This window comes from Streptomyces fuscichromogenes (genome assembly GCF_014645815.1).
Taxonomy (GTDB): Bacteria; Actinomycetota; Actinomycetes; order Streptomycetales; family Streptomycetaceae; genus Streptomyces; species Streptomyces fuscichromogenes.
In genome coordinates this window covers 227,755-284,682 of record NZ_BMML01000010.1, presented here as the reverse complement: position 1 = coordinate 284,682, position 56,928 = coordinate 227,755, and the positions used below count along the sequence as shown (strand labels likewise).

The window sequence follows — 56,928 nt, the reverse complement described above, 5'->3', positions numbered from 1 at the left end:
GGCGGCACGGGCAGACTGTCGGGCAGTTCACCGGAGAGAAGCCGGAGAGAAGGGGGAAGCCGTGAGCACGCCCACGGTGCGCCGGCGACGGCTCGGTGCGAAGTTGCGCGAGCTGCGCGGCGAACTCACCCTCGACGAGGTCGCCGAGCACTCCGAGGGCGCCTTCGTCTCCTCCAAGCTGTCCCGGATGGAGACCGGCAAGACCGCCCCCAAGGCAGCGGACATCCAGGCGCTGCTCCTGCTGTACGCCGGACTCGGGCGCGACGTCAGCGACGAGCTGCGCGCGGCCCTGATCACGCTCACCAGGGAGGGCGGCCGCCGCGGCTGGTGGCACTCGTACCGGGGTGTCCTCACCCCGGTGTACGAGGACCTGATCAGCCTGGAGGCGGAGGCCGAGACGGTCTCCACCTGGCAGTTGGGAATGGTCCCCGGACTGCTCCAGACCGCCGAGTACGCCCGCGAGATCATCCGGGCGACCGCCATGTCCGAGGCGGTCGAGGCACGGGTCGACGCGCTCGTCGAGGTACGGCTGGCACGCCAGGCCGTCCTCACCCGGGACAGCGACCCGCTGGCGCTCTGGGCGATCATCTCCGAACAGGCGCTGCGCTCCACCACCGAGGATCCCGCCCTGATGTACGAGCAGTTGGGGCGCCTGCTTACGATGGGGCGGCGGCCGAACATCAACATCCAGGTGTTGCGATCGGACGCTCCCCTGCACGCCGGGCTCACCGGCACCTTCAGCATCCTGGGCTTCGGTCCGCACACCGATCTGGACGTCGTCCACCAGGAAGGGCTGACCTCCGCCCTGTACATCGAGGAACGTGATCGGGTCTCCACGCACCGGGCCGCGTGGCAACGCCTCACGTCTGCCGCCGAGTCCGTCGAGGCGTCGGTGGAACTGATCACCCAGATAAGGAAGAACGAATAGCGAATGAAGCACGTTGACGACGCGTCGGCTCTGCCGGTGACCTGGTGGAAGTCCTCGGCGTCCGCATCACAGTCCGACTGCGTGGAATGCGGGATCGTCGACGAGGCGACGGTCGCCGTCCGCGACAGCAAGCGGCCCCATGGGCCCGCGCTCCTGCTGGACCGCACCGCGCTCCGCGCCTTCACCTCCGCCGTGGCCCTCGGTGACGGCCGAATAGGCGGCCTCGACTGAGCGAGTGGCGCCCACCGCGAGGTGGTCGCCCGGCGCCGCTGCCCCGGAAAACCAAGAAACCCCTGCTCAGCAGGGGTTTCTTCGTGATTCCTTCATGGTGTCCGAGGGGGGACTTGAACCCCCACGCCCGTTAAAGGGCACTAGCACCTCAAGCTAGCGCGTCTGCCATTCCGCCACCCGGACAAGGTGTCTGTCGTGCGAAGTGTTCCGTGCGGGTTTCCCTCGCGGCGACGAAGGAAACACTACCAGGCTTTCCGGGGTGGCCGATCACGCCCCGTTCCGGGCACGGCCGGGCGTGAACGGCGTGTGACGGGCCGGGACCGGCCTTGGGGCCGGAGCCGGAAGGGAGAGAGGATGGGACGGACCGGCCGGCAGTGACAGCAGGAGGAACCAGCGTGAGCGAGACGGACACGGCCAAGGGCGTCACCGGCGAGGACGAGGTCGCCGACCTCTGCAGCGAGCTGATCCGGTTCGACACCAGCAACTACGGCGACCACTCCGGTCCCGGCGAACGCAAGGCCGCCGAATGGGTCGCCGAGAAGCTCGCCGAGGTGGGCCTGGAGGCGAAGATCTTCGAGTCGCACCCGGGCCGCGCCTCGACCGTGGCCCGCATCGAGGGCGCGGACCCGTCCAGGCCCGCCCTGCTGATCCACGGCCACCTCGACGTCGTACCGGCCAACGCCGACGACTGGACGCACCACCCCTTCTCCGGCGAGATCGCGGACGGGTGCGTGTGGGGCCGGGGCGCCGTCGACATGAAGGACATGGACGCCATGACCCTGGCGGTCGTCCGGGACCGGCTGCGCGGCGGCCGCAAACCGCCCCGGGACATCGTGCTGGCCTTCCTCGCCGACGAGGAGGCCGGCGGCACCTGGGGCGCCCGGCACCTGGTCGACAACCACCCGGACCTCTTCGACGGGGTCACCGAGGCGATCAGCGAGGTGGGCGGCTTCTCCTTCACGGTGAGCGAGCAGCGCCGGCTCTACCTCATCCAGACGGCCGAGAAGGGCATGCACTGGATGAAGCTGAAGGTGGCCGGCACCGCCGGGCACGGCTCGATGATCCACCGCGACAACGCGATCACCGAGCTGTCCGAGGCCGTCGCCCGGGTCGGTCGGCACCGGTTCCCGGTGCGGGTCACCAAGACCACCCGGGCCTTCCTCGACGAACTGGGCGACGCGCTCGGCACCGAGCTGGACCCGGAGGACATGGAGTCGACGCTGGCCCGGCTCGGCGGCATCGCCAAGCTGATCGGCGCGACGCTCAGCAACACCGCCAACCCCACCCAGCTGAACGCCGGTTACAAGGTCAACGTCATCCCCGGCGAGGCCACCGCGCACATCGACGGACGGTTCCTGCCCGGTCACGAGGACGAGTTCCTCGCCGACCTCGACCGGCTCCTCGGCCCGCACGTGGTCCGCGCCGACGTGCACTCCGACAAGGCGCTGGAGACCAGCTTCGACGGGGCCCTGGTGGAGGCCATGCAGTCCTCGCTGCTCGCCGAGGACCCGACCGCCAAGGCGGTCCCCTACATGCTCTCCGGCGGCACCGACGCCAAGTCCTTCGACGACCTCGGCATCCGCGGCTTCGGCTTCGCGCCGCTCAAGCTGCCGCCGGAGCTGGACTTCGCCGGCATGTTCCACGGCGTGGACGAGCGGGTGCCGGTGGACGGCCTCCAGTTCGGCGTGCGCGTGCTCGACCGCTTCATCGACGCGTCGTGAAGCGGTGGCTTCAGCTATTCGACCGATTGTGCGACGTCAACTGAAAAGAGTGAATGCGACGATAAGCTCGTAGCTCCATTACTCCCTCCTCGTTACAAGGAGTGCGATCCGCTGATTGGGGTCGCATTGCCAACTAGGAGGAATAATGCTCAAGAAGGTCGTCGCTGCCGCTGCCGCCACCGGTGGTCTGGTTCTCGCGGGTGCGGGCCTCGCCGTCGCCGACTCGGGTGCCCAGGGTGCTGCCGTGGGTTCCCCGGGTGTCATCTCCGGCAACGTGATCCAGGTTCCCGTGCACGTCCCGGTGAACGTCTGCGGCAACACGATCTCCGTGATCGGGCTGCTGAACCCCGCCTTCGGCAACACCTGCATCAACAAGTGACGCCGACTCCCTGAGGGGCGTCTTTCCGTCGGCCCCGGGGCGCGCGCCATGTGCTCCGGGGCCGACCGGTTTTTCCGCGGGCCTTTTCCGAATGAACGTCCGCGAGGAATGCAGGGTCAGGATCCGAGGCAGGGGGGAATTCAGAAATGCGACAGGGTACCCGCAAGGGCCTTATGACAGTGGCCGCGGCGACCGGCGTGATCGCCGCGGCGGGCGGTTATGCCCACGCCGACTCGGGGGCCGTCGGCTCGGCCGCCGACTCACCGGGCGTACTGTCCGGCAACACGGTGCAGGCGCCGGTGCATGCGCCGGTGAACGTCTGCGGCAACACCGTGAACGTCGTCGGCGCTCTCAATCCGGCGATGGGCAACAAATGCGCCAACCGCGGCGGCGGTGGCGGTGCTTCGACGGGCTACGGCCACCCGGGCGGCCACAGCGGCTACGGCGGCCACAGCGGCTACGGCGGCCATGACGGCCACGGCGGTTCGCACGCCGGGGGGCACACCGGCGGCTCGCCCGGTGTCGGTTCGGGCAACACCGTGCAGGCGCCGATCGACGTCCCGGTCAACGTGTGCGGCAACAGCGTCAACGTCATCGGCGTCGGTAACTCCGCCCTCGGCAACGAGTGCGCCAACGACGGGAGTTCCGGACACATCGGACACCCGGGTCATCCTGGTTACCCGGGTCACCCCGGCCACCCCGGCCACCCCGGCGGGGGCCACCCCACGCAGCCGCCCGGACACGGCGGGCACGGGGGACATGGAGGTCACGGCGGCCATGGGGGTCACGGGACGCCTCCCGGGCACGGTGGGCACGGGACGCCTCCTGGGCAGGGCGGGCACGGGAGCACGCCGCCCGGGACGCCCGGTCACCCCGGGACGCCCGGAAACCCCGGGACACCGGGGAATCCCGGAACGCCCGGGAACCCGGGAACGCCTGGTAATCCGGGCGGGCACCCCGGCACGCCCCCCGCTCACTCCGGGAACGGGACCGTCCCGACCGGCACGCACGGTTCCCCCCTCACCGGGCCGGGGGGCAGCGCCTCGGTCGGTCAGCCCGTCACGGCCGCGCAGCTCGCGCACACCGGCAGTGACCTGCCGCTGGGGCTCATGCTCCCGGCCGGCGCCGGCGCGCTGCTCGCGGGCGCGGTGCTGTACCGCAAGGCACGCGCCGCGGCCTAGCGCACGGACGGTGACGCACCGGCGGCGGTGCGTGGAACGGGACGGGCCCCGTCGACGCGGGGCCCCTTCCGTCAGCTGGCCAGTCTCACCATGTGGCACGCACCTGGCGGATGATCCGCCGGCGCAACCGCACCCTGCGGCTGCCGTCGCGCATGAGGCTCAGTCGGTCCAACTCCCAGTGTCCGTACTCGGCATGGTCCGTCAGTAGACGTGTCGCCTCCTTGCGGGAGACCCCGCGAGGTACGTACACGTCGACAAATTCGTATTCCGGCATCGCATCTATTGTGCGGGCTGGTGCCCGGTACGGATAGCGTCTGCACTATGTCTGATGCTGCGCAGCCCACCGCTGCCGAGGTACGCGCCGCCGCCGAGGCGGTCAAGACCGCGCTCGACCGCCATCTGGCCGCGGTCGAACGCAGGTCGGGGGAGGACGACCCCGCTGTCTATGAGGCGTTCAACCAGCTGGCCGCGGCCGCCGAGGTCTACGACGAGCTTCTCTACGACCGCTACGACGAAGTCACCCCCTTCGAGATCCCCGGTACGGACGACTCGCTGCCCCCGTACGCGGGCCCCGAGGAACCGAACGCGATCAGTGTGCTGATCCGTCGCGACTACGCCGTGGCGGAACCACAGCGGCTGCTGGCGCAGGCCCAGCGGGTCGAGGCGGCGGAGTACGACGACGGTCCCGGCGCGGACGAGGACGCCGCCGGCACCATCCACGGGGCGCTGGGCGTCCTGTTCGGCGAGTTCGAGCCGGACGAGATCGCCTCCCGGCACAAGGAGTTCGGCCTGGAGGAGGGCGACTCCACGCTGTGGGTGACCGCCGCGGACGAGCCCGCCGAGCCCGGGGAGTGGCTGGAGCTGCCCTTCGAGGGGGTCGATCCGCAGCGGGTGGTGTGCCGCTTCGACGTCAGCGCGGTCTTCGACGACGAGGACGCGGAGGACGGCGAGGAGGCCGCGGAGACCGACGAGCTGGACGACCTCGACCTGGACGAGGACGAGGACCTGGAGCCGTTGGACGCCGAGCGCTGACGGGCGCCGAGCGCTGAGGCGCCGGCCGGCGGTGCCTTCCGGGGTCGAGACCGGACGGGCACCGCCGGCCGACGCCGTTGCGGCTGAGCGCCGTCGGGCCGGCGGCGCCGGTCAGTTCGCGGTGGGGACCTGCGTCCTCAACAGCAGCGGCAGGCGGGTCGTCCGCGGCTTGGGCAGGGACTCGGCCACCGCCTTCGGCAGAGCCTGCTCCACGCCGTGGACCACCGACAGGTGGCGCTCCGCCCTGCTGAACGCCGTGTACACCCAGGGGCGGGTCAGGGACTGGACCGCGTCTCCGGGCAGCACCACGACCGCTGCCGGCCAGCGGTTGCCCGCCGCCTGGTGGGCGGTCAGGGCCCAGCCGTGGCGGACGGAGTGCTCCACCTGCTCCTTCGGTACGACCACGGGCGCGTCCGCACACGACAGGTGCAGCCCCTCGGCGTCGGCCTTCACCACCTGGCCCCAGGCCGTACGGCCCGGCGCGGGGGAGTGGACGATCCGGTCACCCGGGTCGAAGCCGCCGAAGCGGCCGGGACCCGGATTGAGCCGTTCCTTGAGGGCGGCGTTGAGGGCGCGGGTGCCGGCCGCTCCACCGTGGCCCGGGGTGATCACCACGGTCTGCTCGGCGGGGACGCCGATCGCGCGCGGGACGGAGTCGGCGACCAGCTGCACCGTCCGGTGCACCGCCTCGCCCGCGTCCCGCACCGGCACGATCACGACCTCCTTGCCGGGCGCCCCGACCTGGGTGAGCTCGCCGACCCCGATCCCGGAGACCAGCTCGCCGAGCGGGCCGGGGTCGGGCGTGCGCGAGGCGATCTGCGGGCACACGCGGGCCGCCAGCAGGTCGGCGAAGACCCGCCCGGGACCCGCGGACCACAGCACCGCCGGATCCCCGCTCAGCACCAGCCGGGCGCCGTCGGGCAGCGCCTCCACGAGCATCGCCGCGCCCTCCACGTCCAACTGGGGCGCGTCCAGCACGATCAGCAGGTCGAGGTCCAGGGCGCCGTCCGCGTCCCGGCCGGGGCCCGCGGCGCCGGCGAGCAGGTCGGAGACGGTGCCGACGGCTCCCTCGCCGCCCGGGAGGCGCCCGCTGCCGTCGGGGGTGTGCGTGGCCGCGAAGGCGCGCAGTCCGGCCGCGCGGGCGGCGGCCAGCAGGGCCGCGGGCTCGGCGCGGGCCGCCTCGCCGCCCGTGTGCAGCACCAGGCCGTGTCCGGTGACCGCCCGCGCCAGCTCGGCCGCGCTCTTGGAGGCCGCTGCCGCGACCGCCTCCCAGGGCTCCGGGGCGTCCTTGGCCAGGGAGTTGACCAGCCGGGCCAGCCCGTCGGCGAGGCTCTCCTCGGCCAGCGCGTACCGCTCCAGGCCGACCAGGACCCGGACCGGCCGCTCCGGCTCGTCCTCCTCGGGCTCCGGGGCGCTCGGATCCAGCAGGTCCTGGAAGACCAGCGCGTCCCCCTCCGCGACCGCGCTCTGCACGGCCGCCTCCGGGTCGGGCACCGCCCGCTGGGCCAGCGCGGTGGTGAGCGCGGGCATCTCCAGTGCGGTGTGCCCGGCCACGGCGGCCTGTTCGAGGAGCCAGCCGGTCACGGCCCGGCCGCGCCGCTCGTCGTCCGGACCGCACTCCGTGCCGAGCAGCGCCCGAGCGAACCCGTCGGCCTGGTCCGGCCGTACGCCGGTGACCCGGAGCAGCTGCCAGGGGTCCTCCCGCAACACCGCGTCCGCGCCGTCGCCGAGGGCGGCGGCGACCTGGGGTGCGAGCGACTCGGGCGCACCGCCGGCGGTGAGCACCCCGCGCACCGCCGCGACCGCCTTCGTGCCGGGCGTGGCGGCGGCCGCCGGCTGCGGCTGCCGGGCCGGCTCGGGCGCGGGGGCCCGGCGCGGAGCGGCCTCGGGCTCCGCGAACACGGTGGCCGCCGGCTTCTCCCCGCCTTCCACCGCCCGGATCGCCGCGAGCAGATCCGCCGCCGTCCCGCTGAGCTTGGCCCCGCTCTCGATGGGCCCCTTCCGCTCGGCCTTCCGCTGCGCGATCCGCTCCCGCTCCAACCGCTGAGCGGCCAACTCGGCCGCGGCCTCGGACAGCTGGGCCGCACCCCCGCCATCGGCCGCACCGCCCCCCGCGTCGTCGGCGTCGGCTCCTCCGGGGGAGCCCCCGCCGCCCTCGGCCGACCCGGAGGCGGGGCCACCGGTCCCGGTCCCGTCGGCCTCGCCGTCCTCTGCCGCCTCGGAGAGGCCCCCGTCGCCCCCGGCCGGGCCGCCGTCACCGTCCGCGCCGCGGGTCCCGGCCTCACCGGCCCCTGCGCCGTCGGCCACTCCGAGGGAAGCCCCGCCGCCGTCCGCTCCGCCGGCCTCGGCCGTTCCCGAGGGGGAGCCGTCGGTCCCGGTGGTCGTCATGTCGCTCGCTGTGGCCCTGTCGGTGGTGGGGGCTGCGGCCTCCGCCGTCCCCCCGGCCGTCGTCTCCTTGTCGGCCTCGGGCTTGGCGCCCAGCCCCGGCTCCGTGCTCACAGCGTGCTCCAGTCGTGATCGGGATAGCGGTGCACGGGCGCCGACACGTCGTCGAGCGCCCGGCAGATCTCGTCAGGAAGAGTAAGCGCCTCCACTGACAATGCCCCCGCGAGCTGCTGCGCGTTGCGCGCGCCGACGATCGGCGCGACCACGCCCGGCCGGTCCCGCACCCACGCCAGCGCCACCTGGAGCGGGGTGACCGCGAGTCCGTCCGCCGCCGTCTGCACCGCGTCCACGATCCGGGTCGCGGTGTCGTCGAGGTACGGCTCGACGAACAGCGCCAGATGCTCGGAGGCGGCGCGCGAGTCCGGGGGAGTCGAGTGGCGGTACTTCGCGGTCAGCACGCCCCGGCCCAGCGGGGACGACGGCAGCAGGCCGATGCCCAGGTCGAGGGCGGCGGGCAGCACCTCGCGCTCGACGCCCCGCTGGAGCAGCGAGTACTCCAGCTGCGTGCTGGCCAGCCGGGTGCGGGTGCCCGGCGCCGCGAGCTGCCAGGTCGCCGCCTTCGCCAGCTGCCAGCCGCAGAAGTTGGAGATCCCGGCGTACCGGGCGCGGCCGCTGCCGACCGCCAGGTCGAGGGCCTGGAGGGTCTCCTCCAGCGGGGTGTCCGGGTCGTAGGCGTGCACGTGCCAGACGTCGACGTAGTCGGTGCCGAGGCGGGCGAGAGAGGCGTCCAGCGCGGCGAGCAGGTGGCCGCGCGAGCCGTTGAAACGCCGGTCGGGGTCGGGGACGCTGCCCGCCTTCGTCGAGATGATCAGGTCCCGGCGCGGCACCAGACCCTCTATGAGCAGCCCGAGCAGGTACTCGGCCTCCCCGTCGCCGTACACGTCCGCGGTGTCGACGAGGGTTCCGCCGGCCTCCCAGAACGCCTTCAGCATGTCCGCGGCGTCGTGCTCGTCGACGTCCCGGCCCCAGGTGAGGGTGCCGAGCCCGATCCGGGACACGCGCAGGCCGGTGCGGCCGAGATGCCTCTGCTCCATGCCCGCGAGATTACTGGCCAGAGCTGGTGCGTTGGGTTGCCTGTGGATAACCGATTTCCCCAGGAGAGCGGGACGATGCAGGGGGCGGGACCGGACCGACCAAGGGGCGCGGGGCTGTATCGATGTGCGGCTCCGCCGCGCGGGCGCGACCAGCCCCCACCCGCCCGCAGCCGAACGGGCACCGATCCCCCGTCCGGAAAACCTCCGCGCTAAGGTCTCTCGCAACAGCGACGTTACTGATCGGTAAGGGGAACGGCCATGCAGCTCGGGATCAACCTCGGCTACTGGGGCGCCGGGATGGACGGGGACAATCTGGCCGTGGCCCAGGAGGCCGAGCGGCTCGGGTACGCCGTGTGCTGGGCCGCCGAGGCCTACGGCTCCGACGCCGCCACCGTGCTCAGCTGGGTCGCCGCCCAGACCGAGCGCATCGACGTCGGCTCGGCCATCTTCCAGATCCCGGCCCGGCAGCCGGCCATGACCGCGATGACCGCCGCGACCCTCGACTCCCTCTCCGGCGGCCGGTTCCGGCTCGGCCTCGGCGTCTCCGGACCGCAGGTCTCCGAGGGCTGGTACGGCGTCAAGTTCGACAAGCCGCTCTCCCGCACCCGCGAGTACGTGGAGATCGTCCGCCGGGCGATGAGCCGGGAACGGCTGTCGTTCGAGGGCGAGCACTGGACGCTGCCGCTGCCGGGCGGCCCCGGCAAGCCGATCAAGCTGACCGTGCACCCGGAGCGCGAGCACATCCCGGTCTACATCGCCGCCATCGGCCCGAAGAACCTGGAGCAGACCGGCGAGATCGCCGACGGCGCGCTGCTGATCTTCCCCTCCGCCGAGCACCTGGAGGAGACGGCGGTCCGCTACCTGCGCGCGGGCCGGGAGAAGGCCGGCCGGACCCTCGACGGGTTCGACATCTGCCCGACGCTGCCGCTCGCCGTCGGCGAGGACAAGGACGTGGCCACGCTCGCCGACACCTTCCGGCCGTACACCGCGCTGTACGTCGGCGGCATGGGCAGCCGCAGGCAGAACTTCTACAACCAGCTCGCCCGGCGCATGGGGTACGAGCGGGAGGCCGCCGAGATCCAGGACAAGTACCTGTCCGGGGACAAGAACGGGGCCGCCGCCGCGGTACCGCAGGAGCTGATCGACCAGACCACGCTGCTCGGTTCCGTGGACCGGATCGCCGACCGGATGAAGGCCTACGCGGCCGCCGGGGTCACCACGCTCTCCCTCGCGCCCGCCGGATTCGCCCTGGACGAGCGGCTCGCCTCGCTGCGGGCCGGCGCCGAGGCCCTGGAGCGCGCCGGGCTCGCGTGAGCGTCCGACACCGGAGACAGGAGAGAAGTCCGCGGCCGTGGTGGGGGCTCGGGGGGTCTTCCCCGCCACGGCCGTCACGCAGCACAACGCGCCGCTGCCCGCGCGGTTACGCCCCTGGTGTGACCCCGGTGCTCCTTCTTTCGGCCGAGTTCGCCGGCACACCTGTTGCCGTGACTTCGATGCGGCATTTGACTCGTTCTTCGCGGGTTTGGTGAGTCCTCCGGAGGGGTGCCCACGATGCTTTCGGCCAGGAGTCTGTTCCAGGAGATCCTCGACAACGACGAGTCCTTCCGGCTGTTCTGCTCCATCGCGGCCAGCGGGGAGTCCCAGGGCGGCTGGGAGAACGCGCGGATCGCCGCGCTGGTACCGCGGAGCGAACGCGACCTGGCCCCCAAGATCACCCGTCACGGCGCCGACGAGGACAAGCACGGGCGCATCTTCCACGCCCTGCTGAGGAAGCGCGGCCTGACGCCCGTCGCGGTGCCGGCCGACACCGACTACACGATGATCCTGGAACGGCACGGCATCGGGCTCGCCCACGACCGGCTCCGGGCCGACCGGCCGCTCACCGTGCCGGACATCGTCACCTACCTCTCCCACAGCCGGGTCACCGAGCAGCGCGCCGCCGAGCAGATGGAGCTGCTGCGCCGGTACTTCGCCGACCACCCGGACGTCGGCCGCGCGGTGTGCATGATCTCCGGGGACGAGGACAACCACCTCGCCTACTGCCACGAGGAACTGCTGCGTCTCGCCGCCGCCGGGCACGGCCGTGCCATCCAGCACACCCTGCGGGCGTGCGCCCTCGCCGAGATCCGCGTCTACCGGGACGTCAGCCTCGCCGTCATGGCCCACATGGGCCGCATCCTCGGCTGGTCCCGGGCCAGGTCCGCGCTCCTCGCGCTCGGCATCCACGCCGTCTACGGCTACGAACGCGCCGCCGGCTGGCGCCGCATGGTCTGCCTGCGGATGCCGGCGCGCAGGAACGCCCTGGGCGGCCCCGCCGCGGAGTTCGCCTGATCACATCCACCCGCGGCGCTTGAACAGCCGGTACAGCACCAGCTCCAGGCAGGCCATGAGCAGGAGCACCGCCGGGTACGACCAGATCCAGTGCAGCTCTGGCATGTGGTCGAAGTTCATGCCGTAGATCCCCGCCATCAGCGTGGGGACCGCCGCCATGGCCGCCCACGCCGAGATCTTCCGCATGTCGTCGTTCTGCCGCACGCTCATCTGCGCCAGATGGGCACTGAGGACGTCCGACACCAGCCGGTCCAGCGCCTCCACGCCCTCGTTCACCCGCAGCAGATGGTCGTTGACGTCCCGGAAGAACGGGCGGGCCGACTCGTTCACGAAGGGCACCGTCATGCCGCCCCCGTACGGGCCCACCGCCGCCAGCTTGGTCATCGGCACGGCCAGCGGCACCGTCGCCCGGCGGAACTCCAGGATCTGCCGCTTGAAGGTGTAGATCCGCGACGCGGTGTGCCGGGAGCCGCCGCCGCTCGGCGAGAACACCTCGGTCTCCAGTTCCTCCAGGTCGTTCTGCAACTCGGTCGAGACCTCCAGGTAGTGGTCCACGACCGCGTCGGAGATCGAGTACAGCACCCCGGTCGGCCCGTGCCTCAGCATCTCGTGCTGCTCCTCCAGATGCCGCCGGATGTCGCCGAGCGGCGAGGGCGTCCCGTGGCGCACGGTGACCACGAAGGAGTCCCCGATGAAGATCATCAGCTCGCCGGAGGTCACCGTGTCGCTCTTCGGCTCGTACGTCACCGGCTTCAGGACGACGAACAGCGAGTCGTCGTACACCTCCAGCTTGGGCCGCTGGTGGGCGGTCAGGGCGTCCTCGACGGCCAGCGGATGCAGCCCGAACTCGTCGGTGACCAGGTCGAACTCGTGCTCCGTCGGCTCGTACAGGCCGATCCACAGAAAACTGTCACCACGCGCGCGTGCCTCCGCGAGGGCGTCGGAGAAGTCCTGCGGGGTCTCCGTCCGCTCTCCGTCCCGGTAGATGGCGCAATCGACGATCACTGAGCGTATTCTCCCGTCGCCCGCCCACCGGCGCACGTCGGCGTGCGCCTACCCTGGGCCGCATGCCCACGCTGATCCTCGTAAGGCACGGACGGTCCACCGCCAACACCTCCGGTGTGCTCGCCGGCTGGACGCCGGGCGTCGCTCTGGACGAGCGCGGAGCCGCCCAGGCCGCCGCACTGCCCGGCCGGCTCGCCGGGCTGCCGATCTCCGAGCTGGTCACCAGCCCGCTGCAGCGCTGCCAGGAGACGGTCCGCCCGCTGCTCGACGCCCGCCCCGGGCTCACCCCCCACACCGACGAGCGGATCGGGGAGGCCCACTACGGCGACTGGTCCGGCCGCAAGCTCGCCGAGCTCGCGGACGAGCCGCTGATGGAGGTCGTCCAGGCCCATCCGTCGGCGGCCGCGTTCCCCGGCGGCGAGTCCATGCGGGCCATGCAGACCCGCGCCGCCGAGGCGGTACGGGAGTGGAACGCGCGCGTGGAGCGCGACCACGGCTCGGACGCCGTCTATCTCATGTGCTCGCACGGTGACATCATCAAGTCGCTCGTCGCGGACGCGCTCGGGCTGCACCTCGACCTCTTCCAGCGGATCTCCGTCGAACCGTGTTCGATCACCGCGATCCGCTACACCCGCCTCAGGCCGTTTCTCGTTCGTCTCGGGGACACCGGGGATTTCGCCTCCCTCGCCCCCCGTGAGGAACCTCCCGGGGAAGACGCCCCGGTCGGTGGCGGCGCCGGCGCGCCGTGATCGTCAGCCGCAGTAGGGTGAAGCGATCCACGTAAGCGGCCCCACCGGCCGTGTCGTCGCCCTCCCCATGCCACGCACTCTCGATTCCCATGGAGATCAGGACGTGTCCCGTCAGGTGTTCCTCTACGATCCGCCGGACCGCTTCGTCGCGGGCACGGTCGGACTGCCCGGACGCCGTACGTTCTTCCTCCAGGCCACGGCCGGCCCCCGGACGACCAGCGTGGCCCTGGAGAAGACCCAGGTCGCCGCGCTCGCCGAACGCATGGACGAACTCCTCGACGAGGTCGTACGACGCAGCGGCGGCAACGCGGCCGTGCCCGCCGTCGTGCCCGCCGAGATCAGCGACAGCGCCCCCCTCGACACCCCCATCGAGGAGGAGTTCCGCGTCGGCACCATGGCGCTCGCCTGGGACGGCGAGGAAGAGCGCATGGTCGTCGAGGCGCAGGCCCTCGTGGAGCTGGACGCCGACTCCGAGGAGGACCTCGCCGAGGCCGAGGAACGGCTCCTCCAGGACGAGGAGAACGGGCCCCCGATGCTGCGGGTCCGGCTGACCGGCGCGCAGGCCAGAGCCTTCTGCAAGCGCGCCCTCGACGTCGTCAACGCCGGGCGGCCGCCGTGCCCGCTGTGCAGCCTCCCGCTCGACCCGGAAGGACACGTATGTCCGCGCCAGAACGGATACCGCCGCGGAGCGTGACCGCCGCCGAGCTGCTCGCCCACGGTGAGCTGAAGGTACGCGGCCGCATCCGCGACGCCTCCAACGCGGCGCTGTTTTGCACGGTCGCGCTCGACGGCGAGGAGGCGTCCTGCGTGTACAAGCCGGTCGCCGGGGAGCGCCCGCTGTGGGACTTCCCCGACGGCACCCTGGCCCAGCGCGAGGTGGCCGCCTACGAGGTCGCCGCGGCCACCGGCTGGGACCTGGTCCCGCCCACCGTGCTGCGCGACGGGCCGTACGGCGAGGGCATGGTCCAGCTGTGGATCGACGTCGACCCGGACGGCGGCGAACTCCTCGCCCTGGTGGACGCCGAGGAGCCCGAGCCCGGCTGGAAGGCCATCGGGTTCGCCGAGGTCGGCGAGGGCAGGACCGCGCTGCTGGTGCACGCCGACGACGAACGGCTGCGCCGGCTCGCCGTCCTCGACGCGGTGATCAACAACGCCGACCGCAAGGGCGGCCACCTGCTGCCCACCGCCGACGGCCGGCTCTACGGCATCGACCACGGCGTCACCTTCAACGCCGACAACAAGCTGCGCACCCTGCTGTGGGGCTGGGCGGGGGAGAACCTGACCGGCGAGGCCGTGGAGGTGCTCGGGGGCCTGCGCGAGGCCCTCGGCGGGGCGCTGGGGACCCGGCTGGCCCAACTGGTCACCGCGGCCGAGCTGGACGCCACACGCGCGCGCGTGGAGACGTTGCTCACCACCGGGAAGCACCCGGAGCCGACCGGTGAGTGGCCGGCCATCCCCTGGCCACCGGTATAGCGCCCACCAGCACATTCCGTCCCGGAGATCAAGAGCGCCTTCCCGGCCGTCCGGTTCGTATACCGAACTCGGGTCCGGTTACGCTCATGTACATGCATGCCTGGCCCGCTTCCGAGGTCCCCGCCCTGCCTGGTCAGGGCCGCGACCTGAGGATCCACGACACCGCGACCGGTGGTCTGGTCACTCTTGACCCCGGTCCCGTCGCCCGTATCTACGTCTGCGGCATCACGCCGTACGACGCGACCCACATGGGGCACGCGGCGACCTACAACGCGTTCGACCTGGTTCAGCGCGTGTGGCTCGACACCAAGCGCCAGGTGCACTACGTCCAGAACGTGACGGACGTCGACGACCCGCTCCTGGAGCGCGCGGAGCGCGACGGCGTCGACTGGGTCGCCCTTGCCGAGCAGGAGACGACCCTCTTCCGCGAGGACATGACCGCGCTGCGGATGCTGCCGCCGCGGCACTACATAGGCGCGGTCGAGGCGATACCCGGCATCGTGCCGCTGGTCGAACGGCTGCGCGAGCTCGGTGCCGCCTACGAACTCGAAGGCGACATCTACTTCTCGGTCGGGTCCGACCCCCACTTCGGCAAGGTCTCGAACCTCGACGCGGCCGCGATGCGGCTGCTGTCCGCCGAGCGCGGCGGCGACCCCGACCGCCCCGGCAAGAAGAACCCGCTCGACCCGATGCTGTGGATGGCCGCCCGCGAGGGCGAACCCAGCTGGGACGGCGGCTCCCTCGGCCGCGGCCGCCCCGGCTGGCACATCGAGTGCGTGGCCATCGCCCTCGACCACCTCGGCATGACCTTCGACGTCCAGGGCGGCGGATCCGACCTGGCCTTCCCGCACCACGAGATGGGCGCCTCGCACGCCCAGGTGCTCACCGGCGAGTTCCCGATGGCCAAGGCGTACGTCCACGCCGGCATGGTCGCCCTCGACGGCGAGAAGATGTCCAAGTCCAGGGGCAACCTGGTCTTCGTCTCCCGGCTCCGCAAGGACGGCGTCGACCCCGCCGCCATCCGTCTCGCGCTGCTGTCCCACCACTACCGCGCCGACTGGGAGTGGACCGACCAGGTCCTGGCCGACGCGGTGGCCCGTCTGGACCGCTGGCGTGCGGCGGTCTCCCGCCCGGACGGCCCGCCCGCCGAGTCCCTGGTGGAGGAGATCCGCGAGGCCCTGAGCAACGACCTGGACGCTCCGGCCGCGCTGGCGGCGGTGGACCGCTGGGCGGCGCTGCAGCAGGCGCGGGGCGGTACGGACACGGGCGCACCCGGGGTCGTGTCGAGAGCGGTGGACGCCCTGCTGGGCGTGGCCCTCTAGGAAGCGTCGCCCCCGCGCACCCTGTCTTTCAGGTCTTCAGGTCTTCAGGTCTTCAGGCCTTTGGGGGCGCGGGGAACTGCGCGAGCGGCCACGACACACCCGCGGACCACTCTCGACGCGCACTCCGCAACGTCGAGTCCCGGTCGATCCCCCGACGCGGAAGGGGCGGCACGCAGCGTGCGTACCGCCCCTGTTCCGTCCCCGGACCCGGTCCCGGATCCTGCGGGAACCGGCCCGGTTCCGGCCCGGACTCAGTCCTCGGAGGTGTCTTCGGGGGTGTCCTCGCCGTCCTGGCCGGGGTTCCCGGTGTCACCGGATTCGCCGGTGTCCGCGGAATCCTCCGTGGTCCCTGGCGTGTCGGGCTTCGGCGGCCGGGGCGGCCGGGTGCGGCCGGCGGGGCTGTCCCGCAGGTACGACGTGCTGTCGCTGCCGTCCGCCGTGGCGTGCCCGCCGGGCGGGTTCACGTCCCGGCGCCGCAGATAGCGCTCGAACTCACGGGCGATCGCCTCGCCCGACGCCTCCGGCAGCTCGGCGGTGTCCCGGGCCTCCTCCAGCGTCTGCACGTACTCGGCGACCTCGCTGTCCTCCGCGGCCAGCTGGTCCACCCCGACCTGCCAGGCGCGCGCGTCCTCGGGCAGCTCGCCCAGCGGGATCCGCAGGTCGAGCAGGTCCTCCAGGCGGTTCAGCAGCGCCAGCGTGGCCTTCGGGTTGGGCGGCTGGGAGACGTAGTGCGGGACGGCCGCCCAGAGCGAGACCGCCGGGACGCCCGCGTGCGTGCACGCCTCCTGGAGGACGCCGACGATGCCCGTCGGGCCCTCGTACTTGGTCTCCTCCAGGTCCATCCGCTGGGCCAGGTCCGGGTCCGACGTCACCCCGCTGACCGGCACCGGACGCGTGTGCGGGGTGTCACCGAGCAGCGCGCCCAGGACGACCACCAGCTCCACGCCCAGCTCATGGGCGAAACCGAGCAGCTCGTTGCAGAACGAGCGCCAGCGCATGGACGGCTCGATGCCTCTGACCAGCACCAGGTCACGCGGCTTCTCGCCGCCGACCCGGACCACCGACAACCGCGTCGTCGGCCAGGTGATCTTGCGCACACCGGCGTCCATCCACACCGTGGGGCGGTTCACCTGGAAGTCGTAGTAGTCCTCGGCGTCGAGCGCCGCGAACACCTCGCCCTTCCACTCCCGCTCCAGATGCGCGACCGCGGTGGAGGCGGCGTCACCGGCATCGTTCCAGCCCTCGAACGCGGCCACCATGACTGGGTCGATCAGCTCGGGGACCCCCTCCAGCTCGATCACCCAGTGCCTCCTTCCGACGTGCCCTCGCGTACGCCCCAACCTTACGGCGTGAGACGGGGGCGCCCGCAGCCCCCTTGCACGGGGGAGTGAACGGATCACTGCCCCGTTCGCAGCCCTCGAACACCCCTGGCCCGGGAAGCCGGCAAGCGCTTCACAGGCTGCTGCGCAGCCACTGCTCCACGCTCGCGATGTGCACGGTCGCCCAGGACCTGGCCGCCTCCGCGTCCCGGTCGCGCAGCGCGGCCAGGATCGCCCGGTGCTCGCGCAGGGTCCGGGCGACCGCGTCCTCCTGGGTCAGGCCGCGCCAGATCCGGGCCCTGGTGGTCGGCCCCGACAGCCCGTCAAGGAGCGAGCACAGCACCGAGTTTCCCGAGCTCTGCACGATGCCCCGGTGGAACTCCAGGTCACAGGCGACCAGTTCCTCCACCGAGGGCGCGGCGCCGAGCGCGTCCAACTGGGCGGACAGCGCGTCCAGTTGCTGCTCGCTGATCCGGGAGGCGGCCATCGCGGTCGCGGCCGGCTCCAGGATCCGGCGCACCGCGAGGAACTCCAGGACCGTGTCGTCGCGGTGGAAGTCGACGACGAAGCTCATCGCCTCCAGGAGCAACTGCGGGTCCAGACTGGTGACATACGTGCCGTCGCCCTGCCGGACGTCCAGGATCCGGATCAGCGACAGGGCCCGCACCGCCTCCCGCAGCGAGTTGCGGGACAGGCCCAGTTCGGCGGCCAGTTCGCTCTCCTTGGGCAACCGGTCGCCGGGGCGCAGCGCACCGGAGACGATCATGTCCTTGATCTTCTCGATCGCCTCGTCGGTGACTGCCATCCCGGCCTCCCTGTCGCCCAGACATCCGATGTCTCAGCTCCATTATGCGGCCTGACCAGGCCGTGTCAGCCGATGGCCCACCGGCTACCCGAAGGGCCTGTCACCCCGCTCCCCGGCCGGTTCGCCGGGTGCCTCACGGGGGCGCGGCGGGGCGTCGGCCGAAGCGGCGGCGGGGCGGCTCCCCAGGGGATGGGGAGCCGCCCCTTCTTGCCTGCCCGTCCCCGGTACGGCGGGGCCGGGTCTTCAGCGGTTGCCGGTTCGGTCAGGGGAGGACCCGGCAACCGCCTGTTCCTCGTGTCACTTCCTGAGTGTCACTTCTTGTCGAGCAGGTCCTGGACCCTGGCCCTGACGTCGTCCGTGGCCAGGCCGCGGATCGTCAGGGTGGTACGGCGGCGCAGCACGTCGTCCGTGGTCTCGGCCCACTCGTGGTCGCGGGCCCAGACGACCTGCGCCCAGATCTCCGGGGCGTCCGGGTGGACGCGCTCGGCGAGCTGCGGGTCCTCGTTGGCGATCCGGGCGATGTCGAAGGCCAGCGAGCCGTAGTGGGTGGCCAGGTGCTTGGCCGTGTCGGCGGCCATCCGCGGGCCGGGCGCCGGGCCGTCCACCAGCAGGCGGTGGGCGACGGCACGGGGGTTGGCGACGCCGGGCAGCGGCAGCTTCTTCGGCAGCGAGGCGATCGGCTCGAAGTCGTCGCCGAGCGGGTGGCCCGGCAGCGCCTCCAGCTTCTCCATCACGGTGCGGCCGATGTGCCGGAAGGTGGTCCACTTGCCGCCCGCGACGGACAGCATGCCGCCCCGGCCCTCGGTGACCACGGTCTCCCGCTTGGCCTTGGCGGTGCTGCCGGGGCCGCCGGGCAGCACCCGCAGGCCGGCGAAGGCGTAGGTGATCAGGTCGCGCCGGAGCTGCTGGTCCCGGACGGAGAACGCGGCCTCGTCCAGGATCTGGGCTATGTCCTTCTCGGTGACGGACACCTCCGCCGGGTCGCCCTCGTACTCCTCGTCGGTGGTGCCGAGCAGCAGCATGTCCTCCCAGGGGAGGGCGAAGGTGATGCGGTACTTGTCGATGGGAGTGGCGAGCGCGGCCTTCCACGGCGCGGTCCGCTTCAGGACCAGGTGCGCGCCCTTGGAGAGGCGGATGGAGGGGGCCGCGTTCGGGTCCTCCATCTTGCGCAGGTGGTCGACCCAGGGGCCGGTGGCGTTGAGCACCAGCCGGGCGTTGACGCCGAACTCCTCGCCGGAGACCGCGTCCTTCAGGTCGGCGCCGGTGACCCGGCCCCTGGTGAAGCGCAGGCCGGTGACCTGGGCGTGGTTCAGGACGACCGCACCCGCCTCGACGGCCGCGCGGACCGTCATCAGCGCCATGCGGGCGTCGTTCATCTGGTCGTCGCCGTACACCGCGACGGCCTTGAGGTTCTCGGTGCGCAGCTCGGGCACGTCCTGCGCCGCCTTGGCGGGGGAGAGCAGGTGGCCGACGCCGTCACCGAACGCGGAGAGCGCGGAGTAGGCGAAGACGCCCGCCCCGAGCTTCGCCGCGCCGTGCGGACCGCCCTTGTACACGGGGAGGTAGAACGTGAGCGGGTTCGCCAGGTGGGGGGCCACCTGGCGGGAGACCGCACGGCGCTCGAAGTGGTTCTCCGCCACCAGCTTCACCGCGCCGGTCTGCAGGTAGCGCAGACCGCCGTGGAGGAGCTTGGAGGAGGCGGAGGAGGTGGCGCCGGCGAAGTCGCCGGCGTCGACCAGTGCCACCCGCAGCCCGGACTGCGCGGCGTGCCAGGCGGTGGAGATGCCCAGGATGCCGCCGCCGATCACGAGAAGGTCGTACGACGCCTTGGAGAGCTGCTCCCTGGTCTCGGCGCGGCTCGGGAGCGAGCCGGAGGCCGGGTGCGTTCCCAGGGCAGGCACGGACTGCTGGGTGGACTGACTGGTCATGTGGGGTTCTTACTCCTCGTCAGAGCTCGATCGTGAGAGCGTGCGCGCTCTCGTCAGCTCTCGTCGTCGTCGATCCAGCCCATGGTCCGGTCGACGGCCTTGAGCCAGTTCTTGTACTCACGGTCGCGGGTCTCCGCGTCCATGCGGGGGGTCCATTCGGCGGCCCGGCGCCAGTTGGCGCGCAGTTCGTCGGTGCTGGACCAGAAGCCGACGGCGAGGCCGGCGGCGTAGGCGGCGCCGAGGCAGGTGGTCTCGGCGACCATCGGGCGCACCACGGGTGCGTCGAGGACGTCGGCGAGCTGCTGCATCAGCAGGTTGTTGGCGGTCATACCGCCGTCGACCTTGAGGGCCACCAGCTCGTCGCCGGAGTCCTTCACCATGGCGTCCGCGATCTCGCGGGTCTGCCAGGCGGTGGCCTCCAGGACGGCACGGGCCAGGTGCGCCTTGGTGACGTACCGGGTCAGGCCGGCGATGACACCGCGGGCGTCGGAGCGCCAGTGCGGGGCGAACAGGCCGGAGAAGGCCGGCACGAAGTACGCGCCGCCGTTGTCCTCGACCGAGAGCGCGAGCGTCTCGATCTCGGCCGCGGTCGAGATCAGGCCCATCTGGTCGCGCATCCACTGCACCAGCGAACCGGTGACGGCGATCGAGCCCTCCAGCGCGAACACGGTCGGCTGGTCGCCGATCTTGTAGCCGACCGTGGTCAGCAGGCCCGCGTAGGAGTTGATGATCTTGTCACCGGTGTTCATCACCATGAAGGTGCCGGTGCCGTAGGTGGACTTGACCTCGCCCTCGGAGAAGCAGCACTGGCCGAACAGGGCCGCCTGCTGGTCGCCGAGCGCGGAGGCGACCGGGATGCCGCCGAGCAGGTCGCCGAGCTTGCCGCCGCTGACCTCGCCGTAGACCTCGGCGGAGGAGCGGATCTCGGGCAGGATCTGCAGCGGTACGCCGATCGACTCGGCGATCTTCTCGTCCCACTGCGTGGTGTGCAGGTTCATGAGAAGGGTGCGGGAGGCGTTGGTCACGTCGGTGACGTGCTTGCCGCCGTTGACACCGCCGGTCAGGTTCCAGATGACCCAGGTGTCCATGGTGCCGAAGAGGATGTCGCCCGCCTCGGCGCGCTCCTGGAGGCCGTCGACGTTGTCGAGCAGCCAGCGGGCCTTGGGGCCGGCGAAGTAGGAGGCCAGCGGGAGGCCGGTCTCGCGGCGGAAGCGGTCCTGGCCGACGTTGCGGCCGAGCTCCTTGCAGAGGGCGTCGGTGCGGGTGTCCTGCCAGACGATGGCGTTGTGGACGGGCTCACCGGTGTTCTTGTCCCACAGCACGGTGGTCTCGCGCTGGTTGGTGATGCCGATCGCCTTGATGTCGGCGCTGGTGATGCCGGCCTTCTGGATGGCCCCGGCGACGACTTCCTGGACGTTGGTCCAGATCTCGTTCGCGTTGTGCTCTACCCAGCCCGGCTTCGGGAAGATCTGCTCGTGCTCCTTCTGGTCGACCGAGACGATCCGGCCGTCCTTGTCGAAGACGATGCAGCGGCTGGAGGTCGTGCCCTGGTCGATCGCGGCGATGAAGGGGCCTGCGGTGTGAGCGTCGGTCACTGTGTGCTCCTCGAAGATCCGTGGTGTGTGGCGGTACGTCTGCTGCTTCGGCGAAGCCTGCCTGCTCTAGGCGAAGGCGACGTTGTAGATGCCTGCGGCTATGGCTCCGCCGATCAGCGGGCCGACCACCGGGATCCAGGCGTAGCTCCAGTCGGAACCACCCTTGTTGGGCAGCGGGAGGAGTGCGTGCACGATACGCGGGCCGAGGTCACGGGCCGGGTTGATGGCGTAGCCGGTGGGGCCGCCGAGCGAGAGGCCGATCGACACCACCACGAGCGCGGTGATCAGGCCGCCCAGCACACCGAGGCCGTTGCCCTTGTCGTTGAGGCCCTGGGTGAGGACCGCGAGGATCAGCACGACGGTGCCGATGATCTCCGTGGCGAGGTTCTGCACCGCGTTCCGGATCTCCGGACCCGTGGAGAAGATGCCGAGGACCGGGCCGGCCCCCTTCTCCTGCGCCTCGACGGCCTTGGCCGTGGTGGCCTGCGCGCCCGGACCGCCGACGATCTCCTTGTCGGTCAGGTGCGCCTGGAACTGCCCGTAGTAGGCGACCCACACCAGGGAGGCGCCGATCATCGCGCCGAGCAGCTGTCCGGCGAAGTAGACCGGGACGTTGCTCCAGTCGCTGTTCTTGATGGCGAGAGCGACGGTGACGGCCGGGTTGAGGTGGGCACCGGACAGCGGTCCGGAGATGTAGACGGCCGTCAGGACGGCGAAGCCCCAACCGAAGGCGATGGCGAGCCAGCCGGCGTTACGGGCCTTGGAGGCCTTGAGGGTGACGGCGGCGCAGACGCCGCCGCCGAGCAGGATGAGTATGGCGGTACCGATGGTCTCGCCGATGAAGATGTCGGAGCTGGACACCCGCGACTCCTTTGTCCTTCGTCCAGGGAAGCCGAACCCCGAGTCCCTTCGGGGTGGCGGCGCCCTCGGGGGTGAGAGCGTTGCCGGCCTTTGGCGTTGTCACACTCTAGCGCGTATTGCCGGTAGGTGTTCGACAATGCCGACCGATGGACGGGAGTCTTGCTCCGGCGTTACGCGTGCGTCAAGAGTTCTGTAATCGAAAGCGCGATCGTTATTGATTGCTGTGGGTTATCGATGAGTCGGGTCGTCCGTCAGGTGTCCTGCGATAGCTCCACTGATCTGCACTTTTGCCCTGTTATGTCCATCTCAGGGTACGACTGAGGCCGGTCCGCCGACACGCGAACCGGCCTCGGCCGTCGATCAGTGGCGCGCGGTCAGAACCGGCCCGCGCCCAGGTCCCGCGACACCGCACGGGCGCAGTCCCGCACCGCCGCGATCAGGTCGGGTCGCAACTCCCCGTCCTTGCAGAGCCGTTCCACCGCACCCGTGATGCCCACCGCGCCCACCGGCATGCGGCGGCGGTCGTGGATGGGGGCCGCGACCGAGGCCACGCCCTCCCAGGTCTCCTCCACGTCGGCCGCGTACCCGCGGGCGCGGGTGATGTCGAGGATGTGCTCGAAGGCGTCCAGGTCGCTGGTGGTGCGGTCGGTGAAGGGTTTGCGGTCGGCCTCCAGGGCCTCGCTGTGCGCCACCGGGTCGTACGCCGACAGCACCTTGCCCAGGGCCGTGGAGTGCAGCGGCTGCATGGCGCCGATCTCCAGTACCTGCCGGCTGTCGTCGGGCCGGAAGACGTGGTGCACGATCAGCACGCCCTGCTGGTGGAACACGCCCAGGTAGACGCTCTCCCCGCTGGAGCGGGCCAGGTCGTCCGTCCACACCAGCGCCCGCGCCCGCAGCTCGTGGATGTCCAGGTAGGTGGTGCCGAGCCGGAGCAGCTCGGCGCCCAGCTGGTAGCGCCCCGAGATCTCGTCCTGCTCGACGAACCCCTCCTGCTGGAGGGTGCGCAGTATGCCGTGGGCGGTGCCCTTGGCGAGACCGAGCGACGAGGCGATGTCCGACAGCCCGAGCCGTCGCTCGCCGCCCGCGAGCAGCCGCAGCATCGCGGCCGCCCGTTCGAGCGACTGGATGTTCCGTGCCATCGCCGTTCTGCCTCCGTCCCCTGTGGCCTTCGCTGTCACGCCACCGTAACCAGCGTTCGGCAATGCCGAACACTACCGGTCCATGCCGACTCCCCGCCAATGGTCGGTCGACATCCGTTACTTCACGTGTGGCCCGTGCGTGGCCGTCCGGCCACCCGTGTCCGATCCGCACCATGACCGTTGAGCGGCCAAAACGCCATGGCCGGCGTCATACTGCCCGCCCGCCGCCTCACTCGTCCGCCACATGGACGCCCTGCCCATCCAAGCCCACTCCCGGTTACGCTGTCGCCGTGCGTCACTGTCCGGGCCCGCCCGGGGAAACCGCATAGCCGACAGCCGTCGCATCCAAGGGAGCCCCACATGGCCTCGTTGCCGCCGTCCCCTTCCACCGACAGCCGGACCCGGGTGTCCGAGCTCCGGGAGGCGCTCGCCACACGCGTGGTGGTCGCCGACGGAGCCATGGGCACCATGCTCCAGGCGCAGGACCCCACCCTGGAGGATTTCGAGAATCTCGAAGGCTGCAACGAGATCCTCAACCTCACCCGCCCCGACATCGTCCGCTCCGTCCACGAGGCGTACTTCGCCGTGGGCGTCGACTGTGTCGAGACCAACACCTTCGGGGCGAACCACGCGGCGCTGGCCGAGTACGACATCCCCGAGCGGGTCTTCGAACTCTCCGAGGCGGGTGCCCGCATCGCCCGGGAGACCGCCGACACCTTCCACGCCCGAGACGGCCGGCGGCGCTGGGTCCTGGGCTCCATCGGCCCCGGCACCAAGCTGCCCACCCTCGGCCACGTCGGGTACACCACGATCCGCGACGCCTTCCAGCAGAACGCCGAGGGCCTGATCGCCGGCGGTGCGGACGCGCTGATCGTGGAGACCACCCAGGACCTGCTCCAGACCAAGGCGGCCGTGATCGGCGCCCACCGCGCCCGGGAGATCGCCGGCCTGGACGTCCCGGTCATCGTCTCCGTCACCGTGGAGACCACCGGCACCATGCTGCTCGGCTCCGAGATCGGCGCCGCGCTCACCGCGCTGGAGCCGCTCGGCATCGACATGATCGGCATGAACTGCGCCACCGGCCCCGCCGAGATGAGCGAGCACCTGCGCCACCTCTCCCGGCACTCCCGCATCGCGCTGTCCTGCATGCCGAACGCGGGCCTGCCCGTCCTCGGCAAGAACGGCGCCAGCTACCCGCTCAGCCCCGCGGAACTGGCCGACGCCCACGAGACCTTCGTCCGGGACTACGGCCTCTCCCTGATCGGCGGCTGCTGCGGCACCACCCCCGAGCACCTGCGCCAGGTCGTCGAGCGGGTCCGCGGCGTCACCCCGCCCGAGCGCAGCCCGCGCCCCGAGCCCGGCGCCGCCTCCCTCTACCAGACGGTCCCGTTCCGCCAGGACACCTCCTACCTGGCCATCGGCGAGCGCACCAACGCCAACGGGTCCAAGAAGTTCCGCGAGGCCATGCTGGAGGCCCGCTGGGACGACTGCGTGGAGATGGCCCGCGAGCAGATCCGCGAGGGCGCCCACATGCTGGACCTCTGCGTGGACTACGTCGGCCGGGACGGCGTCGCCGACATGGAGGAACTGGCCGGCCGCTTCGCGACGGCCTCCACGCTGCCGATCGTCCTGGACTCCACCGAGGTCGACGTCATCCGGGCCGGTCTGGAGAAGCTCGGCGGCCGCGCGGTCATCAACTCCGTCAACTACGAGGACGGCGACGGCCCCGAGTCCCGCTTCGCCAAGGTCACCACGCTGGCGCGCGAGCACGGCGCCGCGCTGATCGCGCTGACCATCGACGAGGAGGGCCAGGCCCGCACCCCCGAGAAGAAGGTCGAGATCGCCGAACGGCTGATCGACGACCTGACCGGGAACTGGGGCATCCACGAGTCGGACATCCTCATCGACACCCTGACCTTCACCATCTGTACCGGTCAGGAGGAGTCCCGGGGGGACGGCGTCGCCACCATCGAGGCGATCCGCGAGCTCAAGCGCCGTCACCCGGACGTGCAGACCACCCTCGGTCTGTCCAACATCTCCTTCGGCCTCAACCCGGCCGCCCGCATCCTGCTGAACTCGGTCTTCCTCGACGAGTGCGTCAAGGCGGGCCTGGACTCGGCGATCGTGCACGCGAGCAAGATCCTCCCGATCGCCCGTTTCAACGAGGAGGAGGTGCGGACCGCCCTCGACCTCATCCACGACCGCCGTGCCGAGGGCTACGACCCGCTCCAGAAGCTGATGGCCCTGTTCGAGGGCGCCACCGCCAAGTCCCTGAAGGCCGGCCGCGCCGAGGAACTGGCCGCCCTGCCGCTGGAGGAACGCCTCAAGCGGCGGATCATCGACGGCGAGAAGAACGGCCTGGAGGCCGACCTCGACGAGGCCCTGCTGACCCGCCCCGCCCTCGACATCGTCAACGAGACCCTGCTGGACGGCATGAAGGTCGTCGGCGAGCTGTTCGGCTCCGGCCAGATGCAGCTGCCGTTCGTCCTCCAGTCCGCCGAGGTCATGAAGACCGCCGTCGCCCACCTCGAACCGCACATGGAGAAGTCGGACGCCGAGGGCAAGGGCACCATCGTGCTCGCCACCGTGCGCGGCGACGTCCACGACATCGGCAAGAACCTCGTCGACATCATCCTGTCCAACAACGGCTACAACGTCGTCAACCTCGGCATCAAGCAGCCCGTCTCGGCGATCCTGGAAGCCGCCGACGAGCACCGGGCCGACGTCATCGGCATGTCGGGCCTGCTGGTCAAGTCCACGGTGATCATGAAGGAGAACCTGGAGGAGCTCAACCAGCGCGGCCTCGCGGCCACCTACCCGGTCATCCTCGGCGGCGCCGCCCTCACCCGCGCCTATGTCGAGCAGGACCTGCACGAGCTCTACGAGGGTGAGGTCCGCTACGCCCGCGACGCCTTCGAGGGACTGCGCCTGATGGACGCCCTCATCGGCGTCAAGCGCGGGCTGCCCGGCGCCGGCCTGCCGGAGCTCAAGCAGCGCCGGGTGCGGCCGGCCGCCACCGTCGAGGTCGAGGAGCGGCCCGAGGAGGGCCATGTCCGCTCCGACGTCGCCGTCGACAACCCGGTGCCCGCCCCGCCGTTCTGGGACACCCGCGTCATCAAGGGCATCCAGCTCAAGGAGTACGCGAGCTGGCTGGACGAGGGCGCCCTCTTCAAGGGCCAGTGGGGCCTCAAGCAGGCCCGCACCGGCGAGGGACCGTCGTACGAGGAGCTGGTGGAGACCGAGGGCCGCCCCCGGCTGCGCGGCCTGCTCGACCAGCTCCAGACGGAGAACCTGCTGGAGGCGGCCGTGGTCTACGGCTACTTCCGGTGCGTGTCCAAGGACGACGACCTGATCATCCTGGACGAGCAGGGCAACGAGCGCACCCGGTTCACCTTCCCCCGCCAGCGCCGCGGCCGCCGGCTGTGCCTCGCCGACTTCTTCCGCCCGGAGGAGTCGGGGCACACGGACGTGGTCGGCCTCCAGGTCGTCACCGTCGGCTCCCGCATCGGCGAGCAGACCGCCAAGCTCTTCGAGGCCAACTCCTACCGCGACTACCTCGAACTGCACGGCCTGTCCGTGCAGCTGGCCGAGGCACTCGCCGAGTACTGGCACGCGCGGGTGCGCGCCGAGCTGGGCTTCGCCGGCGAGGACCCGGCCGACGTCGAGGACATGTTCGCCCTGAAGTACCGGGGTGCCCGCTTCTCCCTCGGCTACGGCGCCTGCCCGAACCTGGAGGACCGCGCCAAGATCGCCGACCTGCTCCGGCCCGAGCGGATCGGCGTCCACCTCTCCGAGGAGTTCCAGCTGCACCCCGAGCAGTCCACGGACGCGATCGTGATCCACCACCCGGAGGCGAAGTACTTCAACGCCCGATGAGCGCCGCCACGACCCGAGACGTGTCCCACAGAGCGCACTGATCGGATAAGTCGTACACTGGTCGGTCCACAGCAGGCCGGTTCCCCGCATGGGAACCGGCCTGCTCGTCCCTCAAGGAGGTACGTGGATGACCAGCACGGTCCCCGCGCTCGGAACCCGGACGGCGGAGGGCTCGGCCCTCCAGGCGGTCCTCCTCGACATGGACGGCACCCTGGTGGACACCGAGGGCTTCTGGTGGGACGTCGAGGTCGAGATCTTCGCCCGCCTCGGCCACACCCTCGACGAGTCCTGGCGCCATGTCGTGGTCGGCGGCCCCATGACCCGCAGCGCCGGGTTCCTCATCGAGGCCACCGGCGCCGCGATCACGTTCGCCGAGCTCAGCGTGCTCCTCAACGACGGCTTCGAGGAACGCATCGGCGCCGCCCTGCCGCTGATGCCGGGCGCCCAGCGGCTGCTGGCCGAGCTCTACGAGCAGCAGATCCCCACCGCCCTGGTCTCCGCCTCGCACCGGCGCATCATCGACCGCGTCCTGACCTCGCTGGGCCCCCGGCACTTCACCCTGTCCATCGCCGGCGACGAGGTCTCGCGCACCAAGCCCCACCCGGACCCGTATCTGCTCGCCGCCGCCGGGCTGGGGGTGGATCCGGCCAGGTGCGCGGTCGTCGAGGACACCGCGACCGGGGTCGCCGCCGCCGAGGCCGCCGGCTGCCAGGTGGTCGCCGTCCCGTCGGTCGCACCGATCGCCCCGGCCGAGCGGCGTACCGTGGTGACCTCCCTGGAGGAGGTCGACCTGGCTTTTCTGCGCGGCCTGATGACGGAAATGCGCTAGCCGTTCACCCAGCGTGCAAAGTCCATTGGTCGATATCTCGGCGCCGGTCATTCAACGGAATTCGCAACTGTTCAACCGGCTGAATTCCGATACGCCGTCACACAAATACGCGTGTGACGTTCACCACGCGTCAGGAAGCTCGACAACGTTGCCCGATTGTGCCGCCCGCCCCCGTTCGGGGGGAAACGGGGTGACCTTGTGTCCCGATTGGGGAGACGCTGCACTAATCCTGCCCTCGTCGGGTTTTCGGTCTGTCCGCACACGGCTCCCCTGCGTGATGGGCCCTCAACTCGGCCCGCCGCCAACCCTGCTGCGGGCGCGGACTAATCTCGTCGCGAGAACATCGCCGTAACCCCCGTGATCCGCTTCGACACCCCATGTATGCGGGCTACACGGACACGAACAGCTCTGGAGAACTTCGAGCATGAACCGCAAGACTTTGGTGCTGCCGGCCGTGGTCGGCCTGCTCACTCCGGTGCTCGCCGCGTGCGGTGGATCCGGCAGCGGGAGCAGCAGCAGCGACGCGATCGTCGTAGGCACCACTGACCAGTTCACCGCCACGAAGGACGCTCCGGCGCCGGTCGACCCCGCGTACTCCTACGACGTCGGCGGCTGGAACATCCTGCGGCAGACCGTGCAGACGCTCATGTCCCAGCCCAAGGGCGAGGGCGACCCGGTCCCCGACGCGGCCGAGAGCTGCTCCTTCACGGACAGCGGCAGCGAGCGCTACGCCTGCAAGCTGCGGGACGGCCTGAAGTTCTCCGACGGCAACGCCGTCACCGCCGCGGACGTCAAGTGGTCCATCCAGCGCGCCCTGCGGATCAAGGCGGACACCGGCGTCTACGCCCTCCTCTCGAACATCGACACCATCGAGACCCAGGGCGACCGCGAGGTCATCTTCCACCTCAAGAGCGCCGACGCCACCTTCCCGTACAAGCTGTCCACTCCGGTCGCGGGCATCGTGAACCCGAAGGACTACGAGAAGGGCAAGCTCCGCGACGGCTTCGACATCGACGGTTCCGGCCCCTACACCTTCAAGGCCGACGTCAAGGACGACGCGATCGTCTCCGCCACCTTCACCAAGAACCCCAACTACAAGGGGAGCATGGAGGTGAACAACGAGCAGGTCGTCCTGCGTCCCTACAAGGACGCCACCGCCATGGGCGCGGCGATCGACAAGGGCGACATCGACGTGATGACCCGCACCATGTCGCCGGCCCAGATCAACAAGCTCGACGCCGGTGACGACAGCAAGGTCGACCTCGTCGAGATGTCCGGCCTGGAGATCCGCTACCTCGGTTTCAACACCGACGCGCCCTCGGTCAAGTCCAAGGCCGTCCGCCAGGCCATGGCCCAGCTCATCAACCGCGACTCACTCGTCGCCAAGGTGTACGGCTCCCAGGCCGAGCCGCTGTACTCGCTGGTCCCGGCCTCCCTGACCGGCCACTCCAACTCGTTCTTCAACAAGTACGGCGACCCCAGCGTCTCCAAGGCGAAGAACCTGCTGACCGCGGCCAACATCACCACCCCGGTGAAGCTGACCCTGCACTACACGACCGACCACTACGGCCCTGCCACCAAGCAGGAGTTCGAGGTCCTCAAGCAGCAGCTCAACGGCAGCGGCCTGTTCGACGTCAGCATCCAGGGCACCGCCTGGTCGTCGTACCAGACCAACGAGCGCAAGGGCGACTACGACGTCTACGGCATGGGCTGGTTCCCCGACTTCCCGGACGCCGACAACTTCCTCGCGCCGTTCCTCGACAAGGACAACTTCCTCAAGTCGCCCTACAGCAACAGCAGGATCATCAACACGCTGATCCCCGAGTCGCGCCGCGAGGCCGACCGGGCCAACGCCTCCAGCAGCCTCACCGAGATCCAGAACGACGTCGCCGAGGACGTCCCGGTGCTGCCGCTGTGGCAGGGCAAGCAGTACGTCGCCGCCCGCGACGACATCACGGGCGTCGCCTACGCCATCAACTCCTCCGCCAGCCTCCAGCTGTGGGAGCTCGGCCGCGGCTCCGGCAGCTGACGTCCGGACACACCAGGTCGTACGACGGGAAGGGCGCCCCCACTCCATGGAGCGGGGGCGCCCTTCCCGTCGTACACCCGCCTTACTGCGCGCCGGGGCGCACCAGGCCGCTCTCGTACGCGTACACCGCCGCCTGGACCCGGTCCCGCAGCCCCAGCTTGGTCAGCACATGCCCCACGTGCGTCTTCACCGTGGTCTCGCTGACGAACAGGTCGGCGGCGATCTCCGCGTTCGACAGCCCCCGTGCCACCAGCTTCAGCACCTCCACCTCACGGTCGGTGAGGGTGTGCAGGGTGTCCGGCACCGGCTCCTCGCCGGACGGCAGATGCGTCGCGTACTTGTCGAGCAGCCGGCGGGTGATGCTCGGCGCCAGCATCGCCTCGCCGTTCGCCACCACCCGGATCGCCTGCACCAGTTCGTTGGCCGGGGCGTCCTTCAGCAGGAAGCCGCTGGCCCCCGCGCGCAGCGCCTCCACCACGTACTCGTCGAGATCGAACGTGGTCAGCACCAGCACCTTCGCCGGGCCGTCCCGGCCCGGACCGGTGATCTGGCGGGTCGCCTCCACACCGTCCATCCGCGGCATCCGGATGTCCATCAGCACGACATCGGGCTGGAGGGCGCGTACCTGGTCGAGGGCCTGAAGGCCGTCTCCGGCCTCGCCCACGACCGCGATGTCCTGCTCGGCCTCCAGGATCATCCGGAACCCGGTTCGCAGCAGCGGCTGGTCGTCGACCAGTAGGACGCGGATGGCCACGGTGAGTCTCCTTCGCTAGTCCGCGCCCATTCTGCCCTGCGGGAGGTCCCCGGACTCCGCCGACCTGACCGGCAGCGGGTACGGCGGGGGAGTGCCGCCGAACTCGGGGCAGTGCGCCTGGTGGTCGCACCAGCCGCACAGCTTCGTCGGGCGGGGCCGCCAGTCGCCCGACTCCGTCGCCTCCCGGATCGCCTCCCACAGGGCGAGCAGCTTGCGCTCCACCCGCTGGAGATCGGCGATCACCGGGTCGTAGGTCACCACGTCACCGCTGCCGAGGTACACCAGCTGCAGGCGCCTGGGCACCACGTTCTTCAGCCGCCACACCACCAGCGCGTAGAACTTCATCTGGAACAGCGCGCCCTCGGCGTACTCCGGCCGCGGCGCCTTGCCCGTCTTGTAGTCGACGATCCGCACCTCACCCGTCGGCGCCACGTCGACCCGGTCGATGATCCCGCGCAGGCGCAGCCCCGACTCCAGCTCCGTCTCGACGAACAGCTCCCGCTCCACCGGCTCCAGCCGGACCGGATCCTCCAGCGTGAACCAGCGCTCCACGAGGTGCTCCGCCTCGCCCAGCCAGCGCGCCAGCCGCTCGCCCTGCGGATCCTGCGCGAACAGCTCCCCGAGCTCCGGCCTGGACTCCCGCAGCCGGTCCCACTGGCCCGGGATCAGCGACTTGGCCCGTGGCGCCGTCCGCTCCGCCGCGGGTGCGTCGAAGAGCCGCTCCAGCACCGCGTGCACCAGCGTCCCGCGCGTCGCCGCCTCGCTCGGCTTCTCCGGCAGCCGGTCGATCACCCGGAACCGGTACAGCAGCGGACACTGCATGAAGTCACTGGCCCGCGAGGGCGACAGCGAGGCGGGCGGCCCGGCCGCCCTACCCGCCACCGCCGTGACCGGCCCTTCTCCCTGCGCGGCGACCGCGCCCCGAGCCTGCGCGGCGTCGTCGATGCTGCTGTCCATGACCACAGACCATACGGCCCGCCACTGACAGTCACCCAACCCGCGCGTCGGCCCGGCCAACACAGGGGGTGCCGGGGCGGAACACGTCACGACGGCCGCATACCATCGACCAGAGACGACGCATCTAACGAGGGGACACCGTGGACGTGAGCGGCGGCAGCGGGCAGCCCCGGTCGGACAACGCCGAACCGACCGAGCACCGCGCGGGTCCTACGGCCCCGCCCACCGACCGGGCCGAACCGCCGCAGCGAACCCCCGGCGAGGAACCTGCGGCGCCGGAAGCGAAGGAAGCGAAGGAAGCGCCGGAAGCGCCGGAAGCGCCGGAGACCTCGGTGGCGCGGGACCCGCAGGCGCCGAAGGCCACGGAAGCGGCGAAGACCACGGAAGCGCCGCAGGCCACGGAAGCGCCGGAGCCGGCGCCCGTACCACGCACCGAGCCCGAGCCCGTCACCGAGGCCCGCAGGGACTCGCCCGCCGCGGCTCCCGATGTACCCGCGGCTCCCGATGGACCCGGAGCACCCGGTGAAGGCGACGGGCCGGTCCGGACGCCGTCCGCCGGTATGGCCAAGGGGCAGCCCCCGCAGCGGCCCAAGGAACCCGGCGGCGGGCTGCTCATGGGCCGGCCCTTCGGCGTCCCGGTGTACGTCGCCCCCAGCTGGTTCGTCGTCGCCGCGCTGATCACCTGGGTCTTCGGCGGCCAGCTCGACCGCGTGCTGCCCGAGCTCGGCGCCGCCCGCTACCTCGTCTCCCTCTTCTTCGCCATCGCCTTCTACGCCTCCGTCCTGGTGCACGAACTCGCCCACACGGTCGCCGCGATCCGCTTCAAGCTGCCCGTCCGCCGCATCCAGCTCCAGTTCTTCGGCGGCGTCTCCGAGATCGAGAAGGAGGCCGAGACCCCCGGCCGGGAGTTCGTGCTGGCCTTCGTCGGCCCGCTGCTCTCCCTCGTCCTGTCCGGCCTCTTCTACCTCGCCATGCAGCCCGTCGAGCCCGGCACCGTCGCCGGTGTCCTGCTGGCCGGCCTGATGGTCTCCAACCTCATCGTCGCGGCCTTCAACCTGCTGCCCGGCCTGCCCCTCGACGGCGGCCGGATGCTCCGCGCCGTCGTCTGGAAGATCACCGGCAGGCCCATGAGCGGCACCGTCGCCGCCGCCTGGGTCGGCCGCGCCCTCGCCGTCTCCGTCCTCATCGGCCTCCCGCTGCTCAACCACTGGGGCGCCTTCGGCGGTGGCGCCGAGAACAGCAACGGCATGGACGCCGTCACCGACGCCCTGCTCGCCGCCATCCTCGCCGCGATCATCTGGACCGGCGCCGGCAACAGCCTGCGCATGGCCCGGCTCCGCGAACACCTCCCGGAACTGCGCGCCCGCACCCTCACCCGCCGCGCCGTCCCGGTCGAGAACGACACCCCGCTGTCCGAGGCCCTGCGCCGGGCCAACGCCGCCGGTGCCCGCGCCCTGGTCGTCGTCGACGCCGACGGCAACCCCCTCTCCCTCGTCCGTGAGGCCGCGATCGTCGGCGTACCCGAACACCGCCGCCCCTGGGTCGCCGTCAGCGGCCTCGCCCAGGACCTCACCGACGGCATGCGCATCTCCGCGGAGCTCGCGGGCGAGGAGCTCCTCGACGTCCTGCGCGCCACCCCCGCCACCGAGTACCTGGTGGTCGAGGAGACCGGCGAGATCTACGGCGTGCTGTCCGCGGCGGACGTCGAGCGAGCCTTCGTCAGGGCCATGGCCCGGCCCAGCTGAGCCCCCCACTTCGGCTCGGTCGCCTCCTGGACAGGACCGGGCAGCGAGCACATGCACAAGGACAACCGAGACGCCGGTCAGCCGGCGAGTCAGGCCTCCGGGCGATGCCACGGCCCGTCCGCACCGTCAGCCGAGACTGTTGCCCCACAGGGACGTGTCGGTGCTCCGGAGGCTGGGGACGCCGCCATAGGTGCCGCCGTCGGCGGTGACGAGCGGGGCGGAGAGCTGGTCTTCCAGAATTCCGTCGCGGACCCGCACGATGGTGCTCTCGTGGTCGGTCCTGCCGGGTCTGAACGTCTTCCCGTCGATCGCGGCCTTCAGGTAGTACAGGGCGTACTTGGCGTAGAGGTCCACCGGCTGGGACACGGTGGCGTCGATTTCGCCGTCCGAGATGTACCTGAGCTCCCTGGGGATGCCGTCGTTGGAGACGACGAACACGTGCTTCGGGTCCTTCGGGCCGACCAGCAGCCCCTGCTGCCTGAGCACGTGGAGCGTGCTGGAAAGGGCGAAGCTGGCCTGCATGTAGATGCCCTTGATGTCCGGGTGGGCGGTCAGCGCGGTCTGGAGCTTCTGCGCGGCGACGTCCCCGTCCCAGTTGGTGGCCTCTGCGAACACCTTGATGTCCGGGTAGTTCGCCTTCATGCACGTGTTGAACCCTTCGGTGCGATCACGGCTGTTGATCGACGAGAGGTCGCCCTGGAGCATCACGACCTTGCCCTTGCCGCCCAGCTCGGTGCCCAGGTATCTGCATGCCTTCTCGCCGTAGGCGCGGTTGTCGGCGCGGACCACCATGTAGACCTTGCCGGTGTCGGGGCGGGTGTCGATGGTGACGACCGGGATTTTCGCCGCCTGCAACTGCGCCAGGATCGGCGCGATGGCAAACGTGCTCTGCGGGGCCATCGCGATGCCCTCGGCGCCCTGGAGGATGAGTGTCTGCGCGTTGGCGGCGAGCTTGGCGATGTCGTTCTGCGAGTTGGTGGTCCTGAGCGAGAGGCCCAGTTGCCTGGCGTACTCGGGCGTGTACTTGATGTACGCGTTCCAGAAGTCGGTGTCGGAGCGCGGGTAGTCGACGCCCACCAGCGGCTTGCCGCCGCTCGACGTGGCCGTGCTGCCCAGGTCGCCGCTGCACGCGCTGAGCAGCACGAGTGCGAAGAGGGCGGAAGCAGCGGAGCAGAGGACGGGTCTGCGCCTCATCGGTACTTCCTCGCGGTGCGTCCCCGAACGCCTGCCGTCTCCCCCTCGGACACATGCCCCCGGCCGACACCAAACTGTCTCATTTTCCAATATACCTGGACGGGATTCCATACCTGCCCGGCCTCGCCCCACATACGTTTTGCGCTTGCGCCCACGTGTCAGGCGCGCCCGTGCGCCTGCTGCGTGTGCCGGGACAGCGAGTCGATGACCACCGCGGCGAAGAGCACCCCGCCCGTGATCACCAGCTGGACGGCGGTGGGCGTGTCGGTGAGGGCCATGCCCGAGGCGATCGACTGGATGACCAGCATGCCGAGCACCGCGGACCAGGCCGAACCGCGTCCTCCGTACAGGCTGGTGCCGCCGATGACGGCGGCGGCGATGGCGTTGAGCAGCAGGACGCCGGAGCCGGAGTTCTGGCTCACCGACGTGATGCGCGAGGCCAGGAACAGGCCGCCGGTCGCCGCCAGGGTGCCGGAGACCGCGAGCACGGCCGTCTGTACGCCGGTCACACCGAGGCTGGCGCGACGGGCCGCCTCGACGCTGCTCCCCAGCGCGTAGACCTGCCGTCCGTAGTGCGTGCGCCGGAGCACGATGTCGAGTCCCGCCACCGTGGCGAGGAAGATCAGCAGTGCCAGAGGCAGGCCCTGGAACTGGTTCAGCAGATAGGCGCAGCCGAACCCGATCACCGCCACTGCTCCTGTGCGTATCCCGATGGTGTGCAGCGGGCGGTGTGGCATGCCGAGGGTCATGCGGCGGCGCCTGTCCAGGTAGGAGGCGGAGAAGACCAGCGCCGTGGCGAGTGCCGCCACCGCGTAGGCGACGCCGACATCGGTGAAGTAGTAGCTGGTGAGGTGGGCGATCAGTCCGTTCTCGTCGAGGTTGATGGTGCCGCTGGCGCCGAGGATGACGAGCATGAGGCCGTTCCATGTCAGCAGTCCGGCGAGGGTGACCACGAAGGCCGGCACCCGGGTCCTGGCGATGGAGTACCCCTGGACGGTTCCCGCCACGGTGCCCGCCAGCACGGCGACGATCAGGGCGAGCCATTCCGGCACGCCGCTGTTGACGTTGAGCACCGCGAAGACCGCGGCGGCGAGCCCGCTGATCGAGCCGACCGACAGGTCGAGTTCACCGAGCAGCAGCACGAAGACGATGCCGACCGCGATGAAGCCCGTGCCCACGATGTCCACGCTGAGGTTGGACAGGTTACGGGGCGAGAGGAAGGTGGAGTTCAGGCACTGGAAGATGATCCAGACCGTGGCGAGGACGAGGGTGACGGGAAGGCAGCCGAGCTCACCGGCGCGCAGCCCGCGCCGCCGGACGGCGATCCAGCCCGCCACGGCACGGGTTATGGCCCGCCCGGCACGGCACCGACGGGCTTTCGCGGCAGCTGTCGTGGGATCGGCCCGCGTCTCGTCCGGCATGTCACGCATCCCTTTCACCACTCGGCCTCGCGGTGTGCCGGCCGGCGGGGTGCGTTGTCCGTGGCGCCCGTGATGGAGGAGATGATCTGCTCCTGGGGGGTGGTGCTCACCTCGAAGAAGCCGTTGTTGCGGCCGAGCCGCAACACGGCGGCCCGGTCCGCGAGGGCCTTCACATCGCCCATGCTGTGGCTGATGAGCAGAATCCCCAGGTCGTGGTCGCGGAGACGGTCGACGAGGTCGAGGACCTCGGTGGCCTGCTCGAACCCCAGCGCCGCGGTCGGTTCGTCCAGAAGAAGCAGGCGCGGGTCGCCGAGAAGCGAGCGGGCGATGGCGACGGTCTGCCGCTGGCCACTGGACAGTGACACCACGGGACCGCGCAGATCGGGGACGCTCCGGGTCAGGCGCTCCAGCAGCTGCGTGCTGCGGCGCTCCATCTCCACCTCGTCGAGGAAGCCGAACCTGCGGATCTCTCGTCCGAGGAAGAGGTTGCCGACGACGTCGAGGTTTCCGCACAGCGCCAGGTCCTGGTAGACGGTGGCGATGCCGAGGTCCCGGGCCGCCTGGGGACGCCGGATGTGCACGGGGCGGCCCTCCCACTCGATGCTCCCCTGGTCCGCGGGCGCGACCCCGGAGATCACCTTGACCAGGGTGGACTTGCCGGCTCCGTTGTCGCCGAGCAGGGCAAGGACCTGACCGGCGTGGATCTCCAGCTCGATGTCCCGGAGGACCTCGACGACGCCGAAGCGCTTGCACACGCCGCGCAGGGCGAGCAAGGGGGGCGGCAAGAGAACCATCTCCTTCCCGGGCCTTCGGCCGGCCGGTCCCGCCTGTCAGGTCAGCCCGGCCCTGTGGCGCTCTCCCGGGAGCGGCGGGGGCGGATTTGTCACAGGCACCGGAGTGGGCAGCGCGGCCGGAACCTCCGCGCCGCTGCGGGTTCTCACCCGCCGGGTGGCCACCCCGCCGAGGCGCTGACCACGGGCGGCGGCCACGGCCATGGCGCCGCCGACGGCAGCCTCGGGCCCCGACGGCTTGCAGACGGTGGAGCGCCGCGACTGCAGACGCGGTGCAGCAGCGTGGCCTGCCGGAGTGGGGCGGGGTTCCCGCCGACACTCGCCCGGACCAGGCGAAAGTCGCAGAACGACCACCTCGCCAGTCTGACACCGGCCACGGTGAACTGCGAACCCGGTGCCGCGTTGCCGACGTGATGTCGATATTTCCGGTTCGCCCCACTATGCGATTCTGGTAGAGGGGTCACCAGTGGTAGCCGTGTCGGCACCCCGGCACGGACGGGAGGTGGATACGGACATGCCTGCGGACTGGGGGCCGGCCGGCGGCAAACAGGTGTGCGGCGAGACGGCGGTACCGCGTCGTGAACCGGCTTCTGCGGGCTCGGAACCGGGTCCCGAGGACGGGGCCCGACCATGACGTACCGTGGCCGGTTCGTGACGTCTCGCGCGCGGTATGCCGTCGGCGTGCTCGTCGCGGGCCTGCTGACCATGCCTTCGGTCGCCTGCACAGGGGGCGGGCCAACTGCCGCGGACAGCTTCACCGTCGGCCTGCTGCTGCCGAGCCGGGTGGTGCCACGCTGGGAGAAGTCCGACAGGCCGCTGATCGAGCAACAGGTGAAACGGCTCTGCCCGCACTGCAGCGTCACCTATGCCAACGCCAACGACGACTCGACGGTCCAACGGCAGCAGATGATCGCCATGATCACCAAGGGGGTCAGGGTCTTCGTCCTCGGCACCACCGACAACCGGGCGCTGCGCTCCACCGTCCAGGAGGCGCACAACGCGGGCGTCCCCGTCGTCGCCTACGACAGGCTCGCCGAGGGACCGATCTCCGGCTACGTCAGCTTCGACGGCGTACAGGTCGGAACACTGCAGGGCCGGGCTCTCCTCAAGGCCATGCACGCTCCGCCCGAGGGCGGGACCATCGTCATGATGAACGGCGACCCGACCAGCCCCAACGCCGCGTGGTACAAGAGGGGCGCACTGTCCGTCCTGCGGGGCGAGGTGAGGATCGGCCGCTCCTATGACACCCCGGGCTGGAGCACCGACAACGCGAATGCCAACATGACCGCCGCCATCTCGGCCCTGGGACCGGGCCGGATCGACGGCGTCCTGGCCGCCAACGACGCCATGGCCGCAGGCGTCGTCTCCGCACTCAAGAGCGCCCACGTCAGGCACCTTCCACCGGTCACCGGCCAGGACGCCGACCTTGACGCGGTGCGGCGCATCGTCAGCGGCGAGCAGACCATGACGGTGTACAAGTCCTTCCGCGCGGAAGCCGAAGCGGCCGCCGCCATGGCCGTCGCCCTGGGCCGCGGCGAGAGCCTGCGCACCATCGCCACGACGACGACCGACAGCGCCACCACCCACCACATCCCGTCCGTACTCCTCACCCCGGTCGCCGTGACAACCGCCAACATCAAGCAGACCCTCGTCAAGGACGGCGTGTACACCATCACGCAGATCTGCACACCGCAGCTACGGGCCGCCTGTGCGAAGGCAGGGCTGACTCCGTAGCCGGACCGGGACCGGTGCGAGGAGGCCTTGCAAGCGGGGCTCAACTGCTCCGGGCCTTGGCGGGTGCCCGCTGCCGTCGCCGGAGGGCGATCAGCGGCGCCGACACGGCCACCGCGAGCGCCACGGCGACCGGGGCCACGGCCTGCCACGGGACACGGAGCAGAAGCGCGCCGTAGGCCCAGCCGAGCCCGGCGACCAGCACGACGCCGGACAGCCCCCGGCCCAGCAGGCGCCAGGTCCAGGGCTCCGGCCGGCCCGGCCGGACCAGCCGCACCAGGCCGAACCACCCGCCCAGTACGGCCAGCAGAAGCGCCGTCACGCCGAGCCCGGCGAACATCTGCGGTTCGTCGCGCGGCTCGTCGGCGGTGGCCTGCTCGTCGTCGTACCGGATGAGCCGCATCACCGCACCGCGCCAGACGACGCCGTCGACCCTGTCCCCGGTCCGGAGCTGCCGCAGCACCGGCCCCGGTGCGCCGAAGGCGACCACACCGTTCCCGTACGGGGCCCCGGACAAGGTCGCCTCGAAGCGCACGTGCCGCCGCGGTGCCAGGCCCCCCTGCTCGTCGACCACCGTGTCCCGCACCGTGAAGGTGACGGTGCGCAGGCAGTCCTCCACGGGCCCGGCCGGCCCGGACCCCGGGCAGACCGCGGCCGTACGGTACTCCCGGTACTCCCGCACCGTGGCCGGCAGCAGCACGGCGAACATCCAGCAGCCGGCGTACGCCGCCACCACGGCCCCGATCAGCAGCGCCAGGCCCGGCCCTCGTGACCGGCCGCTGTCCGCTCCGCCCCCGTCCGCCATGACCCGCCCCTCCCCGTCCGCCGGCCGCTCAGGCGTCACCGGGCATGGACGCCACGGCGCCGCGAGGCGGTTCCGCACCGTGGTCGGGGCCCTCCGCAAACCCCGGTAGGCTGTTCACATGTCCGAACCGACCGGTGCCGCCCGCAGGCGCGGGCCCTTCAAGGTCGGGGACCAGGTACAGCTGACCGACCCCAAGGGCCGCCACTACACGTTCACGCTCGAAGCCGGGAAGAACTTCCACACCCACAAGGGCTCCTTCCCGCACGACGAACTGATCGGCGCTCCCGAGGGCAGCGTTGTCCGCACCACCGGCAACGTCGCCTACCTCGCGCTGCGCCCCCTGCTCCCCGACTACGTCCTGTCCATGCCCCGCGGGGCTGCCGTCGTCTATCCCAAGGACGCGGGGCAGATCCTGTCCTTCGCCGACATCTTTCCCGGCGCCCGCGTCGTCGAAGCCGGTGTCGGCTCCGGTTCGCTCAGCAGCTTCCTGCTGCGCGCCATCGGCGACCAGGGCATGCTGCACAGCTACGAGCGCCGCGCGGACTTCGCCGAGATCGCCCAGCAGAACGTCGAGCGCTACTTCGGCGGCCCGCACCCCGCCTGGCAGCTCACCGTCGGCGACCTCCAGGACAACCTCTCCGACACCGACGTCGACCGTGTCATCCTCGACATGCTCGCCCCCTGGGAATGCCTGGAGGCCGTCTCCAAGGCGCTCGTCCCAGGCGGCATCCTGTGCTGCTACGTCGCCACCACCACCCAGCTGGCCCGGACCGTCGAGTCCATCCGTGAGATCGGCTGCTTCAACGAGCCGACCTCCTGGGAGACGATGATCCGCAACTGGCACGTGGAAGGCCTCGCGGTCCGCCCCGACCACCGGATGATCGGCCACACCGGCTTCCTGCTCACCGCCCGCCGCCTCGCGGACGGCGTCGAGCCGCCCATGCGCCGCCGCCGCCCCGCCAAGGGCGCCTACGGCGAGGACTACGACGGCCCGAACGCCGACGGCGGCGCCGGCCGCTGAGTCAGCCCCCCGCCGCCCCGTCAACGTGCGAGCGCCGTGGCCGAGTTCCCGGGACCTCACCGGAACTCGGCCGCGGCGCTCGCACGTTGACACCAGCACAGGACCGCGGAACCCACCGCCCGCGAAAGCCCACCCCGCCGTTCCCTCCCCGCTGTGACGTGTGGCACGATGCAGGCCACCCCCACCGGCACAGGCCTCACAGGAGACACTCCTAGTGCAGCAATCCGTGGTCCCGGAGCTCGCTCACACCGACACCCGCCCCATGCACTGGCTGGCCACCGCCGCTGCCGTGGCCGGCGTCGTCGCTCTGTCGTCCCTCTTCCAGCCGGGCTCGGCCAGAGCCGCCCAGCCCGCTGCCGGGACCGAGACGAAGTCCGCCCCCGTGGCCGCCGCGCCGCCCAGTACCGCCGGCGTGGACTTCCCTCTCGACTGTGGACCCGTCAAGGAACTGGTCGTGAAGAAGGCCACCGGTGACCTCGACGGCGACGGCAGGCCGGAGACCGTGGCGGTGGTCCACTGCGATTCGGCCATGGGCACCCCGCCCGACGGCGTCTACGTCCTCACCCAGGCCGCCGGCGCCACCAGCCCGCGCGTCGTCGCCACCCTGGTCGATCCCAAGGAGCGGCTCACGGTGACCGACTTCGCCGTCGCCGGGAAGACGGTCACCGCCACCATGCTCGGCTATTCCTCGGACAATGTGCCCAGTTGCTGCCCGGACCTGAAGTCCAGCGCCAAGTGGCAGTGGAACGGCCACGCGTTCGTCCGCTCCACCCCCGCGGCCGCCCACAGCGTCTGACAGCCGGACCGGCCCGGCGGGCCGGGCGCCGACGCCACGCGGAGTGGCCGGAAAGTCACTCCGCGTCCGGCCCGTACACCTCGACACGGTCCGCGACCCGGCGCACATGGATGCACTCGCCCGGACACTCCCGCGCCGAGTCCACCACGTCCGTGAGCAGCGGCAGCGGCACCGGCACCGTCGCGCCCTTCGCCACGAGCAGCTCGTCGTCCGAGCCCTTCACATAGGCCAGGCCGTCGATGTCCAGCTCGAACACCTCCGGGGCGTACTGGGCGCAGATCCCGTCCCCCGTACACAGATCCTGGTCGATCCAGACCTCGAGCGCGTCACCGTCGGCCAGGGCCTCCTGCTGCACGGTCATCTCTCCTGCCGTCGAAAGCGCCGGACCGCAGGACCCGGGGGTCACCCGGTCCCGCCCCGGCGGGTGTTGAACGCCCTCGACCCTACCTCCGGCCCATGGCCGCCCGCGCACCCTCCCGGAGCGCTCTCCGTAGCGTTCCGCGCCCGCGCGCACGGCGCGTTCCGCCGCACGGGACGGCGGCGTCCGGCCACCGGATCGATCGACTTCAGCCAACCGGCGACCCGCCTCCGCGAACACGTACCACATCCGACCGGTCGCTCTGTGTAAGAAATCCATCACCGGGGCACAACACCTGAACCGGCATCGGAGCGGACAACTCCGGTCAGTCACGAAGGGTTTTGACCACTCCGGGCCCGGAACACGCGGCTTCTTCATCGCGTTGAGTGGGTATCCACCCGGCACGAGGGAGAACGCGATGGGTGACCGACGACACACCTTGACAGTCTTTGTGATCTAGGGGTTTCAATCGACACCCACCCAGGTAGGGTCTGGAAGCGTCCAGCTCCCCTTGGAGGAGGTGAGGACCGTGGCAGCCCACGACGACGACATGAACCGCGGCATCCGCCCGGGACGAGGGTCCGACGACCCGTCCGAGCAGATCGCCTATCTTGAGCAGGAGATCGCCGTCCTGCGACGCAAGCTCGCCGACTCTCCGCGACACACGAGGATTCTCGAAGAGCGGATCGTCGAGCTACAGACGAACCTGGCCGGCGTGTCCGCCCAGAACGAGCGACTCGCGAACACCCTCCGTGAGGCCCGCGACCAGATCGTGGCCCTCAAGGAGGAGGTCGACCGACTCGCACAGCCGCCGGCCGGCTTCGGTGTCTTCCTCACGGCGAACGAGGACGGCACCGCTGACATCTTCACCGGCGGCCGCAAACTGCGGGTGAACGTCAGCCCGAGCGTTGACCTGGACGACCTCAGGCGCGGCCAGGAAGTCATGCTCAACGAAGCGCTCAACGTGGTCGAGGCCATGGAGTACGAGCGCGTCGGCGACATCGTCACCCTCAAGGAGATCCTGGAGGACGGCGAGCGCGCCCTCGTGCTGGGGCACACCGACGAGGAGCGGGTGGTGCGGCTCGCCGAGCCGCTGCTGGACGTCACCATCCGTCCCGGCGACGCCCTGCTGCTCGAACCCCGTTCCGGCTACGTCTACGAGATCGTTCCGAAGAGCGAGGTCGAGGAGCTCGTCCTCGAAGAGGTCCCCGACATCGGCTACGAGCAGATCGGTGGTCTCGGCGGCCAGATCGAGGCCATCCGCGACGCGGTCGAGCTGCCCTACCTCTACCCGGACCTGTTCAAGGAGCACGAACTGCGCCCGCCCAAGGGTGTGCTGCTCTACGGACCCCCCGGATGCGGAAAGACGCTCATCGCCAAGGCCGTCGCCAACTCGCTGGCCAAGAAGGTCGCCGAGGTCACCGGCCAGGCCCAGGGCAAGAGCTTCTTCCTCAACATCAAGGGCCCCGAGCTCCTGAACAAGTACGTCGGTGAGACCGAGCGGCAGATCCGCCTGGTCTTCCAGCGCGCGCGGGAGAAGGCCAGCGAGGGCACCCCGGTCATCGTCTTCTTCGACGAGATGGAGTCCCTCTTCCGGACCCGTGGCTCCGGTGTCAGCTCGGACGTGGAGAACACCATCGTCCCCCAGCTGCTCGCCGAGATCGACGGTGTCGAAGGCCTTCAGAACGTGGTCGTCATCGGCGCCTCCAACCGCGAGGACATGATCGACCCGGCCATCCTGCGCCCCGGCCGTCTCGACGTGAAGATCAAGATCGAGCGTCCGGACGCCGAGGCGGCCAAGGACATCTTCGGCAAGTACCTCACGGAACGCCTCCCGCTGCACGCCGACGACCTCGGTGAGCACGGCGGCAGCAAGTCGGTCACGGTCGAAAGCATGATCCAGACGGCCGTGGAACACATGTACGCCGAATCCGAGGAAAACCGCTTCCTGGAAGTCACCTACGCCAACGGCGACAAGGAAGTCCTCTACTTCAAGGACTTCAACTCCGGCGCGATGATCGAGAACATCGTCGGCCGCGCCAAGAAGATGGCGATCAAGGACTTCCTCGACCACAACTCGAAGGGTCTCCGCGTCTCCCACCTCCTCCAGGCCTGCGTGGACGAGTTCAAGGAGAACGAGGACCTGCCCAACACCACCAACCCCGACGACTGGGCCCGGATCTCCGGAAAGAAGGGCGAGCGGATCGTGTACATCCGTACCCTCATCACCGGAAAGCAGGGCGCGGACACCGGACGCTCCATCGACACGGTGGCGAACACCGGACAGTACCTGTAAAACGCAGGGCGGCTGCGGGTGCCCTCACCGGGTACCCGCAGCCGACTGTTTTTCCGGCCAGAACCGGAACCGAGGCGAGCAGGGCAATGACGCAAATGATCTCCCCACCGGCGCAGAGGCGTTCTAGGCTCTTTCCTACCGCCGAGTCGCGCAGTGCGGGGACGGGCACCGCACACGCACCGGAGCGCCAGCGGTACGCGAGCGCAGCCCACGACCGAGGGCTCCGCCGGGCAAGGAGGGCCGCATGACCGTACGGCGAGTAATGGGCATCGAGACGGAGTACGGGATCTCCGTCCCCGGCCACCCCAACGCCAATGCCATGCTCACCTCGTCCCAGATCGTCAACGCCTACGCGGCGGCGATGCACCGGGCCCGCCGGGCCCGCTGGGACTTCGAGGAGGAGAACCCGCTGCGGGACGCCCGGGGCTTCGACCTCGCACGGGAGGCCGCCGACGCCAGCCAGCTCACCGACGAGGACATCGGCCTCGCCAACGTGATCCTCACCAACGGCGCACGCCTCTACGTCGACCACGCGCACCCCGAGTACAGCGCTCCCGAGGTCACCAACCCCCGCGACGCCGTCCTGTGGGACAAGGCCGGCGAGCGCATCATGGCCGAGGCCGCCGAACGGGCCGCCCAGCTCCCCGGCGCCCAGCCCATCCACCTCTACAAGAACAACACCGACAACAAGGGCGCCTCCTACGGCACGCACGAGAACTACCTGATGAAGCGGGAGACCCCCTTCTCGGACATCGTGCGCCACCTCACCCCGTTCTTCGTCTCCCGCCAGGTCGTCACCGGCGCCGGCCGGGTCGGCATCGGCCAGGACGGCCACGAGCACGGCTTCCAGCTCAGCCAGCGCGCGGACTACTTCGAGGTCGAGGTCGGCCTCGAGACGACCCTCAAGCGGCCCATCATCAACACCCGCGACGAACCCCACGCGGACGCGGAGAAATACCGCCGCCTGCACGTGATCATCGGCGACGCGAACCTCTCCGAGATCTCGACCTACCTGAAGCTGGGCACCACGGCCCTGGTGCTGTCCATGATCGAGGACGGCTTCATCGCCGTGGACCTCGCCGTCGACCAGCCGGTACGGACGCTGCACCAGGTCTCCCACGACCCGACGCTCAAGAGGCTGGTCACCCTCCGCAGCGGACGCACCCTCACCGCGGTCCAGCTCCAGATGGAGTACTACGAGCTGTCGCGCAAGTACGTGGAGGAGCGCTACGGCGCCGACGCCGACGACCAGACCAAGGACGTCCTCGCCCGCTGGGAGGACACCCTCAACCGCCTGGAACACGACCCGATGAGCCTCTCCGGGGAGCTCGACTGGGTCGCCAAGCTGGAGCTCATGGAGGGCTACCGGCGCCGTGACGGCCTCGACTGGGACGCCGCCAAGCTGCACCTCCTGGACCTCCAGTACGCCGACGTGCGGGCCGAGAAGGGCCTCTACAACCGTCTCGCGGCCCGCGGGCGCATGAAGCGGCTCCTGGACGAGGCCGACGTGGAACGGGCCCGTACCAGCCCGCCCGAGGACACCCGGGCGTACTTCCGCGGCCGCTGCCTGGAGCAGTACGCCGACGACGTCGCCGCGGCGAGCTGGGACTCGGTCATCTTCGACCTGCCGGGCCGCGACAGTCTCCAGCGCGTCCCAACCCTGGAACCGCTACGCGGAACGCGAAATCACGTCAAGGAGCTCCTGGACCGCTGCCGCACCGCAGAAGACCTGGTCAGGGTCCTCTCCGGGGGCTGAACGGGGATCCGGAGCGCACCGGGCGACCGGGGTCAAAACCCCGGCGCCCGGGAATCATCGAGGTGGCCCCCGTACGTTGGAGAAACTGCGGGGCCGATGTCGGACCCGGCTTGTAGGGTCTGATCATCACCGATCGGCAGGAAGCCGACCTGTCGACCCATGACGGGCGAACTGAGCGGGGTGAAGGTTATGGCAACCAAGGACACCGGCGGCGGACAGCAGAAGGCCACGCGCTCCACGGAGGAGACCGAGGAGCAGGCGGCCGAGTCGCAGGCCTCGGAGGACCTCAAGGAGCGGCACGAGAAGCTGAGCGACGACGTCGACTCGGTTCTTGACGAAATTGACGATGTACTCGAGGAGAACGCAGAGGACTTCGTGCGCTCATTCGTTCAGAAGGGCGGCGAGTAGCCTTCGAATCGAAGGTGGCGGGGGCGCTAGGGGTGGCAAGTCAAGAAGGAGTTAAGCGCTGCGTGCGGTGTGGGGAGCATAAGCCGCACGCAGCGTTTGATCGCAAGCGGTCGAATCTGGATGGGTTGCAGCGCCATTGTCGGGGCTGCGGGACTAGCTACCACTGCCCAGCCCCGGAACAGCCGAGCGTCACACGCGTGCCTGAGGGACACAAGCGTTGCCGTGGGTGCGGTGAAGTGAAACCGCACAGTGAGTGGCACCGAAAGGGCGATGGCCTTGCCAGTCGCTGTAAGGCCTGTAGGGCGGCGATGGCGCCTGCAGAGCATCTTCGACGCAGTTACGGGCTCAACGAAGCCGAACGCGACGAGTTGATCGCCTCCCAAGGCGGCGTCTGCTGTATCTGTCAATCCGCCCCCGCCGTGCACGTGGATCACTGCCATAAGACGGGTAGGGTCCGAGGCGTACTGTGCTTCAACTGCAATTCGGCCATCGGTCTGTTGAGGGACAATCCCGAGACGATCAACCGAGCTGCCGACTACCTGGAAGGAAACGCGTGGAAGCCAACACTCGTAGCACCGGGCGTCTACCGGCTGCCTTCCTGACGCCTGGGTCCTCTTCGTTCATGGACTTTCTTGCCGACCACCAGCCGGAGATGCTGCCCGGCAGGCGGCAGTTGCCGCCCACGCAGGGCGTGATCGAGGCGCCGCACGGGACGACGATCGTGGCGGTGACCTTCCCCGGAGGGGTCGTGCTTGCCGGTGACCGCCGGGCCACGATGGGCAATGTGATCGCCCAGCGGGACATCGAGAAGGTGTTCCCGACCGACGAGTACTCGGCCGTCGGTATCGCCGGCACCGCCGGTCTCGCCGTGGAGATGGTGAAGCTCTTCCAGCTGGAGCTGGAGCACTTCGAGAAGGTCGAGGGCGCCCAGCTGTCGCTGGAGGGCAAGGCGAACCGGCTGTCGACGATGATCCGGTCCAACCTCGGTATGGCCATGCAGGGGCTGGCGGTCGTGCCGTTGTTCGCCGGGTTCGACGTGGACCGCGCCAAGGGGCGGATCTTCTCGTACGACGTGACGGGCGGTCGTTCCGAGGAGCACAACTTCTCCGCGACGGGCTCCGGCTCGATCTTCGCGCGCGGTGCGATGAAGAAGCTGTTCCGTGACGACCTGACCGAGGAGCAGGCGACCACACTGGTGGTGCAGGCTCTGTACGACGCGGCCGACGACGACTCGGCGACCGGTGGTCCCGATGTCGCCCGCCGGATCTACCCGATCATCACCGTGATCACCGAGGACGGGTTCCGCCGTCTCACCGACGACGAGTCCGCCGAGCTCGCCCGTGCGGTGCTGGCGCGCCGGCTGGAGGAGCCGGACGGCCCGCGCGCGGCGCTGCTCTAGCGCGTCGGCGCTCTTGTCAAGGTGATCCCAGTGACTTCGACGGAACCCTAAGGAAGGGGACGGATACCGGTGTCGACGCCGTTCTATGTCTCACCTCAGCAGGCCATGGCGGACCGTGCCGAGTACGCCCGCAAGGGCATCGCGCGTGGTCGCAGCCTGGTCGTGCTCCAGTTCGCCGACGGCATCGTGTTCGTCGGCGAGAACCCGTCCCGCGCGCTGCACAAGTTCAGCGAGATCTACGACCGGATCGGTTTCGCGGCCGCCGGCAAGTACAACGAGTACGAGAACCTGCGGATCGGCGGGGTGCGCTACGCCGACATGCGTGGTTACACCTATGACCGTGCCGATGTGACGGCCCGTGGTCTGGCGAACGTGTACGCGCAGACGCTGGGCACGATCTTCTCGTCGGCGGCGGAGAAGCCGTACGAGGTGGAGCTGGTCGTTGCCGAGGTGGGGGAGACCCCGGAGGGTGACCAGATCTACCGGTTGCCGCACGACGGCTCGATCGTGGACGAGCACGGTTCGGTCGCGGTCGGCGGCAACGCGGAGCAGATCAGCACCTATCTGGACCGTGAGCACCGGGACGGGATGACCCTCGCGGAGGCCCTGAAGCTGGCCGTCACGGCTCTGTCGCGGGAGTCGAACGGCACGCAGCGGGAGATTCCCGCCGAGCGCCTGGAGGTCGCGGTGCTGGACCGCACGCGTCCCCAGCAGCGCAAGTTCAAGCGGATCGTCGGCCCGCAGCTGGGCCGGCTGCTGGAGGCGGGCGGCGCGGCCACGGCCGCCGAGGCCGAGGGGGCCGAGGAATCCGGCGGCGACGTCGAGTAACCATGCGTGTCAGCCCGGCTTCGCGCGCCCCGTCCGGTGAGCACCGGACGGGGCGCGGGCGTCCTGCCGCCTATGACGGCCCTGGCGGTGCCGTGGAGCCGCGTACGACCAGTTCCACGGGGATGTCTCCGCGCTCCGGTTCCCGGCCGTCCAGGACGGCGAGCAGGGCCCGCATGCCGCGTTCGCCGAAGAGCTCCGCGTCCAGCCGCACGGTCGTCAGCTCGGGGTCGATGGCGGTGGCCAGGGCGAGGTCGTCGAGGCCGGTGACGGAGATGTCGTCGGGGACGCGCAGGCCGCGGCGGCGCAGCGCCTTGTAGGCGCCGGCGGCGAGTTTGTCGTCGTCGCAGACGAGGGCGGTGGGCCGGGGGCCGGGGGCGGCGAGGGCGGCCTCGGTGGCGGTGCGGGCGCCTTCGATCGAGATCGGGGCGTGCACCGTGCGTACCGAGGTGCCGGGTACGCCCGCCGTGCGGGCCGCCAGCTCGCGCGTTCGTACCTCGAAGGTCCAGGACGCGATGTCCGCGGCCAGGTGCAGGAAGCGGCGGTGGCCGAGGCCCAGCAGGTGGTCGGCGACCTGGCGTACGCCGTCCGCGATGTCCAGGTTGACCGTGGCGGCGCCCAGGCTGCCGTCCGGGTCGCTGTCGAGCATGACGAGCGGGAGCTGGTCGCCGCGGATGGCGGTGAGGGCGTCGGCGGCCATGGAGGAGGCGATGACGCCGTCGAGGGCGGCCTGGGCGGAGGCGAAGGGGTCGCGGGCCGGGCCGATGCCCTCGGGGGAGGGGTAGAGGACCACGCCGAAGCCGTGTGCGGAGGCGACGCGGGCGGCGCCGGTGTAGACACCCGCGAAGAACTCGGTCGTCAGTGCGGGGACGACCAGGAGGACGGTGCGGGTGCGGCCGAGGCGGAGGTTGCGGGCGGCGAGGTTGGGCCGGTAGCCGAGGTCGCGGGCGGCTTCCCGGACCCGTTCGGCGGTGGCTTCGGAGACCCGGCCGCGCCACTTGTCGCCGAGCACGAGCGACACGGCGGCCTGGGAGACGCCGGCGGCCTGGGCGACGTCGCGGCTCGTCGGTCGCGTGCTGCTGGGTGGCACCGGGGGTGGGCTCCTTCGTCTGGACGTGTGAACAGCGCACATGGTACGTATGGGAGACGGGGTTATACGTAAAACGTGGAGGTGGGACATGGCCGCGGGATACCTGGAGATCCTCCGGACGAGGCACGCGGCCCGGCTGCTGACGGGGACCCTGGTGGGCCGGCTGCCGAACGCGACGGCCGCCCTGGCGATCGTGCTGTTCGTGCGGGCCGAGGGCGGCACGTACAGCCTCGCGGGGGCGCTCGCGGCGGTGTACGGCGTGGCCAACGCGGTCGGCCAGCCGCTGCTCGGGCGGCTGGTCGACCTGTGCGGGCAGCCGCGGGTCCAGCTGCCCGCGGCGCTCGCGTCGGCCGCCGCGATGGCCGTCTTCGCCTTCGCGGGCACCGGGTCGCTGCCGGTCGCCTACGCGGCCGTGGCGGCGGCCGGGCTGTGCGTGCCGCCGTTGGAGGGCGGTCTGCGTGCGCTGTGGCCCAGTGTCCTGGGCGAGGGCGACCAGGTGCACACGGCGTACGCGATGGACGCGGTGGCGCAGGAAGTCATGTTCACCCTGGGGCCGTTGCTGGTGACGTTGTGCGTGTCGCTGTGGTCGGCGCAGGCGGCGCTGCTCGTGGTGAACGTGATGGGGGTCCTCGGGGCGCTCTCGGTGGTGGTCTCGCCGCCGTCGCGCGCGTGGCGTTCGGCGCCGCGCGAGGCGCACTGGCTGGGCGCGCTGCGCTCGTCCGGGCTGCTGGCCCTGCTGGGTGCGTTCCTGTTCGTCGGGGTCGCGATGGGTTCCATCACGGTGGCCTCGGTGCCGTACGCGGACGACCACGGCGGTGACGTGGTGTACGGCTGGCTGATGGCGGCTCTGGGGCTCGGGGCGCTGCTCGGCGGCTCGGTCTACGGGGCGCGGCGGTGGACGGGCGAGCCGGCGCGGCGACTGCGGGCGCTGGTGGCCCTGCTGGCGGTGTGTTACCTGCCGCTGATGCTGATGCCGGATGCCGTGGCCATGGTGTTGCTCACCGTGCTGGCCGGGGTCTTCCTGGCGCCGGCGATCGCCTGTGCGTTCGTGCTGGTGGACCGGCACGCGCCGCGCGGCACGGTCACCGAGGCGTTCTCCTGGCTTGTGACGACGTTCACGGTGGGCGCGTCGGTGGGAACAGGCCTGGCGGGCCCGGTGGTCGAGGCGGGCGGGGCCCTGTGGGGGTTCGCCGTGCCGGGCGTGGCCGGGGGCGTGTCGTTGCTGGTCCTGGCGGTCACCGGACGGGTCCTCGCAGCTCCCGGTAGGGGTGCGGTGGTTGCGGTCGGTTCGGAAAATGATCCAAATCGTGCTGCCGAACCCCGTTTCAGCTCAGGGGATCGGGCGTAATGTTCAGTCATGGACCGCCGCATTTTCGGGCTGGAGAACGAGTACGGCGTCACGTGCACGTTCAGGGGACAGCGCCGCCTGTCGCCTGACGAGGTGGCGCGGTACCTCTTCCGCCGTGTCGTGTCATGGGGCCGTAGCAGCAATGTCTTTCTGCGGAACGGCGCCCGGCTCTATCTCGACGTGGGCTCACATCCGGAATACGCGACACCCGAGTGTGACAATGTGACCGAACTGGTCACCCACGACAAGGCCGGCGAGCGCATTCTCGAAGGACTGTTGGTGGACGCCGAACGACGCCTGCATGAGGAAGGAATCGCGGGCGACGTCTACCTTTTCAAGAACAACACGGACTCGGCGGGCAACTCCTACGGTTGCCACGAGAACTATCTGGTGGCGCGGCACGGGGAGTTCTCCCGGCTCGCCGACATTCTCATTCCGTTCCTGGTGACCCGGCAGCTGCTGTGCGGCGCCGGGAAGGTGCTCCAGACGCCGCGTGGTGCGGTGTACTGCGTGAGCCAGCGGGCGGAGCACATCTGGGAGGGCGTCTCCTCGGCGACGACCCGTTCCCGGCCCATCATCAACACGCGCGACGAGCCGCACGCGGACGCCGAGCGCTACCGCCGGCTGCACGTCATCGTCGGCGACTCGAACATGTCCGAGACGACCATGCTGCTCAAGGTCGGCGCCACCGACCTGGTGCTGCGCATGATCGAGGCGGGCACGGTGATGCGGGACCTGACCCTGGAGAACCCGATCCGGGCGATCCGCGAGGTCAGCCACGACATCACGGGCCGGCGCAAGGTGCGCCTGGCCAGCGGCCGGGAAGCCTCCGCGCTGGAGGTGCAGCGGGAGTACTACGAGAAGGCCGTGGACTTCTGCGAGCGCCGCGGTATCCGCACCGGCACGGTCGAGCAGGTGCTGGAGCTGTGGGGCCGGACGCTGGACGCGATCGAGGCCGAGGACCTGGACCGGATCGGCACCGAGATCGACTGGGTGATGAAGTACCAGCTCATCGAGCGGTACCGGGCCAAGCACAACATGACCATGTCTCATCCGCGAGTGGCGCAGATAGACCTCGCTTATCACGACATCCACCGTCGTCGGGGTCTGTATTACCTGCTGGAGAAGAAGGGTCAAGCCGCGCGGATCTGCAATGACTTGAAGATCTTCGAGGGCAAGTCGGTGCCGCCGCAGACGACTCGGGCGCGGTTGCGCGGTGACTTCATCCGGCGGGCCCAGGAACAGCGGCGGGACTTCACGGTCGACTGGGTGCATCTCAAGCTCAACGACCAGGCACAGCGCACGGTGTTGTGCAAGGACCCGTTCCGTTCCGTCGACGACCGGGTGGAGAAGCTCATCGCCGGTATGTGAGCGTTCGCCACACAACGCCACACGGGCGCCGTACGTTTTCCGTACGGCGCCCTTCGCACGTCGTAGAGTTGCGCGCACGCCATCCGCAAGATCGACCGATTACGAGGCTCTTCCGTGCGCCGACGCTCTCTTCTCCTCGCCGCTGTTCCCGCGGGACTGGTCACGCTCGCCGGGTGTGGCGACAACTCGTCCTCCTCCGGCAAGGCGAGCGCCTCGCCGTCGGCCTCCGCCTCGGTGCCCCCGCCGAAGATCGTGGACGGGCCGCTGCCGGCGATCACGGCGGGCACGAAGTTCGACGAGAAGCCGACGGTCGCCAAGGGCACCGGGGACCCGTCGAAGAACCTGGCGGTCAAGACGGTGATCGCGGGCAGCGGCAAGTCGGTCGCGGAGAACGACTTCATCCAGGCCAACTACCTGGGGCAGATCTGGTCCACGGCGAAGGTCTTCGACCAGTCCTACGACCGTACGCCGCTGCTCATGCAGCTCGCCGCGGGCAGCATCATCGACGGCTGGCGGTACGGGCTGGCCGGGCGGAAGGTCGGCAGCCGGGTGCTGATGGCCGTGCCGCCGACCTGGGGGTACGGCAGCGGGGGCAACTCGCAGGCGGGCATCAAGGGCACGGACACGCTGGTGTTCGTCGTGGACATCCTGAACTCGTTCAACTCGAAGAGCTCCAGCACGGGCAAGGAGGTCGCGCAGAGCGACGCCGCGCTCCCCCGGATCGGCACGAACACGGACGGCAAGGCCCCGTCGATCGACATTCCCAAGGCCGACCCGCCGAAGAAGCTGGTGTCGAACTACGTGCTGGAGGGCGACGGCGCCGAGGTGCAGTCGGCGCAGACCGTCCTGTGCCAGTTCAAGGGCGAGGTCTGGGACAGCGGCAAGGTCTTCGAGCAGACCTACGAGAGCGGGCGGCTGGCGCAGTTCTCGGTCGCGCAGATGCAGGAGGTCGTCAAGGGGCTGGCGCAGGGGATCACCGGCAAGAAGGTGGGCAGCCGGATCATGGTCGTCACCCCGCCGGACCTGGCCTATGGGAACAACCCGCCGAGCGGTGGTGTGGTGAAGAAGGGTTCGACGCTGGTCTTCACCGTGGACATCCTCGCGGCGATGTAGTCGCGCGGGCGGCACGGGGGCGGGGATGAAAGACTGTCCGGGTTCCGTGTCGTACACAAGCAGGAGCCCAAGACGTGAGCATCGACAAGCCCGAGATCGACTTCCCCGAGGGCGAGGCCCCGGCCGACCTGGAGATCAAGGACATCTGGGAGGGTGACGGCGAGGTGGCCCAGGCCGGCCAGACCGTCACCGTGCACTACGTGGGTGTCGCGTTCAGCACCGGCGAGGAGTTCGACGCCAGCTGGAACCGCGGCGCGCCGTTCCGGTTCCCGCTGGGCGGCGGACGGGTCATCAAGGGCTGGGACCAGGGTGTGCAGGGAATGAAGGTCGGCGGCCGCCGCCGGCTGACCATCCCGGCCCACCTCGCCTACGGCGACCAGAGCCCGACGCCGGCGATCAAGCCCGGCGAGACGCTGATCTTCGTCGTGGACCTGATCGCGGTCTGATCCGTACCCGGTCGGAAACCGGCTGGACGAGGGCCCGTGCCGAGTGCGCGGGCCCTCGTCGTTTGTCGTGTCGTGTCCGTTTCGGTCCTCGTTGTTCGGACTGGCTTTTGCCGTGACACTCCGGAGCGGTACGGTCATCGGTCAGGAGCACCATAGGGAAGGCGAAGGGCGTCGATGGCCATTGCCAAGGCCGAGCGGCTGATGAACCTGGCGCTGTGCCTGCTGGGGACGCGGCGGCCGCTCAGCAAGCGTGAGCTGCGTGAATCCATCGAGGCCTACCTCGAAGCCGGGAACGACGACTCCTTCAGCCGGATGTTCGAGCGGGACAAGGACGACCTCCGCGAACTCGGACTGGTGATCGAGACCGTGGAGAACCTGGACGGCGAGGTCGGCTACCTCGCCCGCCGCGACAGCAACCGCCTGCCGCCCATCACCCTGGACGCCGAAGAGGCCGCGGCGCTCGGGCTCGCCGCCAAGGTCTGGCAGCAGGCCCGGCTCGCCGGCGCCGCCAGCGGGGCCCTGCAGAAGCTGCGCGCGGCAGGTCTCCCGGAGGACGTCGACCCCTACGAGGCCCATGGCGCCCTGGAGCCGCGGATCCCGGTGCACGAGGCCGCCTTCGAACCGCTGATGCTGGCCTGCCGGGACCGCCGTCCGGTCGTCTTCGACTACCGCAAGGCCACCGCCGCCCACCCGGAGACCCGGAACGTGGAGCCGTGGGCCCTGGAGTGCTGGCGCGGCCACTGGTACCTGGCCGGCTGGGACCGCGACCGGGGCGCCGAGCGGGTGTTCCGGCTGTCCCGGATCACCGGCAAGGTCCGCTCCCGGGGCACCGCCTTCACCGCGCCGGTCCCGGACGTCGTCACCGTCCGCGAGACCGTGGCGAGCTGGGCCGGCGAGATCGCCGACCGCTCCGCGCTGATCCGGCTCCGTTCGGGGTCCGGGTACCCGCTGCGGGCGAAGGCCACGGCGGTGCGGGAACTCGGTGACGGGTGGGACGAGTTGGAGATTCCGTACGGGCACGGGCTGGACGCCTGGCTGGTGGAGTTCGGGCCGGACGCGGTGGTGCTGGAGCCGGCCGAGCTGCGGGCCGACGTGGTGGACCGGCTGCGTGCCGTGGCCAAGGGCTGAGGGGGAGCTGAGCAAGGCAGTGGCAGGCAAACCGGTCAGGCCCGTGAACGCCATCGACCAGACCCGGCGGATGCTCTCCCTGGTGACCTATCTGCGCGAGCGCCCCGGCGCCCGGATCGCGGACGTGGCGCGCGCCTTCGGGATCACCGAGGACGAGCTGGTCTCCGACCTCGACGTGCTGCCCATGTGCGGCACCAGCTTCCGGGGCGGCGATCTGCTGGACATCGACACCGACGGCGAGCGGATCTGGTGGCACAACGCGGCCGCGCTCGGCGAGGAGGCCGCCGAACCGCTCCGGCTCGCCGCCGACGAGGCGACCGCGCTCCTGGTCGCCGCCCGCGCGGTGGCCACCCTGCCCGGCCTGCGCGAGGGCGACCGGCAGGCGCTGCTGCGCGCCACCGCCAAGGTGGAGACCGCGGCCGGCGAGGCGGGCGACGCCAGTGCCCGGCTCTCGGTGACCTTCGAGTCCGAGGGCGGCGTCTTCGCCGACGTGGACCGGGCGATCGCCGAGCGCCGCCGGCTCTGGATCCGCTACTACTCACCGGCCCGCGACGAGCTCACCGAGCGCGAGATCGACCCCATCCGCCTGGTCAGCGTCGGCCACACCTACGTCGAGGCCTGGTGCCGCCGCTCCGAGGCCCGGCGCACCTTCCGGCTCGACCGGGTCGCCGAGATCAAGATCCTCGACGAGCCGTCCGCGCCCCCCGAGATCGAGCTGCGCGACCTGTCCGAGGCCCTGGTGCAGCCGGCCGCCGAGGACCCCGAGGTGGTCGTCGAGGTCGGCCCGGCCGGCCGCTGGGTCGCCGAGTACTACCCGCACGACAGCGCGGATGAGCTTCCCGACGGCGGACTGCGTATTACCCTGCGCACCCCCGATCCGGCCTCCCTGCGCCGGCTGGCGCTCAGGCTCGGCGGCGACGGCCGGATCGTGTCACCGCCCGAGCTGGCCGACAGCGCCCGCCGGGCGGCCCGCGAGGCACTGGCGGCGTACGACCAGGTTGGGCACGGCGATGTGGAAGGGCAGCGGCTTTGAACGAGTCTTCTGGGGTTCTGGGCGAGTCTTCGGGTTCCGGCGGCGCGGCCGCGCGGGAGATGACGGTCGCGGCCGCCTTCGCCGGGATGAGACGCGTGGTCCCCGTGGTCTTCCGAGCCGGCTGCCCGAACTGCCACGGCAGTTTCGAGCTCAAGGCGAGTGCGCTGCGGCTGGCCATCGGAGCCACCAGCAAGACGACGTTCTACTCCTTCACCTGCCCGGACTGCGGGGCCGCCGTCCGCAAGCCCGCCGGCGAGCGGATCGTCGAACTGCTCACCGGCGGCGGGGTCAGGACACTGCGGCTGAACCCCACCGTCTAGGCTCGGCGCCATGTTCTGGGCGATGGTCGCGGTAGCTGTGGGTTTCGTGGGTCTCGCCGTGCTCGGCGTGCTCGCCGTCCGGGTCTTCCTGGAGGCCCGTCGGCTGGGAGCGCAGGTCGCGGACTCGGCACGGCGGATCAACCGGGCCGCGGAGGACCTGGAGCGGGCGGCTGTCAGTACCGCCCGTACTGTCGACACCCTGTGACCCCCGCTGTGGAAGCGATGTGAGTAGTGGGCCACAAGCGGTTTGCGTCACTTCGCCCTGTCACGGCGCCCGCAGGGGCGGGTACGCTGCTGCACGCGGCACGGAGAACGAGGCCCGTACCGCGGACCGGGAGTACGCACGGGGATTGCCTCTCGTTTACCCCTGAGCGTTACGATCGCTGACAGCACGATCACTCGGACACCTGTCCGGCGGATCGGACAGCATCCCAACCCAGCCGCCTCGGTGAGAAGGTAAAGACTTATGTTCGGAAGGCTCGGAGCCCCCGAGATCATTCTCATCCTTGTCGTCGTCATCCTGCTGTTCGGCGCGAAGAAGCTTCCGGACATGGCCCGCTCGCTCGGCAAGTCCGCGCGCATCCTCAAGAGCGAGGCCAAGGCGATGAAG

Annotated in this window: 52 protein-coding genes and 1 tRNA gene (1 of these 53 only partly in view); 34 read left to right on the top strand and 19 right to left on the bottom strand. The window is 70.6% G+C overall.

Going from position 1 to position 56,928, the window contains the following annotated elements:
* Positions 1–61: 61 nt before the first annotated feature.
* Entirely contained in the window at positions 62–928 is an 867-nt protein-coding gene (locus IEZ11_RS23590) for a DUF5753 domain-containing protein (protein WP_189264831.1), read from the top strand.
* 3 nt (positions 929–931) lie between these two features.
* Positions 932–1,159 carry a DUF397 domain-containing protein gene (locus IEZ11_RS23585; protein WP_189264830.1) on the top strand — a complete coding sequence of 76 codons (228 nt, stop codon included), beginning with the start codon at positions 932–934 and terminating at the stop codon, positions 1,157–1,159.
* Between the two features lie 95 nt (positions 1,160–1,254).
* On the opposite strand, the gene IEZ11_RS23580 is transcribed toward IEZ11_RS23585, so the two are convergent.
* Positions 1,255–1,342, bottom strand: a tRNA-Leu gene (locus IEZ11_RS23580).
* A 212-nt stretch (positions 1,343–1,554) separates the two neighbouring features.
* Here IEZ11_RS23580 and IEZ11_RS23575 point away from each other — a divergent pair.
* The 3 genes from IEZ11_RS23575 to IEZ11_RS52240 all read left to right on the top strand — a co-directional run bounded on the left by IEZ11_RS23575 (position 1,555) and on the right by IEZ11_RS52240 (position 4,440).
* Entirely contained in the window at positions 1,555–2,880 is a 1,326-nt protein-coding gene (locus IEZ11_RS23575) for a M20/M25/M40 family metallo-hydrolase (protein WP_189264829.1), read from the top strand.
* 145 nt (positions 2,881–3,025) lie between these two features.
* On the top strand, positions 3,026–3,259 hold the full coding sequence (chpH, locus tag IEZ11_RS23570; RefSeq protein WP_046732802.1) for a chaplin ChpH: 234 nt from the start codon (positions 3,026–3,028) through the stop codon (positions 3,257–3,259).
* 146 nt (positions 3,260–3,405) lie between these two features.
* Positions 3,406–4,440 (top strand): chaplin, encoded by a 1,035-nt coding sequence (locus tag IEZ11_RS52240; RefSeq protein WP_189264828.1) that lies wholly within the window; start codon positions 3,406–3,408, stop codon positions 4,438–4,440.
* An 85-nt stretch (positions 4,441–4,525) separates the two neighbouring features.
* Here the strand turns inward: IEZ11_RS52240 and IEZ11_RS23560 are convergent, their stop codons facing one another.
* On the bottom strand, positions 4,526–4,714 hold the full coding sequence (locus IEZ11_RS23560) for a DUF5703 family protein (protein ID WP_046732800.1): 189 nt from the start codon (positions 4,712–4,714) through the stop codon (positions 4,526–4,528).
* A gap of 47 nt (positions 4,715–4,761) precedes the next feature.
* Here IEZ11_RS23560 and IEZ11_RS23555 point away from each other — a divergent pair, with 47 nt between their 5' ends.
* On the top strand, positions 4,762–5,472 hold the full coding sequence (locus IEZ11_RS23555; RefSeq protein WP_189264827.1) for a hypothetical protein: 711 nt from the start codon (positions 4,762–4,764) through the stop codon (positions 5,470–5,472).
* 111 nt (positions 5,473–5,583) lie between these two features.
* Here IEZ11_RS23555 and IEZ11_RS23550 read toward each other — a convergent pair whose 3' ends face one another.
* Together IEZ11_RS23550 and IEZ11_RS23545 are read right to left on the bottom strand one after the other, a co-directional pair.
* A complete protein-coding gene (locus IEZ11_RS23550; protein WP_444544936.1) occupies positions 5,584–7,971 on the bottom strand; it encodes a helix-hairpin-helix domain-containing protein in 2,388 nt (795 codons plus the stop codon).
* The gene (locus tag IEZ11_RS23545; protein ID WP_189264826.1) at positions 7,968–8,951 is read right to left on the bottom strand and encodes an aldo/keto reductase; all 984 of its coding nucleotides are present in this window, start codon (positions 8,949–8,951) and stop codon (positions 7,968–7,970) included. Before IEZ11_RS23545 ends, IEZ11_RS23550 begins: the two co-directional genes overlap by 4 nt.
* A 258-nt stretch (positions 8,952–9,209) precedes the next feature.
* Between IEZ11_RS23545 and IEZ11_RS23540 the strand changes: the two genes are divergently transcribed.
* Both IEZ11_RS23540 and IEZ11_RS23535 read left to right on the top strand, forming a co-directional pair.
* Positions 9,210–10,265: an LLM class F420-dependent oxidoreductase gene (locus tag IEZ11_RS23540; RefSeq protein WP_189264825.1), complete on the top strand. Its 1,056-nt coding sequence runs from the start codon at positions 9,210–9,212 to the stop codon at positions 10,263–10,265.
* Between the two features lie 237 nt (positions 10,266–10,502).
* Positions 10,503–11,282, top strand: coding sequence for a ferritin-like domain-containing protein (locus tag IEZ11_RS23535; protein ID WP_189264824.1), 780 nt, complete (start codon positions 10,503–10,505; stop codon positions 11,280–11,282).
* Here the strand turns inward: IEZ11_RS23535 and corA are convergent, their stop codons facing one another.
* Positions 11,283–12,287 (bottom strand): magnesium/cobalt transporter CorA, encoded by a 1,005-nt coding sequence (corA, locus tag IEZ11_RS23530; protein WP_189264823.1) that lies wholly within the window; start codon positions 12,285–12,287, stop codon positions 11,283–11,285.
* Positions 12,288–12,349: 62 nt separating this feature from the next.
* Between corA and IEZ11_RS23525 the strand changes: the two genes are divergently transcribed.
* The 4 genes from IEZ11_RS23525 (at position 12,350) to mshC (ending at position 15,831) form a co-directional block, all read left to right on the top strand.
* Positions 12,350–13,036: a histidine phosphatase family protein gene (locus IEZ11_RS23525; protein WP_189264822.1), complete on the top strand. Its 687-nt coding sequence runs from the start codon at positions 12,350–12,352 to the stop codon at positions 13,034–13,036.
* A gap of 103 nt (positions 13,037–13,139) precedes the next feature.
* The gene (locus IEZ11_RS23520) at positions 13,140–13,730 is read left to right on the top strand and encodes a DUF3090 domain-containing protein (protein ID WP_189264821.1); all 591 of its coding nucleotides are present in this window, start codon (positions 13,140–13,142) and stop codon (positions 13,728–13,730) included.
* Positions 13,694–14,509 carry an SCO1664 family protein gene (locus IEZ11_RS23515; protein ID WP_189264820.1) on the top strand — a complete coding sequence of 272 codons (816 nt, stop codon included), beginning with the start codon at positions 13,694–13,696 and terminating at the stop codon, positions 14,507–14,509. The genes IEZ11_RS23520 and IEZ11_RS23515 overlap by 37 nt, the downstream gene beginning before the upstream one ends.
* Before the next feature lie 92 nt (positions 14,510–14,601).
* Complete coding sequence (mshC, locus tag IEZ11_RS23510; RefSeq protein WP_189264819.1) at positions 14,602–15,831, top strand: cysteine--1-D-myo-inosityl 2-amino-2-deoxy-alpha-D-glucopyranoside ligase; 1,230 nt, start codon at positions 14,602–14,604, stop codon at positions 15,829–15,831.
* Between the two features lie 251 nt (positions 15,832–16,082).
* On the opposite strand, the gene IEZ11_RS23505 is transcribed toward mshC, so the two are convergent.
* From IEZ11_RS23505 to IEZ11_RS23480, 6 genes are all read right to left on the bottom strand, one after another.
* Entirely contained in the window at positions 16,083–17,132 is a 1,050-nt protein-coding gene (locus tag IEZ11_RS23505) for a PAC2 family protein (RefSeq protein ID WP_189264818.1), read from the bottom strand.
* Positions 17,133–17,283: 151 nt separating this feature from the next.
* Positions 17,284–17,955, bottom strand: a complete 672-nt coding sequence (locus tag IEZ11_RS23500) for a FadR/GntR family transcriptional regulator (RefSeq protein WP_189264817.1) — start codon at positions 17,953–17,955, stop codon at positions 17,284–17,286.
* A 311-nt stretch (positions 17,956–18,266) separates the two neighbouring features.
* Positions 18,267–19,883 (bottom strand): glycerol-3-phosphate dehydrogenase/oxidase, encoded by a 1,617-nt coding sequence (locus tag IEZ11_RS23495; protein WP_189264816.1) that lies wholly within the window; start codon positions 19,881–19,883, stop codon positions 18,267–18,269.
* Positions 19,884–19,936: 53 nt separating this feature from the next.
* Entirely contained in the window at positions 19,937–21,478 is a 1,542-nt protein-coding gene (gene glpK, locus IEZ11_RS23490; RefSeq protein ID WP_189264815.1) for a glycerol kinase GlpK, read from the bottom strand.
* A 66-nt stretch (positions 21,479–21,544) separates the two neighbouring features.
* The gene (locus IEZ11_RS23485) at positions 21,545–22,339 is read right to left on the bottom strand and encodes an MIP/aquaporin family protein (protein ID WP_189264814.1); all 795 of its coding nucleotides are present in this window, start codon (positions 22,337–22,339) and stop codon (positions 21,545–21,547) included.
* A 374-nt stretch (positions 22,340–22,713) separates the two neighbouring features.
* On the bottom strand, positions 22,714–23,478 hold the full coding sequence (locus tag IEZ11_RS23480; protein ID WP_189264813.1) for an IclR family transcriptional regulator: 765 nt from the start codon (positions 23,476–23,478) through the stop codon (positions 22,714–22,716).
* 360 nt (positions 23,479–23,838) lie between these two features.
* Here IEZ11_RS23480 and metH point away from each other — a divergent pair, with 360 nt between their 5' ends.
* The 3 genes from metH (at position 23,839) to IEZ11_RS23465 (ending at position 30,212) form a co-directional block, all read left to right on the top strand.
* On the top strand, positions 23,839–27,354 hold the full coding sequence (gene metH / locus IEZ11_RS23475) for a methionine synthase (RefSeq protein WP_189264812.1): 3,516 nt from the start codon (positions 23,839–23,841) through the stop codon (positions 27,352–27,354).
* Between the two features lie 127 nt (positions 27,355–27,481).
* On the top strand, positions 27,482–28,183 hold the full coding sequence (locus tag IEZ11_RS23470; protein WP_189264811.1) for an HAD family hydrolase: 702 nt from the start codon (positions 27,482–27,484) through the stop codon (positions 28,181–28,183).
* 424 nt (positions 28,184–28,607) lie between these two features.
* On the top strand, positions 28,608–30,212 hold the full coding sequence (locus tag IEZ11_RS23465; RefSeq protein ID WP_189264810.1) for an ABC transporter substrate-binding protein: 1,605 nt from the start codon (positions 28,608–28,610) through the stop codon (positions 30,210–30,212).
* A gap of 82 nt (positions 30,213–30,294) precedes the next feature.
* Here IEZ11_RS23465 and IEZ11_RS23460 read toward each other — a convergent pair whose 3' ends face one another.
* Both IEZ11_RS23460 and IEZ11_RS23455 read right to left on the bottom strand, forming a co-directional pair.
* Complete coding sequence (locus IEZ11_RS23460) at positions 30,295–30,966, bottom strand: response regulator (protein ID WP_030608351.1); 672 nt, start codon at positions 30,964–30,966, stop codon at positions 30,295–30,297.
* A 15-nt stretch (positions 30,967–30,981) separates the two neighbouring features.
* Entirely contained in the window at positions 30,982–31,923 is a 942-nt protein-coding gene (locus tag IEZ11_RS23455; RefSeq protein WP_229713300.1) for a RecB family exonuclease, read from the bottom strand.
* A 140-nt stretch (positions 31,924–32,063) separates the two neighbouring features.
* Between IEZ11_RS23455 and IEZ11_RS23450 the strand changes: the two genes are divergently transcribed.
* Positions 32,064–33,668 (top strand): site-2 protease family protein, encoded by a 1,605-nt coding sequence (locus tag IEZ11_RS23450; protein ID WP_189264809.1) that lies wholly within the window; start codon positions 32,064–32,066, stop codon positions 33,666–33,668.
* 126 nt (positions 33,669–33,794) lie between these two features.
* Here the strand turns inward: IEZ11_RS23450 and IEZ11_RS23445 are convergent, their stop codons facing one another.
* The 3 genes from IEZ11_RS23445 to IEZ11_RS23435 form a co-directional block, all read right to left on the bottom strand.
* On the bottom strand, positions 33,795–34,862 hold the full coding sequence (locus tag IEZ11_RS23445) for a sugar ABC transporter substrate-binding protein (RefSeq protein ID WP_189264808.1): 1,068 nt from the start codon (positions 34,860–34,862) through the stop codon (positions 33,795–33,797).
* Positions 34,863–35,020: 158 nt separating this feature from the next.
* Positions 35,021–36,292: a sugar ABC transporter permease gene (locus IEZ11_RS23440; protein WP_189264807.1), complete on the bottom strand. Its 1,272-nt coding sequence runs from the start codon at positions 36,290–36,292 to the stop codon at positions 35,021–35,023.
* A 5-nt stretch (positions 36,293–36,297) separates the two neighbouring features.
* Positions 36,298–37,077, bottom strand: coding sequence for an ATP-binding cassette domain-containing protein (locus tag IEZ11_RS23435; RefSeq protein ID WP_189264806.1), 780 nt, complete (start codon positions 37,075–37,077; stop codon positions 36,298–36,300).
* A gap of 627 nt (positions 37,078–37,704) precedes the next feature.
* Here IEZ11_RS23435 and IEZ11_RS23430 point away from each other — a divergent pair.
* Entirely contained in the window at positions 37,705–38,808 is a 1,104-nt protein-coding gene (locus IEZ11_RS23430) for a sugar ABC transporter substrate-binding protein (RefSeq protein ID WP_189264805.1), read from the top strand.
* Positions 38,809–38,848: 40 nt separating this feature from the next.
* Here the strand turns inward: IEZ11_RS23430 and IEZ11_RS23425 are convergent, their stop codons facing one another.
* On the bottom strand, positions 38,849–39,610 hold the full coding sequence (locus tag IEZ11_RS23425; RefSeq protein WP_189264804.1) for a hypothetical protein: 762 nt from the start codon (positions 39,608–39,610) through the stop codon (positions 38,849–38,851).
* A 118-nt stretch (positions 39,611–39,728) separates the two neighbouring features.
* Here IEZ11_RS23425 and IEZ11_RS23420 point away from each other — a divergent pair, with 118 nt between their 5' ends.
* Positions 39,729–40,631, top strand: a complete 903-nt coding sequence (locus tag IEZ11_RS23420) for a tRNA (adenine-N1)-methyltransferase (protein WP_089103073.1) — start codon at positions 39,729–39,731, stop codon at positions 40,629–40,631.
* A gap of 214 nt (positions 40,632–40,845) precedes the next feature.
* Complete coding sequence (locus IEZ11_RS23415) at positions 40,846–41,427, top strand: hypothetical protein (protein WP_189264803.1); 582 nt, start codon at positions 40,846–40,848, stop codon at positions 41,425–41,427.
* A 55-nt stretch (positions 41,428–41,482) separates the two neighbouring features.
* Here IEZ11_RS23415 and IEZ11_RS23410 read toward each other — a convergent pair whose 3' ends face one another.
* On the bottom strand, positions 41,483–41,788 hold the full coding sequence (locus tag IEZ11_RS23410; protein ID WP_189264802.1) for a ferredoxin: 306 nt from the start codon (positions 41,786–41,788) through the stop codon (positions 41,483–41,485).
* A gap of 526 nt (positions 41,789–42,314) precedes the next feature.
* Between IEZ11_RS23410 and arc the strand changes: the two genes are divergently transcribed.
* The 6 genes from arc (at position 42,315) to prcA (ending at position 48,472) form a co-directional block, all read left to right on the top strand.
* Positions 42,315–44,081, top strand: a complete 1,767-nt coding sequence (gene arc / locus IEZ11_RS23405; RefSeq protein WP_189264801.1) for a proteasome ATPase — start codon at positions 42,315–42,317, stop codon at positions 44,079–44,081.
* Between the two features lie 244 nt (positions 44,082–44,325).
* Positions 44,326–45,837 carry a depupylase/deamidase Dop gene (gene dop / locus IEZ11_RS23400; protein WP_373294957.1) on the top strand — a complete coding sequence of 504 codons (1,512 nt, stop codon included), beginning with the start codon at positions 44,326–44,328 and terminating at the stop codon, positions 45,835–45,837.
* A gap of 189 nt (positions 45,838–46,026) precedes the next feature.
* Positions 46,027–46,245, top strand: coding sequence for a ubiquitin-like protein Pup (locus IEZ11_RS23395; RefSeq protein ID WP_189264917.1), 219 nt, complete (start codon positions 46,027–46,029; stop codon positions 46,243–46,245).
* 308 nt (positions 46,246–46,553) lie between these two features.
* On the top strand, positions 46,554–46,847 hold the full coding sequence (locus IEZ11_RS52235; protein ID WP_308426487.1) for an endonuclease VII domain-containing protein: 294 nt from the start codon (positions 46,554–46,556) through the stop codon (positions 46,845–46,847).
* Positions 46,799–47,644 carry a proteasome subunit beta gene (gene prcB, locus IEZ11_RS23385; protein WP_189264799.1) on the top strand — a complete coding sequence of 282 codons (846 nt, stop codon included), beginning with the start codon at positions 46,799–46,801 and terminating at the stop codon, positions 47,642–47,644. Before IEZ11_RS52235 ends, prcB begins: the two co-directional genes overlap by 49 nt.
* Positions 47,645–47,713: 69 nt before the next feature.
* Positions 47,714–48,472 carry a proteasome subunit alpha gene (prcA, locus tag IEZ11_RS23380; RefSeq protein WP_189264798.1) on the top strand — a complete coding sequence of 253 codons (759 nt, stop codon included), beginning with the start codon at positions 47,714–47,716 and terminating at the stop codon, positions 48,470–48,472.
* Between the two features lie 70 nt (positions 48,473–48,542).
* Here the strand turns inward: prcA and IEZ11_RS23375 are convergent, their stop codons facing one another.
* The gene (locus IEZ11_RS23375) at positions 48,543–49,559 is read right to left on the bottom strand and encodes a LacI family DNA-binding transcriptional regulator (RefSeq protein ID WP_189264797.1); all 1,017 of its coding nucleotides are present in this window, start codon (positions 49,557–49,559) and stop codon (positions 48,543–48,545) included.
* 88 nt (positions 49,560–49,647) lie between these two features.
* On the opposite strand from IEZ11_RS23375, the gene IEZ11_RS23370 reads away from it, so the two are divergent.
* The 9 genes from IEZ11_RS23370 to tatA form a co-directional block, all read left to right on the top strand.
* Positions 49,648–50,907, top strand: a complete 1,260-nt coding sequence (locus IEZ11_RS23370) for an MFS transporter (RefSeq protein WP_189264796.1) — start codon at positions 49,648–49,650, stop codon at positions 50,905–50,907.
* Between the two features lie 9 nt (positions 50,908–50,916).
* On the top strand, positions 50,917–52,278 hold the full coding sequence (pafA, locus tag IEZ11_RS23365) for a Pup--protein ligase (protein WP_067429457.1): 1,362 nt from the start codon (positions 50,917–50,919) through the stop codon (positions 52,276–52,278).
* Between the two features lie 114 nt (positions 52,279–52,392).
* Complete coding sequence (locus IEZ11_RS23360) at positions 52,393–53,391, top strand: FKBP-type peptidyl-prolyl cis-trans isomerase (RefSeq protein ID WP_189264795.1); 999 nt, start codon at positions 52,393–52,395, stop codon at positions 53,389–53,391.
* 74 nt (positions 53,392–53,465) lie between these two features.
* Positions 53,466–53,837, top strand: coding sequence for an FKBP-type peptidyl-prolyl cis-trans isomerase (locus tag IEZ11_RS23355; RefSeq protein WP_189264794.1), 372 nt, complete (start codon positions 53,466–53,468; stop codon positions 53,835–53,837).
* Between the two features lie 174 nt (positions 53,838–54,011).
* Positions 54,012–54,965: a helix-turn-helix transcriptional regulator gene (locus tag IEZ11_RS23350; RefSeq protein ID WP_189264793.1), complete on the top strand. Its 954-nt coding sequence runs from the start codon at positions 54,012–54,014 to the stop codon at positions 54,963–54,965.
* A gap of 19 nt (positions 54,966–54,984) precedes the next feature.
* Positions 54,985–55,998, top strand: a complete 1,014-nt coding sequence (locus IEZ11_RS23345; RefSeq protein ID WP_189264792.1) for a helix-turn-helix transcriptional regulator — start codon at positions 54,985–54,987, stop codon at positions 55,996–55,998.
* 59 nt (positions 55,999–56,057) lie between these two features.
* Positions 56,058–56,318 (top strand): CpXC domain-containing protein, encoded by a 261-nt coding sequence (locus IEZ11_RS23340; RefSeq protein ID WP_189264916.1) that lies wholly within the window; start codon positions 56,058–56,060, stop codon positions 56,316–56,318.
* A gap of 10 nt (positions 56,319–56,328) precedes the next feature.
* The gene (locus IEZ11_RS23335; protein ID WP_189264791.1) at positions 56,329–56,523 is read left to right on the top strand and encodes a hypothetical protein; all 195 of its coding nucleotides are present in this window, start codon (positions 56,329–56,331) and stop codon (positions 56,521–56,523) included.
* A gap of 261 nt (positions 56,524–56,784) precedes the next feature.
* On the top strand, positions 56,785–56,928 hold the 5' portion of the coding sequence (gene tatA / locus IEZ11_RS23330) for a Sec-independent protein translocase subunit TatA (RefSeq protein ID WP_189264790.1). It continues 141 nt past the right edge of the window; only the first 144 of its 285 coding nucleotides appear in the window; it begins with the start codon at positions 56,785–56,787; the stop codon falls past the right edge of the window.

Excerpts from the sequence above, each read along its gene's own strand:
- IEZ11_RS23445 (WP_189264808.1), bottom strand. The coding sequence starts at position 34,862 with ATGAGGCGCAGACCCGTCCTCTGCTCCGCTGCTTCCGCCCTCTTCGCA.
- IEZ11_RS23560 (WP_046732800.1), bottom strand. The coding sequence starts at position 4,714 with ATGCCGGAATACGAATTTGTCGACGTGTACGTACCTCGCGGGGTCTCC.
- dop (WP_373294957.1), top strand. The coding sequence starts at position 44,326 with ATGACCGTACGGCGAGTAATGGGCATCGAGACGGAGTACGGGATCTCC.
- IEZ11_RS23420 (WP_089103073.1), top strand. The coding sequence starts at position 39,729 with ATGTCCGAACCGACCGGTGCCGCCCGCAGGCGCGGGCCCTTCAAGGTC.
- chpH (WP_046732802.1), top strand. The coding sequence starts at position 3,026 with ATGCTCAAGAAGGTCGTCGCTGCCGCTGCCGCCACCGGTGGTCTGGTT.
- IEZ11_RS52235 (WP_308426487.1), top strand. The coding sequence starts at position 46,554 with ATGGCGCCTGCAGAGCATCTTCGACGCAGTTACGGGCTCAACGAAGCC.
- IEZ11_RS23395 (WP_189264917.1), top strand. The coding sequence starts at position 46,027 with ATGGCAACCAAGGACACCGGCGGCGGACAGCAGAAGGCCACGCGCTCC.
- IEZ11_RS23465 (WP_189264810.1), top strand. The coding sequence starts at position 28,608 with ATGAACCGCAAGACTTTGGTGCTGCCGGCCGTGGTCGGCCTGCTCACT.
- IEZ11_RS23435 (WP_189264806.1), bottom strand. The coding sequence starts at position 37,077 with ATGGTTCTCTTGCCGCCCCCCTTGCTCGCCCTGCGCGGCGTGTGCAAG.
- IEZ11_RS23555 (WP_189264827.1), top strand. The coding sequence starts at position 4,762 with ATGTCTGATGCTGCGCAGCCCACCGCTGCCGAGGTACGCGCCGCCGCC.
- IEZ11_RS23335 (WP_189264791.1), top strand. The coding sequence starts at position 56,329 with ATGTTCTGGGCGATGGTCGCGGTAGCTGTGGGTTTCGTGGGTCTCGCC.
- IEZ11_RS23500 (WP_189264817.1), bottom strand. The coding sequence starts at position 17,955 with ATGGCAGTCACCGACGAGGCGATCGAGAAGATCAAGGACATGATCGTC.
- metH (WP_189264812.1), top strand. The coding sequence starts at position 23,839 with ATGGCCTCGTTGCCGCCGTCCCCTTCCACCGACAGCCGGACCCGGGTG.
- IEZ11_RS23470 (WP_189264811.1), top strand. The coding sequence starts at position 27,482 with ATGACCAGCACGGTCCCCGCGCTCGGAACCCGGACGGCGGAGGGCTCG.
- IEZ11_RS23440 (WP_189264807.1), bottom strand. The coding sequence starts at position 36,292 with ATGCGTGACATGCCGGACGAGACGCGGGCCGATCCCACGACAGCTGCC.
- IEZ11_RS23410 (WP_189264802.1), bottom strand. The coding sequence starts at position 41,788 with ATGACCGTGCAGCAGGAGGCCCTGGCCGACGGTGACGCGCTCGAGGTC.
- IEZ11_RS23370 (WP_189264796.1), top strand. The coding sequence starts at position 49,648 with ATGGCCGCGGGATACCTGGAGATCCTCCGGACGAGGCACGCGGCCCGG.
- IEZ11_RS52240 (WP_189264828.1), top strand. The coding sequence starts at position 3,406 with ATGCGACAGGGTACCCGCAAGGGCCTTATGACAGTGGCCGCGGCGACC.
- IEZ11_RS23480 (WP_189264813.1), bottom strand. The coding sequence starts at position 23,478 with ATGGCACGGAACATCCAGTCGCTCGAACGGGCGGCCGCGATGCTGCGG.
- IEZ11_RS23350 (WP_189264793.1), top strand. The coding sequence starts at position 54,012 with ATGGCCATTGCCAAGGCCGAGCGGCTGATGAACCTGGCGCTGTGCCTG.
- IEZ11_RS23585 (WP_189264830.1), top strand. The coding sequence starts at position 932 with ATGAAGCACGTTGACGACGCGTCGGCTCTGCCGGTGACCTGGTGGAAG.
- IEZ11_RS23430 (WP_189264805.1), top strand. The coding sequence starts at position 37,705 with ATGACGTACCGTGGCCGGTTCGTGACGTCTCGCGCGCGGTATGCCGTC.
- IEZ11_RS23535 (WP_189264824.1), top strand. The coding sequence starts at position 10,503 with ATGCTTTCGGCCAGGAGTCTGTTCCAGGAGATCCTCGACAACGACGAG.
- IEZ11_RS23545 (WP_189264826.1), bottom strand. The coding sequence starts at position 8,951 with ATGGAGCAGAGGCATCTCGGCCGCACCGGCCTGCGCGTGTCCCGGATC.
- IEZ11_RS23425 (WP_189264804.1), bottom strand. The coding sequence starts at position 39,610 with ATGGCGGACGGGGGCGGAGCGGACAGCGGCCGGTCACGAGGGCCGGGC.
- IEZ11_RS23540 (WP_189264825.1), top strand. The coding sequence starts at position 9,210 with ATGCAGCTCGGGATCAACCTCGGCTACTGGGGCGCCGGGATGGACGGG.
- IEZ11_RS23340 (WP_189264916.1), top strand. The coding sequence starts at position 56,058 with ATGACGGTCGCGGCCGCCTTCGCCGGGATGAGACGCGTGGTCCCCGTG.
- pafA (WP_067429457.1), top strand. The coding sequence starts at position 50,917 with ATGGACCGCCGCATTTTCGGGCTGGAGAACGAGTACGGCGTCACGTGC.
- IEZ11_RS23515 (WP_189264820.1), top strand. The coding sequence starts at position 13,694 with ATGTCCGCGCCAGAACGGATACCGCCGCGGAGCGTGACCGCCGCCGAG.
- mshC (WP_189264819.1), top strand. The coding sequence starts at position 14,602 with ATGCATGCCTGGCCCGCTTCCGAGGTCCCCGCCCTGCCTGGTCAGGGC.
- IEZ11_RS23495 (WP_189264816.1), bottom strand. The coding sequence starts at position 19,883 with ATGACCAGTCAGTCCACCCAGCAGTCCGTGCCTGCCCTGGGAACGCAC.
- IEZ11_RS23525 (WP_189264822.1), top strand. The coding sequence starts at position 12,350 with ATGCCCACGCTGATCCTCGTAAGGCACGGACGGTCCACCGCCAACACC.
- IEZ11_RS23455 (WP_229713300.1), bottom strand. The coding sequence starts at position 31,923 with ATGGACAGCAGCATCGACGACGCCGCGCAGGCTCGGGGCGCGGTCGCC.